Origin of the sequence: Rhodococcus rhodochrous (assembly GCF_014854695.1) — a bacterium.
Taxonomy (GTDB): Bacteria; Actinomycetota; Actinomycetes; order Mycobacteriales; family Mycobacteriaceae; genus Rhodococcus.
Genome location: NZ_CP027557.1, coordinates 3,259,887 through 3,317,557 on the forward strand (window position 1 = coordinate 3,259,887; position 57,671 = coordinate 3,317,557).

50 protein-coding genes (1 of these 50 only partly in view) are annotated in these 57,671 nt (G+C 69.4%); 13 read left to right on the forward strand and 37 right to left on the reverse strand.

All coding sequences use genetic code 11. The features are described from left to right. Window positions 1–131, forward strand: partial view of a DUF5682 family protein gene (locus tag C6Y44_RS15185; RefSeq protein WP_159418074.1) — the 3' end only. 2,071 nt of this gene lie to the left of the window's left edge; only the last 131 of its 2,202 coding nucleotides appear in the window; its start codon lies beyond the left edge, outside the window; its stop codon occupies window positions 129–131. Beyond that, window positions 128–1,285 (forward strand): VWA domain-containing protein, encoded by a 1,158-nt coding sequence (locus C6Y44_RS15190; RefSeq protein WP_088898444.1) that lies wholly within the window; start codon window positions 128–130, stop codon window positions 1,283–1,285. The genes C6Y44_RS15185 and C6Y44_RS15190 overlap by 4 nt, the downstream gene beginning before the upstream one ends. Before the next feature lie 49 nt (window positions 1,286–1,334). Here C6Y44_RS15190 and C6Y44_RS15195 read toward each other — a convergent pair whose 3' ends face one another. Further along, the gene (locus C6Y44_RS15195; protein ID WP_174247135.1) at window positions 1,335–2,939 is read right to left on the reverse strand and encodes an MFS transporter; all 1,605 of its coding nucleotides are present in this window, start codon (window positions 2,937–2,939) and stop codon (window positions 1,335–1,337) included. 111 nt (window positions 2,940–3,050) lie between these two features. On the opposite strand from C6Y44_RS15195, the gene C6Y44_RS15200 reads away from it, so the two are divergent. Further along, window positions 3,051–4,046 carry an iron-siderophore ABC transporter substrate-binding protein gene (locus C6Y44_RS15200; protein WP_192378485.1) on the forward strand — a complete coding sequence of 332 codons (996 nt, stop codon included), beginning with the start codon at window positions 3,051–3,053 and terminating at the stop codon, window positions 4,044–4,046. Between the two features lie 37 nt (window positions 4,047–4,083). On the opposite strand, the gene C6Y44_RS15205 is transcribed toward C6Y44_RS15200, so the two are convergent. The 6 genes from C6Y44_RS15205 to C6Y44_RS15230 form a co-directional block, all read right to left on the reverse strand. Continuing rightward, window positions 4,084–4,830, reverse strand: coding sequence for a succinate dehydrogenase/fumarate reductase iron-sulfur subunit (locus C6Y44_RS15205; protein WP_159418071.1), 747 nt, complete (start codon window positions 4,828–4,830; stop codon window positions 4,084–4,086). A gap of 1 nt (window position 4,831) precedes the next feature. Continuing rightward, window positions 4,832–6,748 (reverse strand): fumarate reductase/succinate dehydrogenase flavoprotein subunit, encoded by a 1,917-nt coding sequence (locus tag C6Y44_RS15210; RefSeq protein ID WP_159418070.1) that lies wholly within the window; start codon window positions 6,746–6,748, stop codon window positions 4,832–4,834. A 45-nt stretch (window positions 6,749–6,793) separates the two neighbouring features. Next, entirely contained in the window at window positions 6,794–7,630 is an 837-nt protein-coding gene (locus tag C6Y44_RS15215) for a hypothetical protein (protein ID WP_088898448.1), read from the reverse strand. Then, the gene (locus tag C6Y44_RS15220; RefSeq protein WP_016694393.1) at window positions 7,627–7,914 is read right to left on the reverse strand and encodes a hypothetical protein; all 288 of its coding nucleotides are present in this window, start codon (window positions 7,912–7,914) and stop codon (window positions 7,627–7,629) included. Before C6Y44_RS15220 ends, C6Y44_RS15215 begins: the two co-directional genes overlap by 4 nt. 104 nt (window positions 7,915–8,018) lie before the next feature. After that, a complete protein-coding gene (bioD, locus tag C6Y44_RS15225; RefSeq protein ID WP_159418069.1) occupies window positions 8,019–8,732 on the reverse strand; it encodes a dethiobiotin synthase in 714 nt (237 codons plus the stop codon). Then, window positions 8,729–9,868 (reverse strand): 8-amino-7-oxononanoate synthase, encoded by a 1,140-nt coding sequence (locus C6Y44_RS15230; RefSeq protein WP_159418068.1) that lies wholly within the window; start codon window positions 9,866–9,868, stop codon window positions 8,729–8,731. Before C6Y44_RS15230 ends, bioD begins: the two co-directional genes overlap by 4 nt. 99 nt (window positions 9,869–9,967) lie before the next feature. Here C6Y44_RS15230 and C6Y44_RS15235 point away from each other — a divergent pair, with 99 nt between their 5' ends. Next, complete coding sequence (locus C6Y44_RS15235) at window positions 9,968–10,756, forward strand: alpha/beta fold hydrolase (protein WP_159418067.1); 789 nt, start codon at window positions 9,968–9,970, stop codon at window positions 10,754–10,756. 9 nt (window positions 10,757–10,765) lie between these two features. On the opposite strand, the gene C6Y44_RS15240 is transcribed toward C6Y44_RS15235, so the two are convergent. Beyond that, complete coding sequence (locus C6Y44_RS15240) at window positions 10,766–12,055, reverse strand: adenosylmethionine--8-amino-7-oxononanoate transaminase (protein ID WP_159418066.1); 1,290 nt, start codon at window positions 12,053–12,055, stop codon at window positions 10,766–10,768. A 149-nt stretch (window positions 12,056–12,204) separates the two neighbouring features. On the opposite strand from C6Y44_RS15240, the gene C6Y44_RS15245 reads away from it, so the two are divergent. From C6Y44_RS15245 to treY, 3 genes are read left to right on the forward strand one after another with little or no spacing between them, the layout of a single operon-like run. After that, window positions 12,205–14,307, forward strand: coding sequence for an acyltransferase family protein (locus C6Y44_RS15245; RefSeq protein ID WP_159418065.1), 2,103 nt, complete (start codon window positions 12,205–12,207; stop codon window positions 14,305–14,307). Window positions 14,308–14,354: 47 nt separating this feature from the next. Further along, complete coding sequence (glgX, locus tag C6Y44_RS15250; protein ID WP_159418064.1) at window positions 14,355–16,646, forward strand: glycogen debranching protein GlgX; 2,292 nt, start codon at window positions 14,355–14,357, stop codon at window positions 16,644–16,646. A gap of 26 nt (window positions 16,647–16,672) precedes the next feature. Beyond that, a complete protein-coding gene (treY, locus tag C6Y44_RS15255; protein WP_404817801.1) occupies window positions 16,673–19,036 on the forward strand; it encodes a malto-oligosyltrehalose synthase in 2,364 nt (787 codons plus the stop codon). Here treY and C6Y44_RS15260 read toward each other — a convergent pair. After that, window positions 19,033–19,545: a DUF2029 domain-containing protein gene (locus C6Y44_RS15260; RefSeq protein WP_120283188.1), complete on the reverse strand. Its 513-nt coding sequence runs from the start codon at window positions 19,543–19,545 to the stop codon at window positions 19,033–19,035. The genes treY and C6Y44_RS15260 overlap by 4 nt on opposite strands. Then, window positions 19,542–19,763, reverse strand: coding sequence for a helix-turn-helix transcriptional regulator (locus C6Y44_RS15265; RefSeq protein WP_120283190.1), 222 nt, complete (start codon window positions 19,761–19,763; stop codon window positions 19,542–19,544). Before C6Y44_RS15265 ends, C6Y44_RS15260 begins: the two co-directional genes overlap by 4 nt. A gap of 366 nt (window positions 19,764–20,129) precedes the next feature. On the opposite strand from C6Y44_RS15265, the gene C6Y44_RS15270 reads away from it, so the two are divergent. Then, window positions 20,130–21,407: an amidohydrolase family protein gene (locus C6Y44_RS15270; RefSeq protein WP_159418062.1), complete on the forward strand. Its 1,278-nt coding sequence runs from the start codon at window positions 20,130–20,132 to the stop codon at window positions 21,405–21,407. 102 nt (window positions 21,408–21,509) lie between these two features. On the opposite strand, the gene C6Y44_RS15275 is transcribed toward C6Y44_RS15270, so the two are convergent. Beyond that, on the reverse strand, window positions 21,510–21,995 hold the full coding sequence (locus C6Y44_RS15275; protein WP_060652834.1) for a TIGR00725 family protein: 486 nt from the start codon (window positions 21,993–21,995) through the stop codon (window positions 21,510–21,512). A 123-nt stretch (window positions 21,996–22,118) separates the two neighbouring features. On the opposite strand from C6Y44_RS15275, the gene C6Y44_RS15280 reads away from it, so the two are divergent. After that, window positions 22,119–22,532, forward strand: a complete 414-nt coding sequence (locus C6Y44_RS15280) for a YchJ family protein (protein WP_159418061.1) — start codon at window positions 22,119–22,121, stop codon at window positions 22,530–22,532. A 10-nt stretch (window positions 22,533–22,542) separates the two neighbouring features. Here C6Y44_RS15280 and C6Y44_RS15285 read toward each other — a convergent pair whose 3' ends face one another. Continuing rightward, window positions 22,543–23,214: a TetR/AcrR family transcriptional regulator gene (locus C6Y44_RS15285; RefSeq protein ID WP_016695722.1), complete on the reverse strand. Its 672-nt coding sequence runs from the start codon at window positions 23,212–23,214 to the stop codon at window positions 22,543–22,545. A 111-nt stretch (window positions 23,215–23,325) separates the two neighbouring features. Between C6Y44_RS15285 and treZ the strand changes: the two genes are divergently transcribed. Beyond that, the gene (gene treZ / locus C6Y44_RS15290) at window positions 23,326–25,074 is read left to right on the forward strand and encodes a malto-oligosyltrehalose trehalohydrolase (protein ID WP_159418060.1); all 1,749 of its coding nucleotides are present in this window, start codon (window positions 23,326–23,328) and stop codon (window positions 25,072–25,074) included. Between the two features lie 86 nt (window positions 25,075–25,160). Continuing rightward, on the forward strand, window positions 25,161–25,439 hold the full coding sequence (locus C6Y44_RS15295; RefSeq protein ID WP_120283202.1) for a hypothetical protein: 279 nt from the start codon (window positions 25,161–25,163) through the stop codon (window positions 25,437–25,439). Between the two features lie 9 nt (window positions 25,440–25,448). Here C6Y44_RS15295 and ilvA read toward each other — a convergent pair whose 3' ends face one another. Then, a complete protein-coding gene (gene ilvA, locus C6Y44_RS15300) occupies window positions 25,449–26,774 on the reverse strand; it encodes a threonine ammonia-lyase IlvA (RefSeq protein WP_174247024.1) in 1,326 nt (441 codons plus the stop codon). 119 nt (window positions 26,775–26,893) lie between these two features. Beyond that, a complete protein-coding gene (locus C6Y44_RS15305; RefSeq protein ID WP_024101255.1) occupies window positions 26,894–27,337 on the reverse strand; it encodes a nitroreductase family deazaflavin-dependent oxidoreductase in 444 nt (147 codons plus the stop codon). A 138-nt stretch (window positions 27,338–27,475) separates the two neighbouring features. On the opposite strand from C6Y44_RS15305, the gene C6Y44_RS15310 reads away from it, so the two are divergent. After that, window positions 27,476–27,703, forward strand: a complete 228-nt coding sequence (locus tag C6Y44_RS15310; RefSeq protein WP_159418059.1) for a hypothetical protein — start codon at window positions 27,476–27,478, stop codon at window positions 27,701–27,703. 65 nt (window positions 27,704–27,768) lie between these two features. Here C6Y44_RS15310 and dnaE read toward each other — a convergent pair whose 3' ends face one another. From dnaE to lspA, 5 genes are all read right to left on the reverse strand, one after another. Then, window positions 27,769–31,305, reverse strand: coding sequence for a DNA polymerase III subunit alpha (gene dnaE / locus C6Y44_RS15315; RefSeq protein ID WP_120283208.1), 3,537 nt, complete (start codon window positions 31,303–31,305; stop codon window positions 27,769–27,771). Window positions 31,306–31,343: 38 nt separating this feature from the next. Then, complete coding sequence (gene rarD, locus C6Y44_RS15320) at window positions 31,344–32,285, reverse strand: EamA family transporter RarD (RefSeq protein WP_372473809.1); 942 nt, start codon at window positions 32,283–32,285, stop codon at window positions 31,344–31,346. A 106-nt stretch (window positions 32,286–32,391) separates the two neighbouring features. Next, window positions 32,392–33,039, reverse strand: a complete 648-nt coding sequence (locus tag C6Y44_RS15325; RefSeq protein ID WP_159418058.1) for a hypothetical protein — start codon at window positions 33,037–33,039, stop codon at window positions 32,392–32,394. A gap of 3 nt (window positions 33,040–33,042) precedes the next feature. After that, a complete protein-coding gene (locus C6Y44_RS15330; RefSeq protein WP_174247134.1) occupies window positions 33,043–33,951 on the reverse strand; it encodes an RluA family pseudouridine synthase in 909 nt (302 codons plus the stop codon). Window positions 33,952–33,965: 14 nt separating this feature from the next. Beyond that, entirely contained in the window at window positions 33,966–34,586 is a 621-nt protein-coding gene (gene lspA, locus C6Y44_RS15335; protein WP_159418057.1) for a signal peptidase II, read from the reverse strand. Between the two features lie 66 nt (window positions 34,587–34,652). Here lspA and C6Y44_RS15340 point away from each other — a divergent pair, with 66 nt between their 5' ends. Beyond that, complete coding sequence (locus C6Y44_RS15340; protein ID WP_024101259.1) at window positions 34,653–35,609, forward strand: hypothetical protein; 957 nt, start codon at window positions 34,653–34,655, stop codon at window positions 35,607–35,609. A gap of 78 nt (window positions 35,610–35,687) precedes the next feature. Here C6Y44_RS15340 and C6Y44_RS15345 read toward each other — a convergent pair whose 3' ends face one another. The 18 genes from C6Y44_RS15345 to C6Y44_RS15430 form a co-directional block, all read right to left on the reverse strand. Next, entirely contained in the window at window positions 35,688–36,194 is a 507-nt protein-coding gene (locus C6Y44_RS15345) for a hypothetical protein (RefSeq protein ID WP_024101260.1), read from the reverse strand. A 122-nt stretch (window positions 36,195–36,316) separates the two neighbouring features. Next, window positions 36,317–37,627 (reverse strand): DNA polymerase IV, encoded by a 1,311-nt coding sequence (locus tag C6Y44_RS15350; protein WP_071935182.1) that lies wholly within the window; start codon window positions 37,625–37,627, stop codon window positions 36,317–36,319. Between the two features lie 124 nt (window positions 37,628–37,751). Then, window positions 37,752–40,910 (reverse strand): isoleucine--tRNA ligase, encoded by a 3,159-nt coding sequence (gene ileS, locus C6Y44_RS15355; protein WP_159418056.1) that lies wholly within the window; start codon window positions 40,908–40,910, stop codon window positions 37,752–37,754. Window positions 40,911–41,170: 260 nt separating this feature from the next. Further along, window positions 41,171–41,443: a hypothetical protein gene (locus C6Y44_RS15360; protein ID WP_120283218.1), complete on the reverse strand. Its 273-nt coding sequence runs from the start codon at window positions 41,441–41,443 to the stop codon at window positions 41,171–41,173. 63 nt (window positions 41,444–41,506) lie between these two features. Next, the gene (gene wag31 / locus C6Y44_RS15365) at window positions 41,507–42,361 is read right to left on the reverse strand and encodes a DivIVA-like cell division protein Wag31 (protein WP_016691808.1); all 855 of its coding nucleotides are present in this window, start codon (window positions 42,359–42,361) and stop codon (window positions 41,507–41,509) included. 151 nt (window positions 42,362–42,512) lie between these two features. Then, on the reverse strand, window positions 42,513–42,803 hold the full coding sequence (locus tag C6Y44_RS15370) for a YggT family protein (RefSeq protein ID WP_006554132.1): 291 nt from the start codon (window positions 42,801–42,803) through the stop codon (window positions 42,513–42,515). 156 nt (window positions 42,804–42,959) lie between these two features. After that, on the reverse strand, window positions 42,960–43,622 hold the full coding sequence (locus tag C6Y44_RS15375; RefSeq protein ID WP_060652817.1) for a cell division protein SepF: 663 nt from the start codon (window positions 43,620–43,622) through the stop codon (window positions 42,960–42,962). A 32-nt stretch (window positions 43,623–43,654) separates the two neighbouring features. After that, the gene (locus tag C6Y44_RS15380) at window positions 43,655–44,389 is read right to left on the reverse strand and encodes a YggS family pyridoxal phosphate-dependent enzyme (protein WP_159418055.1); all 735 of its coding nucleotides are present in this window, start codon (window positions 44,387–44,389) and stop codon (window positions 43,655–43,657) included. Next, window positions 44,386–45,120 carry a peptidoglycan editing factor PgeF gene (gene pgeF, locus C6Y44_RS15385; protein ID WP_120283222.1) on the reverse strand — a complete coding sequence of 245 codons (735 nt, stop codon included), beginning with the start codon at window positions 45,118–45,120 and terminating at the stop codon, window positions 44,386–44,388. Before pgeF ends, C6Y44_RS15380 begins: the two co-directional genes overlap by 4 nt. Continuing rightward, entirely contained in the window at window positions 45,117–46,358 is a 1,242-nt protein-coding gene (gene ftsZ, locus C6Y44_RS15390; RefSeq protein WP_120283224.1) for a cell division protein FtsZ, read from the reverse strand. Before ftsZ ends, pgeF begins: the two co-directional genes overlap by 4 nt. A gap of 256 nt (window positions 46,359–46,614) precedes the next feature. Further along, on the reverse strand, window positions 46,615–47,388 hold the full coding sequence (locus C6Y44_RS15395) for a cell division protein FtsQ/DivIB (protein ID WP_372473805.1): 774 nt from the start codon (window positions 47,386–47,388) through the stop codon (window positions 46,615–46,617). Further along, window positions 47,385–48,953 (reverse strand): UDP-N-acetylmuramate--L-alanine ligase, encoded by a 1,569-nt coding sequence (gene murC / locus C6Y44_RS15400; protein WP_120283226.1) that lies wholly within the window; start codon window positions 48,951–48,953, stop codon window positions 47,385–47,387. The genes C6Y44_RS15395 and murC overlap by 4 nt, the downstream gene beginning before the upstream one ends. Next, the gene (murG, locus tag C6Y44_RS15405; protein ID WP_120283228.1) at window positions 48,950–50,104 is read right to left on the reverse strand and encodes an undecaprenyldiphospho-muramoylpentapeptide beta-N-acetylglucosaminyltransferase; all 1,155 of its coding nucleotides are present in this window, start codon (window positions 50,102–50,104) and stop codon (window positions 48,950–48,952) included. The genes murC and murG overlap by 4 nt, the downstream gene beginning before the upstream one ends. Beyond that, entirely contained in the window at window positions 50,101–51,612 is a 1,512-nt protein-coding gene (gene ftsW, locus C6Y44_RS15410) for a putative lipid II flippase FtsW (RefSeq protein WP_159419193.1), read from the reverse strand. Before ftsW ends, murG begins: the two co-directional genes overlap by 4 nt. A gap of 80 nt (window positions 51,613–51,692) precedes the next feature. Next, entirely contained in the window at window positions 51,693–53,207 is a 1,515-nt protein-coding gene (gene murD / locus C6Y44_RS15415; RefSeq protein ID WP_159418054.1) for a UDP-N-acetylmuramoyl-L-alanine--D-glutamate ligase, read from the reverse strand. Between the two features lie 2 nt (window positions 53,208–53,209). Further along, on the reverse strand, window positions 53,210–54,289 hold the full coding sequence (gene mraY / locus C6Y44_RS15420) for a phospho-N-acetylmuramoyl-pentapeptide-transferase (RefSeq protein ID WP_016693810.1): 1,080 nt from the start codon (window positions 54,287–54,289) through the stop codon (window positions 53,210–53,212). Next, on the reverse strand, window positions 54,286–55,827 hold the full coding sequence (locus tag C6Y44_RS15425) for a UDP-N-acetylmuramoyl-tripeptide--D-alanyl-D-alanine ligase (RefSeq protein WP_120283234.1): 1,542 nt from the start codon (window positions 55,825–55,827) through the stop codon (window positions 54,286–54,288). The genes mraY and C6Y44_RS15425 overlap by 4 nt, the downstream gene beginning before the upstream one ends. After that, a complete protein-coding gene (locus C6Y44_RS15430) occupies window positions 55,824–57,467 on the reverse strand; it encodes a UDP-N-acetylmuramoyl-L-alanyl-D-glutamate--2,6-diaminopimelate ligase (protein WP_192378486.1) in 1,644 nt (547 codons plus the stop codon). The genes C6Y44_RS15425 and C6Y44_RS15430 overlap by 4 nt, the downstream gene beginning before the upstream one ends. Window positions 57,468–57,671 lie beyond the last annotated feature (204 nt).

A 57,671-nucleotide genomic window follows, 5' to 3' on the forward strand; every position in this document is an offset into this window, starting at 1 on the left:
TCGGTGAGCGACGCCTGCTCGGACAGACGGTGCGGGGCGAACGCACCCGCGGCACGGAGGCACCGCCGGCCGTGGACCGCGGCCGGATCGCCCTGACCGCCACCGCGTCGATTCTGGGAGTGTCTGCATGACAACCGAATCCGGCGACACCGAACGCCTGCGCCGCTGGCGGCTCGCACTCGGCGAGGCCGCGGAGGACTCCACGGGATCCCTGTCCTCGGCCGACGACAATGCGATGGACGCCGCGCTCGCCGCGCTGTACGACAGCGCGCCCGGCGACGGCACGGCACCGCGCACCGCAGGTCTCGGCGCATCCGCACCCAGGGTGGCGCGCTGGCTCGGCGACATCCGCACCTACTTCCCGACATCCGTCGTCCAGGTGATGCAGCGCGACGCCGTGGATCGGCTCGGGTTGACCCGGCTGCTCCTCGAACCCGAGATGCTCGGGGCCGTCGAACCGGACGTGCACCTCGTGGGCACGTTGCTGAGCCTGAACCGCGTGATGCCGGAGACCACCAAGGCGACGGCACGGACGGTCGTCGAGAAGGTCGTGCGCGAGATCGAGGCTCGCATCGCGCAGCACACCCGCACCGCCGTCACGGGTGCGCTCGACCGGTCGTCGCGGACGTCGAATCCGAAACTGCGCGACATCGACTGGGATCGCACGATCCGCGCGAACCTGGCCCACTACCTGCCGGAGCATCGCACGGTGGTGCCCGAGAAGCTGGTGGGCTACGGGCGCCGCTCCCAGGCGGTGAAGCGCGACGTGGTGCTCGCGGTGGACCAGTCCGGGTCGATGGCGTCGAGCGTGGTCTACGCGTCGGTGTTCGCGGCGGTCCTGGCGTCGATGCGGGCACTGCGGACCTCGCTGGTCGTCTTCGACACCGCGGTGGTGGATCTGACCGACAAGCTCGCCGATCCGGTGGACGTGCTGTTCGGCACCCAGCTCGGCGGCGGCACCGACATCAATCGGGCGATCGCCTACAGCAGGTCGCTCATCACGCGCCCGGCCGATTCGCTGTTCGTGCTCATCTCGGATCTGTACGAGGGCGGCATCCGCGCCGAGATGCTCTCGCGCATCCGGGAGATGCTCGCCGCGGGTGTGCAGGTCGTGGTGTTGCTGGCGCTGTCCGACGACGGGGCGCCGTCCTTCGACCGCGACAACGCTGCGGCGCTCGCCGAACTCGGGGTTCCCGCCTTCGCGTGCACGCCCGACCGGTTCCCGGAACTGCTCGCCGTCGCGCTCGAGCGGGGTGACGTCGGACGCTGGTCGCAGTCCGGGTGAACGCCGGAGACCCGTACGGGGTGGCGATGACGGTGCGGCGATCCGGGGTTCAGTGGGCCGGTTCCCCAGGGGAGCCGACCGTGACGTCGCCGTCCTCCTCGGCGTACCGCTCGAGCAGCGCGATCTCGGTGGCGCGGGACGGGAACACGAAGGCCACCAGGGCCGCTCCGACCAGCACGATCGCAATCGCGGCCGTGTAGGCGCGGGTGTCGCCGTCGAGGAAGGCCGACCGGGCGGCCTCGATGATCTGCGGTGCGTACTGCGGATAGTGTTCGGCGATCCCGACCGCACCGGCGAACGACTTCTCCAGTGCGGTCTCGGTCTGCTCGTCGACCGCCGCGGCCTGCGGACTCGCCGCGATCGTCGCGGCGAGCGAGGCCGAGTACCCGGCCGTGAGAAGTGCGCCGAGGATCGACTGGACGATCGCGCCACCGAGATCGCGTTGCAGATCGGCCGTGCCGGAGGCCATCCCGGCACGGGCGACCGGCACCGAGCCGGTGAGCGAATGCGAGGCCGGGGTACCGGCGAGACCGACACCGGCTCCGAGGCACACGAAGCTCAGGGCGACCACCCAGTAGTGCGCGTCCTCATCCCACAGCATCAGTGCGACGACGAGCCCGGCCACGATCGCCACGTAACCGGACAGCAGCGTGAAGCGGGAGCCGCGCGACCCGACGAGTTTCGCCGATTGCGGCGCCACCAGCACCATCACGAATGCTGCGGGCAGCGCCGCCGATCCGGCCGCGAGCGTCGAGTAACCGAGCACGTTCTGCAGGTACTGCTGACTGATGTACATCGTGCCCATCAGGGTGCCGAACACGATGATGCCCGCAACGGCCGCGACCCAGAACACGCGACGCCGGGCGACCCGCAGGTCGAACAGGGGATTCGCCGCGCGCAGCTGGCGCATGACGAAGAGGACCACCGCGACGAGAGCGATCACGAGAGCGGACACCGCGATGGTCTCCATCCCGTCGACGGGCACGAAGTTGATGCCGAGGACGAGCGAGCCGACCAACACGATCGAGACCACGCCGCCGAGATGATCGACCGGATCGGTCGACTCGTTGACGTGGCTCGGCACGAACATCCAGGTCAGGGCGAAAGCGATCAGCGCGAGCGGGATCGTCACCAGGAAGACCGAACCCCAGAAGAACTGTTCGAGCAGGGTGCCGGCGACGAGCGGGCCGAGCGCGGTCAGGCCACCGCCGATCGACGACCACAATGCGATCGCGCGCGTGCGGGCTGCGCCCGACCACAGTGCGGTGATCAGGGCCAAGGTGGTGGGGAACGCCAGACCGGCGGAGACACCGCCGAGCACCCGCGCCGCGAACAGCACCTCGGTGCTCGGCGCGAACCCGGCGACCGCCGAGGCCGGAACCGACAACGCCATGCCGAGCAGCAGCATCGTCTTGCGTCCGTAACGGTCGCCGACGGCACCGAGGTAGAGCACCGACGCGGCGAGGCCGACGGAATAACCCACGGCGACGAGGTTGAGCTGGGTCTGGCTCGCGTCGAACGCCTTCCCGATCTCGGGCAGTGCCACGTTCGCGACGGCGAGGTTCAGGTTCGCCACGGCGGCGACGAGGATCAGCGAGGCCAGCACCGGCTTCGCGCGTGCCGGCCGACCGTCGTCAGGTGGGGTCACGGACACATAGTGCGCGCTCGAGCGGCTGCCCTGCGCGGTTTCCGGCGGGTTTTCACCTTCGGTCACCCACCGGGTTAGGATCGCCTCACTTGTTGATCGACAGACTCGAGGCCCGTCATGACACGCCGATCCGCTGCGTTGCTCCGTTCCGCCGCTCTGTTCACGGCCACCGCGATCGCGCTGACCGCGTGCGGGTCGTCCGACACGGAGTCCGACTCCGGTTCGGCGCCGGCCGACGGCGCCTTCCCCGTCACCGTCGACACGAAGTTCGGGGAGGTCACCATCGAATCCGCCCCCGAACGCGTCGCGGCTCTGGGCTGGGGCGACGCCGAAACTGCACTGGCCCTCGGCGTTCAGCCGGTGGCGGCGAGCGACTGGCTCGCCTTCGGCGGCGACGGCGTGGGGCCGTGGGCGCAGGGGCTGTACGACTCGCCGCCGGAGCTCATCGGCACGATCGAGCCGTCCTTCGAGATGCTCGCGGCGCAGGAGCCCGATCTGATCCTCGACACCAAGAGTTCCGGTGAGCCGGCCCGCTACGAGACGCTGTCGGGGATCGCCCCCACCGTCGCCGGACCGGAAGGCAGCGACGCCTATCTGACGTCGCTCGACGACCAGGTGACCTCCGTGGCAACGGCTCTCGATGTCCCGGACAAGGGCGCCGAGCTGCTGTCGCAGATCGATGCGGACTTCGAGCAGGCCGCCGCCGACAACTCGGAGTTCGCGGGCAAGACCGTCACCGTCGCCTCCTACACGTCGGAGGGGTGGGGCGCCTACGTCGTCGGCGACTCGCGCGTCGACTTCATGACCGAGCTCGGCTTCGTGAACAATCCGCAGGTGCAGGCCGCGGCGACGGACGATTTCTTCATCACCGTCTCCGACGAGAACCTGAACATGCTCGATGCCGACCTGCTGATCGTGCTGCCGATCTACGTGCCGGCCGCCGAGGTGACCGACAACCCCGTCTTCCAGCAGATCCCGGCGGTGCGCGACGGCCGGTTCCTCGTGCTCGACAGCGATTCCGATATCTCTGCGGCGTTCTCGACGAACTCGGTGCTGTCGGTTCCGTTCGCGCTCGACGAGCTGGTTCCGCTGGTGGCCGAACGCGTGAACTGAGCCGGTTCCTGCGTCCGGTCCGGTCCCTGCTTTTTGCTCAGCGCCGGAACAGCTTGTTGCCGAGCCAGACGATCGGGTCGTAGCGGCGGCCGGCGACGCGTTCCTTCATCGGGATCAGCGCGTTGTCGGTGATGTGGATGTTCTCCGGGCACACCTCGGTGCAGCACTTGGTGATATTGCACATGCCCAGGCCGTGCTCGTCCTGCGCGACGTCGCGCCGGTCGGCGACGTCGAGCGGGTGCATCTCGAGTTCCGCGATGCGCATGAGATAGCGGGGACCGGCGAAGGCCTCCTTGTTCTCCTCGTGGTCGCGCACCACGTGGCAGACGTTCTGGCACAGATAGCATTCGATGCACTTGCGGAACTCCTGGGAGCGCTGCACATCGACCTGCTGCATCCGGTACTCCCCCGGCGCCAGATCGGGAGGCGGCGCGAAGGCCGGTATCTCGCGTGCCTTCCGGTAGTTGAACGAGACGTCGGTGACGAGATCGCGGATGATCGGGAAGGTGCGCATCGGGGTCACGGTGATCGTCGCGTCGAGATCGAACAGCGACATGCGGGTCATGCACGTCAGGCGCGGGCGGCCGTCGACCTCCGCCGAACACGATCCGCACTTGCCCGCCTTGCAGTTCCAGCGCACGGCGAGATCCGGTGCCTGGGTGGCCTGCAGGCGGTGCAGGATGTCGAGGACGACCTCGCCCTCGTTGACCTCGACGGTGTAGTCCCGCAGTTCCCCGCCGTCGGCGTCGCCCCGCCAGATCCTGAACGCCGCCTGGTAGCCCATCTCAACCCCTCCGTCCGGGATGGTCCGCGAGTTCCTCGTCGGTGTAGTACTTCCCGAGTTCGTCGATGTCGAACAGCTCCAGCAGGTCGGGGCGCATCGGTTGCTGCTGTTCGGCGGTGACCGTCACGTCGGGGACGAACGGGTCGCCGCCGTCCAGGCGACAGGCGAGCAGGGTGCGACGCCATTCGGGGTCCATCGACGGATGGTCGTCGCGGGTGTGTCCCCCGCGGCTCTCGGTGCGCTGCAATGCCGCCCGCGCGACGCACTCGCACACGAGGAGCATGTTCCGCAGGTCCAGGGCGAGATGCCAGCCCGGGTTGAACTGGCGGTGTCCCTCCACCGCGACGTTGCGGATCCGGGTGCGCAGCGTGTCGAGTTCGCGCAGGGCGCGTTCGATCTCGTCCGCGCGGCGGATGATGCCCACGAGATCCTGCATGACCTGCTGCAGATCGGTGTGCAGGGTGTACGGGTTCTCGGCGCGGTCGGCATCGGCCGGGTCGAACGGCGAGAGTGCCGCGCGGGCGGCGGTGTCGATGTCGGTCTCGGCGACGGTCGGGCGCGAGGTGAGGGCCTGCACGTAGTCGGCGGCGCCGAGACCGGCCCGGCGACCGAAGACCAGCAGATCGGACAGCGAGTTCCCGCCCAGCCGGTTCGATCCGTGCATCCCACCGGAACATTCCCCGGCGGCGAACAGTCCCGGGACCGCGGCGGCGCCGGTGTCGGGATCGACTTCGATGCCGCCCATCACGTAGTGGCAGGTCGGGCCGACCTCCATGGCCTCGGCGGTGATGTCGACGTCGGCGAGTTCCTTGAACTGGTGGTGCATCGACGGCAGGCGGCGCATGATCTCGGAGGCCGGCATCCGCGAGGCGATGTCGAGGAAGACTCCGCCGTGCGGGGTGCCCCGACCCTCCTTGACCTCGGAGTTGATGGCGCGGGCGACCTCGTCGCGCGGGAGCAGGTCGGGTGTGCGGCGATTGTTCTCCTGGTCCTCGTACCAGCGGTCGGCCTCCTCCTCGGTCTCCGCGTACTGGCCTTTGAACACCGGCGGGATGTAGGAGAACATGAATCGTTCCCCCTCGGAGTTCTTCAGCACTCCGCCGTCGCCGCGCACACCCTCGGTGACGAGGATGCCCTTCACACTCGGCGGCCAGATCATCCCCGTCGGGTGGAACTGGACGAACTCCATGTTGATGAGGGTGGCGCCGGCGCGCAGGGCGAGGGCGTGCCCGTCGCCCGTGTACTCCCACGAGTTCGACGTGACCTTCCACGACTTGCCGATACCGCCGGTGGCGATGACGACCGCGGGCGCCTCGAACAGCACGAATCGTCCGGTCTCGCGCCAGTATCCGAATGCGCCGGCGATGCGTCCCTCCGCATCCTTCAGCAGTTCGGTGATGGTGCATTCGGCGAAGACCCGCACCCTGGCCTCGTAGTCCCCGTGCTGGGCGTGGTCCTCCTGCTGCAGCGACACGATCTTCTGCTGCATCGTGCGGATGAGTTCGAGTCCGGTGCGATCACCGACGTGCGCAAGTCGCGGATAGGTGTGGCCGCCGAAGTTGCGCTGGCTGATCCGTCCGTCGGGGGTGCGGTCGAACAGTGCTCCGTAGGTCTCCAGCTCCCACACGCGGTCGGGGGCCTCGCGGGCGTGCAGTTCGGCCATCCGCCAGTTGTTGAGGAACTTGCCGCCACGCATCGTGTCCTGGAAGTGCACCTGCCAGGAGTCGCGGGGGTTGGCGTTGCCCATCGCGGCGGCGCATCCGCCTTCGGCCATCACGGTGTGGGCCTTGCCGAACAGGGACTTGCACACCACGGCGACGGAGAAGCCGCGCTGCCGCGCCTCGATCACCGCGCGCAGCCCGGCGCCGCCTGCTCCGATCACGACGACGTCGACCTTGTGCCGTTCGACATCCACCATCCGTGTTCCCCCTCCTCCGGTGCGGCCGGTGTCGTGCCGTGCGCGTCAGCCGATGAACCGCAGATCGGCGATGGTGTCGCTCGCCACGAGCATGATGTAGAAATCCGTGAGGATCAGGGTCCCCAGCGTGATCCACGCGAACTGCATGTGCCTGGCGTTGAGTTTCGAGACGAACGTCCAGATCCGGTAGCGCACGGGGTGTTTCGAGAAGTGCCGCAGGCGCCCGCCGGTGACGTGCCGGCACGAGTGGCACGACAGCGTGTAACCCCAGAGCAGCACGACGTTGATGAGCAGGATCAGGTTGCCGAGTCCGATGCCGAATCCGCTCGGGCTGTGGAAGGACAGGATGACGTCGTAGGTGTTGATCAGCGACACCACGAAACCGGCGTAGAAGAAGTAGCGGTGCGAGTTCTGCAGGATCAGCGGGAACCGCGTCTCGCCGGTGTAGTGCCGGTGCGGTTCGGCGACCGCGCACGCCGGCGGCGACAACCAGAACGATCGGTAGTAGGCCTTGCGGTAGTAATAGCAGGTCAGCCGGAAGCCGAGGAGGAACGGCAGCGACAGGAAGGCGAGCGGGATCCACATCGGGAGTTCGCCGACCCACGTGCCGAAATGGCGGGCGCCGTCCACGCAGGACGCGCTCACGCACGGCGAGTAGAACGGCGTCAGGTAGTGGTAGTCCTCGACGTAGTAGGCGCTGCGCACGAACGAGCGGATCGTCGCGTACACCACGAACACACCGAGACCGAGGACGGTGAGTGCGGGTGTCTGCCACCAGCGGTCGATCCGCAGCGTCCGCGCGGTGATCCGTGCGCGGCCCTCGGAGCGGACGCCGGTGGCCGGCTCACCGCGCGCCGCCGGCGTCGCCTCGGAGGTGCTCACCGCGAGCCGTGCAGCCCGCCGAGACCTTCGTCGTCCGTATCCGTTCCGCGGAACAACGAGTCGTCGTACGGCGTATCGGGAATCGGGATGCGTTCACCGAGACTGTTGACGACCTCGCGCGGAGGATGTTCGGCGAAGTCGCGTATGTCGATGTCGAGACGTTCGACGTCGTTCGACAGCCTCTTCACCGGGGCTGCGTCCCCGTAGCGCGATCGTAGGGATCCGAGGCATTGGCGCAGGTGGGCGGCGGTGCGCTGAAGTTCCTGCAATTCGCTGATGGACATCAGTACCTCCGGGCCGAGCGGTCGACATGTCCCTTCCGTAGCGGGTATCGGCATGTCGCGCCGGCCGACACGATGGGAACAGGCCAGTTGCAGTGTGGCATCCATCACAGTACAGCGGAAGTTCCGCCCGCACGCCGTTTCGTCGGGAGCGGCAGATCCGACCACCGAGAGGCACGGGTGGCGAAGACGCGAGCGTCGAGAGCGCCGCTGCCGGCCGGGATCCTGCCCACGACGGGGACGCCTGTGACGTCGGGAAGGTCGTCGAGATTGCACCGTTCCGCCAGATCCGGTGCAGTAGGCCAGGATCCGATGATCACCCCCGGACACTCGACCCCTGAAGAGCGGAGCGCGGCCACGGTGAGCGCGGTGTGGTTGAGCGTGCCCAGTCCCGCGGCGGCGACGATCACCGCCGGCGCTCCGAGCGCGGCCGCGACGTCGGCGAGGGTGAAGCCGCCCGCACCGAGCCGGACGAGCAGACCTCCCGCACCTTCGACCAAAGTGAGGTCGTACTCGGCGTCGAGCACCCGGACGGTGTCGACGATCTCCTCGAGGGTGAGCAGCGGGCGTCCGCTGCGCCGCGCGGCGGTGTCGGGTGCGAGCGGATCGGGATACCGCGCGAGTTCGACGAGCCGGACACGGTCCCCGGCCAGTCGCCGGATCTCCTGCAGGTCGCCCGGCCCGTCGTCCCTCACGCCCGTCTGGGCGGGTTTGCACACCGCGACCCGCAGTCCCGCGGCCACGGCGTTCGCGGCGAGTGCCGCGGTCGCGACGGTCTTGCCCACATCGGTCGACGTGCCGGTGACGACGAGGATGCTCACGCCCGGGCTCCCGCGAGGACGTCGGTGAGCACCTCGTCGACGAGGGCGCGTTCGTCGTCGGTGAGGTTCGCGCGTGCCGTCAGGCGCAGCCGCGAGGTACCGGCCGGAACCGAGGGCGGCCGGAAGCAGCCGACGTGCACGCCGCGGTCGCGGCACTTCGCCGCGGCGTCGGCGGCGACGTGCGGGTCGCCGAGGATCACCGACACCACAGCGGACGGCGGCACCTCGACGCCCGTGAGACGAGCGAGGTGCGCGGCCTGCTCGAGCACTGCAGCGGCACGGGCGGGTTCGGCGCGCAGCACCTTCAACGCACCCCGGGCGGCACCGACGGCGGCCGGGGCGAGTCCGGTGTCGAAGATGAAGGTGCGGGCGGTGTCCACGAGATGTTCCCGTACACGCCCGTCGGCGAGGACGGCTCCGCCCTGGGAGGCAAGGGATTTCGACAGCGTCGCGGTGACGACCACATCGGGCGCGCCGGCGAGACCCACTTCGTGGACGAGTCCGCGGCCCCCCGCGCCGCGGACCCCCACTCCGTGGGCCTCGTCGACGAGGAGCAACGCGCCGTGCGCTCGGCAGACGCGATGCAGTTCCCGCAGCGGCGCGAGGTCGCCGTCGGTGCTGAACACCGAGTCGGTCAGGACGAGCGCGCGGGCTTCGGCGCGGGTCGCGAGGGCGTGCGCGACCGCGTCGACGTCGTTGTGCGGGGTGACGACGATCCTCGAGCGGGACAGCCGGCACGCATCGACGAGCGAGGCGTGACCGCCGGCGTCCGAGACGATCAGTGCGTCCTTGCCACCCAGGGCGGCGACGGCACCGAGGTTCGCGGCGTATCCGCTCGAGAACACCAGGCCGCTGTCGGCCCCGACGAAGTCGGCGAGTTCGCGTTCGAGGAGTTCGTGTTCGGCGGTGGTACCGGTGACCAGCCGCGATCCGGTGGCGCCGGCTCCCCATCGCCGCAGGGCAGCGGTGGCTCCCGCGAGGACCTCGGGATGGCCGGTCAGGCCGAGATAGTCGTTGGAGGCGAGGTCGACGACGGTCGAGCCGGGGGTGCGGACGACGGGGTCGCGGTGCAGACCCGCTGCGCGTCGCGCCGCCGCGGTGTCGTCGAGCCACGCCAGGGCGGGATGTGCGGTCATGAGCGGTGACCATACTTGAACACCGTTCAAGTCGCCATGTCGGTCGACTCGGGTCGTAGGCTCGGACGGTCCGGCAGACCCCGACGAAAGGCAGGTGACGTGGTCGTCCACATCGAGTCCCGGGACGGAACGACGATCGGATTCCGCAGGCTCGGGCAGGGACCGGGTCTCGTCGTCGTGCACGGCAGCATCGCGACCGGGGACGAATGGTCGCGCGTGGCCTCCGTCCTGGCGGACCGCTTCACCGTCCATCTCGTGGACCGGCGCGGGCGCGGGCTCAGCGGCGACGCCGACGCGTACTCGATCGACACCGAGATCGCCGACATCGCCGCGGTTCTCGACGCCGCCGGACCGGACGCCTCGCTCGTCGGGCACTCCTACGGCGCACTGTGCGCCCTCGCGGCGGTCGCCTCGGGAGTCGACGTGCCCGGACTCGTCCTCTACGAACCGCCGGTGCCGGTCGCCGGGCCGCTCGCCGGAGCCGCCCTCGCACCGTATGCGGCAGCAGTGGACGCCGGGGACCTCGACCGCGCGCTCACCATCGCCATGATCGACATCCTCCGCGTCCCCGCCGCGGGGGTCGATCGGCTACGCGGAACCCCGATCTGGTCCCGGATGGCCGAACTGGCACCCACCTGGGTGCGCGAACTGCGCGTCATCGACGGTCACGGGCCGGACGTCACGGGGTACGCCTCGGTCACGACCCCGACCCTGTTCCTGCAGGGCTCGCGGACCGCGCAGCACCACGTCGTGGCCACCGAGGCCCTGCGGGCCGTCATGCCCGACACCCGGCTGGTCGAGTTCGCGGGGCACGAGCACTTCGCGCACGTCACCACCCCGACGGCGGTGGCCGACGCGATCGCGGAGTTCCTCACCGCCGTCCGCTGACCCCTTCGGTCACCGGGTGTTCGCGCCGACGGCGGCGATCATCCCCGAGGTGATCGCCGCGAGATCGTCGGCCGAGCAGATGTAGGGCGGCATCGCGTAGACGAGATTGCGGAACGGCCGCAGCCACACCCCGGCCGCCACGGCGGCGTCGGTCGTCGCGCGCATGTCCACCGGATCGGTGAGTTCGATCACGCCGATGCCTCCGAGGATGCGGACGTCCGCGACCCCCGGCAACTCGCGTGCCGGCGCGAGTCCCTCCGTCAGTCCCGCGTTCACGGCCGCCACCTCGGCTCGCCAGTCGCGGGAGAGCAGCAGTTCGACCGCCGCGACGGCGACGGCGCATGCGAGCGGGTTGCCCATGAAGGTCGGGCCGTGCATCACACCGCCGCCCTCCCCCGCGCTGATCGCCTCGGCGACGGCCCGCGTGCACAGTGTCGCCGCGAGGGTCATGTATCCGCCGGTGAGTGCCTTGCCCACGCACATCACGTCCGGGCTCACCTGCGCGTGGTCGGCGGCGAAGAGTTCGCCGGTGCGCCCGAAACCTGTCGCGATCTCGTCGAAGATCAGTACCAGTCCGTGCTCGTCGCACATCCTGCGCAGCTCGCGTAGATACCGCGGGTCGTGGAAGCGCATGCCGCCGGCACCCTGGACGACCGGCTCGACGACGATCGCGGCGAGCTCGTCGACGTGCTCGAGCAGGACCGCTTCGAGCTGCGCGACGTAGTCGGGATCGAAACGGGCCGGTGGGGCGGGGGCGAAGACCTGTCGCGCGAGCATGTCGGTCCACAGCGCGTGCATGCCGCCCTCCGGGTCGCACACGCTCATCGGGGCGAAGGTGTCGCCGTGGTAGCCGCCGCGCCAGGTGAGCAGGCGACGCCGTCCCGGTCTACCGACGGCACGCTGGTACTGCACCGCCATCTTCACGGCCACCTCCACCGACACCGAACCCGAGTCGGCGAGGAAGACCGTGTCGAGACCGTCGGGGGTGATGTCGACGAGCAGTTCCGCGAGACGCGCGGCCGGCTCGTGCGTGAGGCCTCCGAACATCACGTGGCTCATCCGGTCCAACTGATCGCGGACCGCCGCGTCGAGGACGGGATGCCCGTATCCGTGCACCGCGGCCCACCACGAACTCATGCCGTCGACCAGCTCACGACCGTCGGCGAGGACGATCCGGGTACCGTGGGCACGGTCGACCACCAACGATTCGGTGGTCGCTGGAAACGCGCCGTAGGGGTGCCAGAGGTGCCGAGCGTCGAGGGTGCGGATCCGCTCGACCGGGAGAGGAGAGTTGCCCACGCCCAGACTGTAGGCGGTTGGAAGTCGCCGCCTGCAGCCGCGTAGTCTGCCCGAGTTGCCGTGAACGACGCTCACGGCAATCGGCCGGTGCGCTCGTCGCCCGGTTCGCAGCACAGCCGCACACGTAAGACACCGGGGGTATCCGTCACATGTCCGTCCACACCTCGGGACCGGAACTCGAGAGTGGTGCGCGGACGACAGGCACGCGCCCCGCGCGCCGTGCCGACATCGACGGACTGCGCGGTCTCGCGATCGCGCTCGTGGTGATCTTCCACGTCTGGTTCGGTCGCGTCTCCGGTGGTGTCGACGTCTTCCTGGCGCTCTCCGGCTTCTTCTTCGTGGGCACGCTCCTGAGGACGGCCGACTCCTCGGCCCCGCTCGATCCGCGTCCCGTCCTGCGGCGGATCGGCCGTCGTCTGCTGCCTCCGCTCGTCGTCGTGCTCACCGCCGTCGCGGCCGCCACGGTGGTGCTGCGGCCGTTCACGCGGTGGCTCGACGTGGCCGACCAGACCGGGGCGTCACTGCTCTTCTTCCAGAACTGGTACCTCGCCCGCACGGCGAGCGACTATCTGGCCGCGGATCCGATGGTCAGCCCGCTCCAGCACCTGTGGTCGATCGCCGTGCAGGGCCAGTTCTACATCGCGGCGCTCGTGGTGGTGTTCGGCTCCGCGTGGCTACTGCGCCGGATGTCGGTGCCGGTCCGCCTGCCCCTGACGGTGCTGCTGGCCGTCCTCACCGCGGCGTCGCTGGCGTACGCGGTGCTCGCCGACCGGCCGCAGTCGTGGCTGTACTACGACAGTGCCGCCCGTGCCTGGGAGCTGACCCTCGGCGGACTGCTGATGTGCCTGTCGCCGTGGTTGCGGGTTCCGCGCGCGCTGCGGATCGTGCTCGGTGCGCTCGGACTCGCGGTGCTGCTCGCGTGCGGCTTCGTCCTAGACGGCAACGCCCTCTTCCCCGGGCCGTGGGCACTCGTCCCCGTCGGGGCGGCGATGGCGCTCGTCGTCGCGGGCATCCGCTCCGGCTCCGGCCCTGGTTCGGACTCCGGCGCCGAGCACGACACGCCGTCGGCGCGACTGTTGGCATCCGCGCCCATGGTGCGCCTCGGGGCGATCGCCTACGCGCTGTACCTGTGGCACTGGCCGATCCTCATCGGTTACCTGATCGTGCGCGGGCACCCGTCCGTCGGCCTGGTGGGCGGACTCGTCGTGATCGCCCTGTCGCTGCTGCTCGCCGAGGCGTCGACCCGGTGGTTCGAGGACCCCATCCGCCGCGTCGAACCCCCTCGGCCGTCCCGCACCGCGCTCGTGGGTCTCGTGACGGTCCTGGCCGTCGCTCTCGTCGGGGCCGCGAACCTCTGGCACACCCACGTCGACCGTTCGACGGAGGCCCTCGAAGGCGTCACCGCTCTGCCGACGGAGCTGTATCCCGGCGCTGCGGTGTTCGATCCCGCCGTCTCCACCGAGGCGCAACCGGTGCAACCGCCGCTGCTCGTCGCCCATCGCGACCTGCCTCCCGCGACGCTCGACAACTGCATCGCCCAGCACACCAATCGCACACCGTTGACCTGTACCTACGGCGACCCGCTCGCGACGCGACGCATGGTGATCGTCGGGGGGTCGCACTCGGAGCACTGGCTCGCCGCGCTCGACGCGCTCGGCATCGAACACGGTTTCCGCCTCGACACCTATCTCAAGGTCGGGTGCCCGCTCTCCGATCCCCTCGCCCCGCTCGTCGAGGAGTCCCCGACGGTCGAGTGCGACACGTGGTCGACCGCCGTGCTCGCGGAACTGCGCGCAGATCCGCCCGACTACGTGTTCACCACGTCGACGCGCACCAAGGACCAGGGCGAGGGACCGGGCGACTTCGTTCCGTTCTGGTACGTCGATCTGTGGGAGACGCTCGCCGACTACGGCATCCCGGTGGTGGCGATCCGCGACAACCCGTGGTTGTTCCGCGGCGATCTCGCCTATCGGGCCGCGGACTGCCTCGCGGGGGGCGGCACCGCGGAAACGTGCGGGGTGCCGCGCGAGGAGGCGCTGGACCCGATCGACCCGGCCGTCGCCGCATCCGCGCACCTGCCCACCGTGTCGCTGCTCGACCTGTCCGACAAGTTCTGCCGGCAGGATCTGTGCCGGGCGGTGGAGGGAAACATCCTCATCTACCGTGACGAGAACCACCTCACCACGACCTACGTCCGGACGCTGACGCCCGAGCTCGGCCGACAACTCGGTCCCGCCACCGGTTGGTGGTGACGCGCTCATCCGGTGCCGCGAGCGCCGGAAGACTACTGTTGGCGTGCATGGAGCCCATCGAAGCGAGCGCTAGCGACGAGATGCCCGAGACCCTGGAAGTATGGCCGGGATCCCCGTATCCCCTCGGCGCGACCTACGACGGGGCGGGCACGAATTTCGCACTGTTCTCCGAAATCGCCGAGAAGGTCGAGCTGTGCCTCATCTCCCGCGACGGGAGCGAGACCCGCATCCCGCTCGAGGAGGTGGACGGTTACGTCTGGCACGCCTACCTTCCGACGGTCTCCCCCGGTCAGCGTTACGGTTACCGCGTGCACGGTCCGTTCGATCCGGAGAACGGTCACCGGTGCGATCCGAGCAAGCTGCTCCTCGACCCGTACGGGAAGGCGTTCGACGGGTCGTTCGACGGCGACCCGTCGCTGTTCTCGTACCCGCTGCCCGGCGCCGAGCCCGAGGCCGACAGCGCCGCGGACGAGAACACGGACGACACCGCCGGCACCGAGGACACCGACACCGGCGACGCCGCGTCCACCGACGATGCCGAGCCCGAGGCGATCGCGACGGGGCAGACCTCCGACGCCGCCGCGGAGTTGCCCGGCCTGGATTCGCTGGGGCACACCATGACGACCGTGGTGATCAACCCGTTCTTCGATTGGGCGACGGATCGCCATCCCCGTCGCCCCTACAACGAGACGGTCATCTACGAGGCCCACGTCAAGGGCATGACGGCGACGCATCCGGACGTCCCCGAACACATGCGGGGCACCTACGCCGGTCTCGCGCACCCGGCGATCATCGACCATCTCCTCGATCTCGGCGTCACCGCGATCGAACTGATGCCCGTGCACCAGTTCATGCACGACCAGGTGCTGATCGACCAGGGACTGCGGAACTACTGGGGGTACAACACCTTCGGGTTCTTCGCGCCGCACGCCGAGTACTCGTCGTCGACCAAGCCGAGCGCCGTGGTCGCCGAGTTCAAGGCGATGGTGCGGGCCTTCCACGAGGCGGGCATCGAGGTGATCCTCGACGTGGTCTACAACCACACCGCCGAGGGGAACCATCTCGGTCCCACCATCTGCTTCCGCGGCATCGACAACGCCGCCTACTACCGCCTCGTCGACGACGACAAGGCCTACTACATGGACTACACGGGAACGGGCAACAGCCTCAATGCCCGTCACCCGCACACCCTGCAGCTGATCATGGACTCGCTGCGCTACTGGGTGACCGAGATGCACGTCGACGGCTTCCGGTTCGATCTCGCGTCGACCCTGGCGCGCGAGCTGCACGACGTCGACCGGCTGTCGGCCTTCTTCGATCTCGTCCAGCAGGATCCGGTGGTCTCGCAGGTCAAGCTCATCGCCGAGCCGTGGGACGTCGGTGAGGGCGGCTACCAGGTGGGCAACTTCCCCGGTCAGTGGACGGAGTGGAACGGCAAGTACCGCGACACGGTCCGCGACTACTGGCGCGGCGAACCGGCCACCCTCGGCGAGTTCGCGTCGCGCCTGACCGGCTCGTCGGATCTGTACGAGGACACCGGCCGCCGTCCCGGCGCGTCGGTCAACTTCGTCACCGCCCACGACGGGTTCACCCTCGCGGATCTGGTGTCGTACAACGAGAAGCACAACGAGGCCAACGGCGAGGACAATCGCGACGGCGAGTCGCACAACCGGTCGTGGAACTGTGGGGTGGAAGGTCCCACGGACGATCCCGAGGTCCTCGCGCTGCGCGGGCGCCAGCAGCGCAACATGCTCGCGACGCTGATCCTGTCGCAGGGCACTCCGATGCTCGCCCACGGCGACGAGTTCGGTCGCACCCAGCAGGGCAACAACAACGTGTACTGCCAGGACAACGAACTGTCGTGGGTGGACTGGTCGCTCGCCGAGTCCAACGCCGACCTGGTCGCGTTCACCCGCAACGTGATCGCGCTGCGCACCGACCATCCGGTCTTCCGGCGTCGCAGGTTCTTCGAGGGCCGGCCGATCCGCAGCGGCGATCAGTCCCGCGACATCGCGTGGCGCACACCGGCCGGCGACGAGATGATGCCCGAGGACTGGGACAGCGGTTTCGGCAAGTCGCTCGCGGTCTTCCTCAACGGCGAGGGCATCCCCGAACCCGATCAGCGGGGACAGCGCGTCGTCGACGACTCGTTCCTGATGTGCTTCAACGCCCATCACGAACCGATCGAGTTCGTCACCCCCGACGGCCCACACGCCGAGGAGTGGACGGTCGCGCTCGACACCGACGTTCCCGACGGTCTGCGCGAGGAGATCGTCGTCGCCGGTAAGCCGGTCCGGGTGCAGGCCCGCTCGGTGCTGGTGCTCCGGAAGACCCGGTGACCACCGGAGGTGCGGAGTCGGCAGGTGTGAGCGGCACCGGCGCGGGGAATACTGCGCCGGTGTTGTCCACCTACCGACTCCAGATGCGCGGCGACGAGTGCACCTTCGCCGACGCCGTCGCCCTGCTCGACTATCTCGACGCCCTGGGTGTCTCGCACGTCTACCTCTCCCCCGTCCTCAGCGCGACGATCGGCTCCACCCACGGATACGACGTGGTCGACCCCGGTACGGTCTCCGAGTCGCTCGGGGGACGCGAGGGCCTGGAACGGCTGTCGCGGGAGGCACGCGCACGGGGCATGGGGCTGGTCGTCGATATCGTCCCCAACCATGTCGGGGTGGCCGATCCACGCCAGAACGCGTGGTGGTGGGACGTCCTGAAGCACGGCTCCGGATCCCGCTACGCGTCGTTCTTCGATCTCGACCTCGCCGATGACAACGGTGTGGACGGCCGGATCGCTCTGCCGGTGCTCGGATCGGACGACGCCGTGCAGGAACTGACCGTCGACCGCTCCGGCGACGAGCCGATGCTCGCCTACTACGACAAGCGATTCCCGATCGCTCCCGGGACCGACGAGGGCACCGGTGAGGAGGTCCACGCGCGGCAGGCCTACCGGCTCGTGGCGTGGAACTCGGGGTTGATCGGATACCGCCGCTTCTTCACCGTCGACGATCTCGCCGCGGTGCGGGTGGAGGATCCCGCGGTGTTCGACGCGACGCACGAGCAGGTCGCGTCGTGGATCGCCGACGATCTGGTCGACGGGATCCGCGTCGACCATCCGGACGGTCTCGCCGATCCGGCCGGCTATCTCGCGCGCCTGCGCGAGGTGATCGGCCCCGATCGGTGGCTCGTGATCGAGAAGATCCTCGGCGACGCCGAACCGCTGGATGCGACGCTGCCGGTGGACGGCACCACCGGATACGACGCACTCGGCGAACTGTCGACGGTGTTCGTCGATCCGGCCGGCGAGACGGAGCTGAACGCCCTGTCGCGCAGGTTCACCGGCGCCGAAGGCGACGCGCCGTGGCTGCACGCCCGCGAACACGACCTCAAACGGTCGGTGCTCGGCAGCGGGCTCGCACCCGAGGTGCGCCGCCTCGTGCGGGCGATCCGACGCGAGACCGGCGACACCGGGTGCGACGACGCGGCGCTGCGCGAGGCCGTGATCGCCGTCGCCGCACAGCTTCCCGTCTACCGCGCCGACTACGCGCCGCTCGCGACCCTGGTGCCGCGCATCGTCGGCGACCTCGCGCGGACGCAGCCCGCGCTCGATCCCGCGCTCGCGGTGTTCGCCCGGGCGATGGCCCTCGGTGGTGAGGCCGCGGCCCGCTTCGGCCAGGTGTGCGGTGCCGCGACGGCCAAGGCGGTCGAGGACTGCCTGTTTTACCGGGCGGCGCGGCTGATCTCGCTGCAGGAGGTGGGCGGGCAACCCGGCCGTTTCTCGGCCACCCCGGCCGAATTCCACCTCGCGTGGACCCAGCGAGCACGGCACTGGCCGCGGGCGATGACCACCCTGTCGACCCACGACACCAAACGCAGCGAGGACGTCCGGGCGCGGATCGGCGTGCTCTCGCAGGTCGCCGACGAGTGGTCCCGTCGGCTCGGGTCGTGGAACGAGTCGGCGCCCGCACCGGATCCGGCGATCGGATTGTTCCTGTGGCAGACCCTGTTCGGAGTCTGGCCGCTCGACGGAGTGGTGACCGACGAGCTGCGCGAACGGGTACATGCCTACGCGCAGAAGGCGCTGCGGGAGAACGGAACCCGAACCACGTGGACCGAGGTCGACGAGGAATTCGAGACCGCGGTGGACCGGTGGCTGGACGCGGTCTTCGACGGTCCGGTCGCGGGTGAGCTCACCGGATTCGTCACCGAGGTCGAACCGCACGTCGCTGCCGTCTCGTGCGGCCAGAAACTGTTGCAACTGCTCGGCCCCGGCGTCCCCGACGTCTATCAGGGCACCGAACTGTGGGACGACTCGCTCGTCGACCCGGACAACCGGCGACCGGTGGATTTCGACGCCCGACGGCGGCTGCTCGACGACCCCGATTCGGCGCCGGCGAAGTTCACGATCGTGCGCACCGCGCTCCGGTTGCGCCGCGAACGACCGGCGAGCTTCGTCGGCGGGGCGTACGTTCCGGTCCTCGCCACCGGACCGGCCGCCGAGCACCTGCTCGCATTCGGCCGCGGTCCGGCGCCGGACGACCTCGACGTACTCGCGGTGGCCTCCCGCCGCACCGTGGCGCTGTCGCGCTCGGGGTGGAAGGACACCACCGTCGACCTGCCGGACGGCGACTGGTCGGATGCCCTGACCGGACGCTCCTTCACCGGTCGGGTGCGGGTCGCCGATCTGCTCGACTCCCTGCCGGTCGCGGCGCTGGTCCGCGCGCGTTAGTCCTCGAGCGCGTCGAGCGCTTCTTCCGCGTCGAGTCGCCGCTGGGTGCGTCGCCGGCTCCAGGCGAGAACCAGTCCTGCGAGGACGATGGCGACCGCCGCGCCGACGACGCGCCCCGCCCAGGTCGCGGCGTCGTTCTCGAAAGGATGGCTTTCGTAACGCAGGCGGAGGAAGATGCCGGCGACGCCGACGAGATAGAGCGCGGCGGCGGCGGCACTGCGGGGTCGCCACAGTTTCGCGGTGGCGTACAGGTCGACGTCGCGTTGCCGCGCGTACAACTGGGTCACGATCGACACGACGAACCAGGCCACGAGGATGCCCAGTGCCGTCCACGCCCCGGGGCGGCCGGCGAGCCACGGGAGCAGCGCCGCCGCCACCAGCGCGATCCACAGGGACAACTGGAATCCCACCGCCGATGCTTCGTTCCAGACGTCTCGCTGACGTTCGTCGCGGTAGAACTCGTCGTCCAGATCGCCGATGAAGCGCGCGGTTTTCACGAAGACCGTCATGAGGGCTCCTTGGTGGTGAGCGGGAACAGTTCCTCGACCGTGCTGTCGAGTCTGAGGGCGAGACGCAGAGCGAGGTACACGCTGGGCGCGTAGTCCCCCTTCTCCGTCGAGACGATGCTCTGTCTGCTGACGCCGACCGCGTCGCCGAGCGCGGCTTGGGTGAGTCCCGCTTTCTTGCGGAATTCGCGGACCCGGTTGCTCCTCGGTGTGTCGGTCACATCAGAAGTAAACTCTGCTTGTCATTTTATGTCAAGCATTCTTGTCATTTTCGATCGTCGAACCACCCCGGCACACCCGTCGAACCGGACATGCGATCACCCTCGGCGCAGTCGATCACGAAATGGAGAATTACATTCTCTCAATCGAAGGTTCCGACACCGCTCCGGTCTTCGGCGAATCATGCAACAATGCCGCGATTTCCGAGCGGGATCCGATCCCGACGAGGGGTGGATTCGGGATCGTCACCTACGGAATCCATCCGATACGCAGCGATCCTTGATTTATGTTCTCGAATACGGAAATCTAGTTCTCATCGCGAGCGCCGACGCCGGCAGGACCTTTGCGCAGCCCAGGGAGAGGATTCGATGAAAACCGAAGACATGGTGATGATCAGCATCGACGACCACGTCGTCGAACCCGCGGACATCTTCGAGAAGCACTTCCCCAAGAGCCTGATGGACCAGGCTCCCAAACTCACCGCCCATCCCCGCAACCCCACTGTGCAGGCCTGGCAGTTCCAGGGCACCGTTGTCGGCAGTTCCGGCCTCAACGCGGTCGTCTCGTGGCCCAAGCACGAATGGGGCATGGACCCGACCGGCTACGCCGAGATGCGGCCGGGCGTCTACGACATGGACCTGCGGGTGCGCGACATGGACGCCAACGGCACCCTCGCCGCGACACTGTTCGCCACCTTCCCCGGCTTCGCCGGCACCCACCTGGCGAGCCTGCCCGACAAGAAGCTCTCCCTCGCCGCGTGCAGGGCTTTCAACGACTGGGTCGTCGGTGAGGTCCCGGACGCACACCCGGGCCGGTTCATACCGATCGGCATCATCCCCTTCTTCGATGCGGACGAATCCGTTGCCGAGGTTCACCGGATCGCAGCCATGGGATGCCGGTCGATCAGCATCCCGGAGACGCCGTACGGCGTCGGTGAGGGTTATCCCGATTTCAAGTCCGGGCACTGGGACCCGATCTTCAAGGCGTGCGTCGAGCACGACATCGTGCTGTCCCTGCACATCGGCGGCGGCATCAACCTGGTCAAGCGCCCGGCCGGTTTCAACATCGACGACATGATGATCCTCACGCCGCTCATCTCCACCATTGCGGCGACCGACATCATGCTCAGCGGCGCCTTCCAGAAGTTCCCCGATCTGAAGGTCGCGATGAGCGAAGGCGGGGTCGGCTGGGTCGCCCCGTGGCTCGACCGTCTCGACCGGCACATCGTCAACCAGTCCTGGACCGGCACCAGCTTCCTGCCGGCCGGGACGAGCCCGACGGACGTGTGGCGCAAGAACTTCCTCGCCTGCTACATCACCGAGCCGAGCGGGCTCAACAACCGTCACAGGCTCGGCGTCGACACCATCGCGTGGGAATGCGACTACCCGCACTCCGACTCGACGTGGCCGAACTCCCCCGAGATGCTCAAAGAGGAACTCGACGCGTGCGAGTGCACCGACGAGGAGATCGACAAGATCACCTTCGCGAACGCCGCGAAATTCTTCGGCTGGGATCCGTTCAAGCACATCCCGCGTGAGGAGGCCACCGTCGGCGCCCTGCGCGCCCGCGCCACCGACGTCGACATCAGCGAGACGTCCAAGGAGGAGTACCGCCGCCGTTACGAGCTCGCCAACTCCGGCTCGTAGGGCCTGCTCCACAGGAGCCCACAACAGACGATGCCCGCCGATCCGGATCGGCGGGCATCGTCATGTCTGCTGGGTACTGCCTACTGTCGTGCCACGGTCGGCTCATACCGGGTCCTTGCGCCACAGCAGTGCATGCAGGCACTCGACGGCCTCGGCGGGCGATTCGACGTCGAGCACTCCCGCGGCGGGCATCCGCCAGCCTCCGATCGCGATGACCGGCACACCGATGCGGACGGCGAGCGCGATCTCGCTCATGGTGCCCCAGCTTCCACCCACCGCGATCAACGCGTCGCTGCTGCGCACGAGCAACGCGTTGCGCATCTCTCCGAGGCCCGTGGGAACGGCCACCGTCAGATAGGGATTGCCCTCGGCACGGTCGTCTCCGGGCAGCAGGCCGAGGGTCGTCCCACCGGCTTCCACAGCGCCACGGCAGGCTGCCGCCATCACCCCACCAAGACCACCGGTGACCACGACGGCCCGGCGTCCGGCGAGGAGTCCCCCGACCTGGCGGGCGAGGCGTCGCTGTTCGGGCGTGGCTTCACCCGGCCCCACGACCCCGACATAGCGCTGCGCATTCATGTTCGGCATTCTGCATCATGGAGCGCTCCGGAGCGCGCGGTCCGAGAACATCATTCGCACTCGGTGATCGTCCGCTCCCACAGTCACCGCCCCGCGGTCGGCCGACCGAGCCCCTCGGGGGACACTGTGGCCATGAGCAGAGCCGACCGCAGCACCGACACCCGCCCGGACTCCCCGTGCCCGTGCGGTCGCGGCGTTCCCCTGTCCGAATGCTGCGGGCCGCTGCTGGCCGGTGCGAGCGCGCCCACCGCCGAACGGCTGATGCGTTCGCGGTACACGGCATTCGCGACGCGCGATGCGGCGCACCTGCTGCGTACCTGGCACCCGTCCACGCGTCCGCGCTCGATCGAGTTCGACCCCGGTCAGCGCTGGACCGGTCTCGAGGTGTTGCACACCACCGGAGGCGGATTCCTGCACACCACCGGCACGGTGGACTTCCGCGCGCACTGGACGGCGGACGGGGTGCCCGATTCGATGCGCGAGCACAGCCGGTTCGTGCGGGAGGACGGCGAGTGGCTCTACCTCGACGACCGCGGTGACGACTGAACCGACTCCGTCACGGCGCCGTTCGCCGCAACAGCGTCGCGCGCAGCGTCCCCGAGAGCCACTGACGGTACTGGTCGACGTCCCATCCGCGATCCCGTCTCAGCAACGCGTGCACCTGCGGGGAACTCAGGGTGAACAGGACATCGGCCGCGTGCTCGACGGTGACGTCCTCGCGCAGCCAGCCGGCGTGTTCGAGTCCTTCCGCGAGGGTGCGGGCGTTCTCGGCCGTCGCCTTCGCGTCGTCCGCGGCGAAACGACGCATGTCGGGGTCCGCCCCCGATGATTCCACGGAGGTCATGAGCAGCCCGCCCGCGCGTTCGAGCATCGCGGTGCCGTAGCGGACCACCTGCTCGACCACGAGGTCGACGTGCGAGACCGCGCCGCTGACGTGGGACGGTTCCGGATCCGCCGCCGCGACCGCGCGCGGATCGCCGTCGCCGGTCACCGCGTGATCGAGCGCCTCGCGGAAGATCTCCGCCTTGCCGCCGGGGAAGGCGGTGAACACCGTCCGCACCGCCACACCCGCTTCGTCCGCGATGTTCTTGACGGTGGTGCTGACGTAGCCGTCGCGAACGAACAGCCGCGCTGCGGCGTCGCGGATCGTCTCGCGGGTTCGGCGGGCCGCTTCCTCCCGCAACGGTGAGGTGTACCGTCGGCGGGCTCGCTCGGGATTCGGGTTCACTCCCCCAGTATCGAGTGCATTGCAGCTGCAACAAAATTGACGCGCGGCGGGGTGGGACGCCGGTCGGCGCCATCCCCTGCACCGACGCCGTCGACACGGCATGCTGGTCGAGTGCACACCTTCGAGGTCTGGGCTCCGGTCCCGTCGTCCGTCCGGCTGTTCGCCGACGGACGGCTCCACGACATGCAACGCGACGACGGCGGCTGGTGGCGCACCACCGTCGACGTCGCTCCCGACACCCGATACGGTTTCGTGCTCGACGACGACACCGGGACGGTCCTTCCCGACCCGCGATCTCCGCGTCAGCCGGAGGGCGTGCACGAGCCGTCGCAGCTTCACGCGCTCGACGAGACGAAGTGGACCGACCGCGGCTGGACCGGCCGACAACTGACGGGAAGCATCGTCTACGAGATGCACGTCGGGACCTTCACCCCCGAGGGCACGCTCGACTCGGCGATCGACCGTCTCGACGAACTCGTGGATCTCGGTGTCGAGTTCGTCGAACTCATGCCGCTCAACGCGTTCAACGGCACCCACGGATGGGGCTACGACGGCGTGCTCTGGTACGCGGTGCACGAACCCTACGGCGGCCCCGACGCCCTGCAGCGTTTCGTCGACGCCGCCCACGCGCGCGGACTGGCAGTGGCACTCGACGTCGTCTACAACCATCTCGGTCCGTCGGGGAACTATCTGGGGCGCTTCGGCCCCTATCTCTCCGCGGCGCCGGGAATCTGGGGCGACAACATCAACCTCGACGGTCCCGGATCCGGGGAGGTGCGCAGGTACATCCTCGACAATGCGCTGCGCTGGTTCCGCGAGTTCCACATCGACGCCCTCCGGCTCGACGCCGTGCACGCGCTGATCGACCACACCGCCACACACCTCCTCGAGGAACTGTCGGTCGAGACGTTCCGCCTGTCCGCCCATCTCGGTCGTCCCCTGTCGTTGATCGCCGAATCGGACCTCAACGATCCGAAGCTGATCACTCCCCGTCCCGGCGGTGGATACGGACTGCACGCGCAGTGGGCCGACGACGTCCACCACGCGATCCACGCGGCGGTGTCCGGTGAACGGCAGGGTTACTACGGCGACTTCGGTTCCCTGGACTGCCTCGCGTACACGCTCGGGCACGGCTTCTTCCACGCCGGGACGTATTCGAGCTTCCGCGGCCGGGTCCACGGGCGCCCGCTCGACACCCGGCGCACACCGGCGAGCGGTCTGGTCGCCTACACCTGCACGCACGATCAGGTCGGCAACCGGGCGCTCGGCGACCGGCCGGGTGCCTATCTCGAAGCCGGTCAGCTCGCCCTCAAGGCTGCGCTCGTGCTCACGTCCCCGTTCACGCCGATGTTGTTCATGGGCGAGGAGTGGGGTGCGAGCACACCCTTCCGGTACTTCACGTCGCATCCCGAACCGGAACTCGCCGCGGCCGTGGTCGAGGGTCGCCGGCGCGAGTTCGCCGAACACGGCTGGGACGCCGCCGACGTACCCGACCCGCAGGCTCCGGAGACCTTCACCGGCTCGAAGCTGCGCTGGGACGAACGCGACGAGAACGGGCACGCCCGGCTGCTGGAGTGCTACCGCGCGCTCATCGCGCTGCGGCGGAACCGCGCTGAGCTCACCGATCCCTGGCTCGAGCACGTGCACGTGACGTACGACGAGGACGAGAAATGGCTCGTCGTACACCGCGGTGCGCTGCGGGTGGCGTGCAATCTCGGACCCGATCCCGTCACCGTGCCGGTCGGCGGGAAACCGCTGCTCTGGTGGGACGAACCGGTGGTCAACCGCACCGAGTCCGCAGTACTGATCCCGGGCTGGTCGTTCGCGGTCCTGGAGGCTCCCGAGACGCCCCGCCGATAACGTTCGTCAGGCGAAAAAGTCGTTGATTATGCCGCGAGTGGGCGAGTACCGTCTCAAGTACCGTCGAATTCTCGAGGTGAATCACCATGCAACCCAAGAAGATTCTGGCGAGCGTATTCCTCAGCACCGCACTCGTCCTCGCCCCTGCGGGGGTCGCCTCGGCGTCACCGGTGGTCGACACCTCCCCTGGCGTCGTCGCCGTCAACCACGACCACCGAGACTACGACAAGCACCACAAGAACGATCACAAGAGGGATCGCGACCACGGCAAGCACCACAACAAGGACTGGGATCGCCGTTGGGACAATCATTGGCGTCCCGACTGCTTCTGGTTCGGCCCCTGGCTGGTGTGCTCGCCCTGGTAGCGGCTCCGACTAGGTGAGGTAACGGTAGGCCGGCGACCCCGGCTCGAGTCGCTGCGCGTCGATCGGCGACGCGTCCATGCGATTGAGCAGGGCCGAAAGGTCTTCTGCAGCACCCAGTTCGATACCGACGAGGGCAGCACCGGTCTCCCGGTTGTTGCGCTTGACGTACTCGAACAGGGTGATGTCGTCGTCCGGTCCGAGGACTTCGTCCAGGAACCGGCGCAGTGCGCCGGGCTCCTGGGGGAAGTCCACGAGGAAATAGTGTTTGAGCCCGCGGTGGACGAGCGACCGCTCGATGATCTCGCCGTAGCGCGAGACGTCGTTGTTGCCGCCCGACACCAGGCACACCACGTTCGCTCCGGGCTGCACCGAGATCGACTCGAGGGCAGCGACGGACAGGGCGCCGGCGGGCTCGGCGATGATGCCCTCGTTCTGGTACAGATCGAGCATCGTGGTGCACAGCGCACCCTCGTCGATCTGGGTCATCCCGAACGGGGCTCGACCGAGTCCCTCCCGGCGCAGCGTGGCCACGAGCGGCAGGCTCGAATGGGACACGACCTCGGCACCGAGTTCGGACACGACGGCGTAGGGGACGTCGCCGGTCCGCTTGACCGCAGCGCCGTCGACGAACGGCTCGACCTCCGGCAGCGTGACGGGACCGCCCGCGACCAGCGCGGCGGTCATCGATGCTGCGCCGGCCGGTTCGACACCGACGATCGACGTGCGTGGGGACCGCTCGCGCAGATAGGCGGCGACACCGGCGATGAGGCCGCCCCCGCCCACGGGGACGAGCACCACGTCGAGATCGCCGTCGAGCTGCTCGAGGATCTCGCGCGCGATGGTGCCCTGCCCGGCAGCGGTGCGGGCGTCGTCGAAGGGCGGGATCATCGTCGCCCCGGTGCGGATCGCATCGTCGGCGGCGGCCGCAGCCGCGGCGTCGAAGGTGTCGCCGACACCGATGAGTTCGACGCTGTCGCCGCCGTGAACACGGATCCGGTCGCGCTTCTGCTTGGGAGTGCGGGTGGGCACGTAGATGCGGCCCTGGATTCCCATCACCCGGCACGCGTAGGCGACGCCCTGCGCGTGGTTGCCGGCGCTGGCCGTGACGACGCCCGCGGCGCGCTCGGCCGCGTCGAGCTGCGCCATGGCGTTGTACGCCCCGCGGAGCTTGAAGGACCGCACACGGGTGAGGTCCTCACGCTTGAGGTAGACATTGGCTCCCACGAGGGCCGAGAGCCGGGGGCTGTGCTCGAGCGGCGTCGGGGCGACCGCCTCCGAAATTCGCTCGGCAGCCGCATCGATGTCGGCCGCGCAGGGCACGGCGGTCACAGTCATCGGTTCTGCTGTTCGCGAAGTGGAGGTCACCCGTCAATGCTGCCACTCCCCCGATTCGCCCACCACGGCGGGACCCGCATCGAGGGGGTGGCCGCACAGTCCGTCCGAGCGTGCTCGGTCTACGAGCCCTCGACCGGCTCGAGAACGAAGACGGGAATCTCGCGGTCGGTCTTCTCCTGGTACTCCGCGTAGGGCGGGAACGCCTCGACGGCACGTTCCCACCACTGCGCCTTCTCCTCACCGTGGACCTCGCGGGCGGTCATGTCCCACACCTCGGTGCGGTCCCTCACCTCGACGTGCGGATTCGCGACGATGTTGTGGTACCAGACGGGATGCTTCGGTGCACCGCCGAGCGAGGCGACGGCGGCATACCTGCCCTCGTGCTCGACTCGCATGAGAGGGATCTTGCGGAGCTTGCCGGACTTGGCGCCGACCGTGGTCAGGATGATGACCGGCCGACCCTGGAGGGTGGTGCCGCGGGTTCCGCCCGACGACTCGTACTCCTCGACCTGCTTGGCGCTCCATTCGACGGGACTCGGTTCGTATTCTCCGTGCAGTGGCATACCGACCAGTCAACACAATCGTTGTGACAGTCGTCGCCCGATCGTGGAGTTCGGTGGCCCGAACTCTTCCCTGCGCCTATCCTGAAGAAAGGATTCCGCCCGGCCTACAGCCGCTCTGCCTACAGGAGGTGCACCGCGATGTCCGTGCTCGATACCCGGATACGACGTGAGCGCACCGACGGTGTGGACATCGCCGGCACGATCTGGCCCCTGTACAAGCTCGAAGCACTCGCTTCGGGGCTTCTCACCCTGCTCGTGGTCCTCGTCGTCACCACCAGCGCCCAGAGCGCCGTGCTCGGTGCCGCTGCGGTCACCGTCGTCGTGTGGTGGGTCCGCAGGATCCAGCAACACGCACTCCGTTCCTAGCCGCACCGGCCAACCCGGCTTCCCGCGCGGCGCTCACCGAAGGGCTCGCGCCGCGCGGCGGACCGCTAGGTGGCCAGGCAGCCCGGTCCGAGCAGGGCCTTGAGGTCGCCCATCAGCGCCGACGACGGTTCGACCCGCAGGCTGTCGTCGAGCTTGAGGACGGTGACCTTGCTGCCGGTGATGAGCCGCACGTGCACGTCGGACGAGCCGGGATGGCGCGTGAGCACGTTCTTGAGGGCACCGACCTTGTCGGGGGTGCACAACCGGGTGGGCATCGACACCGACACCGGCTTCGCGACCCCGATCTGCGAGAGGTCGGGGACGACGAGATCGTTGGCGATCAGGGAGATCCGGTCGTCGCGGATCGACACCCGGGCCTTGACCAGCACCACCGAGTCCTCCACGACGTCCATGCCGTAGACGGCGTAGGACTGCGGGAAGAACAACACCTCGATGCCACCGGTGAGGTCCTCGAGCTGCGCGGACGCCCAGGCGAGACCGTTCTTGTTGATGCGCCGGTTCACCGAGGCGAGGATGCCACCGACGGTGACCTGGCTGCCGTCCTTGAGCGCGCCTTCGAGGATCGCGGGGATCTGGGTGTCGGCCTGCGACGCGAGGACGTGCTCGACGCCGTTGAGCGGGTGCCCGGAGACGTAGAGGCCGAGCATCTCCCGTTCGAGGGCGAGGCGGTGCTTGGTGTCCCATTCCTCCTCGGGGATGCGGACGTTGAACACCGCGGCGACGGACTCGTCGGCGTCGTCGCCGCCGAACAGGTCGAACTGGCCGATCGCCTCGGCCTTCTTCGTGCTCATCACCGCGTCGATCGCGTCGGCGTGGACGAGCATCAATCCCTTGCGCGGGTGTCCGAGCGAGTCGAATGCGCCTGCCTTGATGAGGGATTCGGTGACCTTCTTCGAACACGCGACGGTGTCGATCTTGTTGAGATAGTCGGAGAAGTCGGTGTAGCGGCCCTTCTCCTCCCGCCCCTTGATGATCGAGGCGACGACGTTCGTGCCGACGTTGCGGACGGCGCCGAGGCCGAACCGGATGTCCTCGCCCACCGACATGAAGTTGGTGTGCGACTCGTTGACGTCCGGCGGCAGCACGGTGATGCCCATCTTGCGGCAGTCGGACAGGTAGACCGCGGCCTTGTCCTTGTCGTCACCCACGGAGGTGAGCAGACCGGCCATGTACTCGGCCGGGTAGTTCGCCTTGAGATAGGCGGTCCAGAACGAGACGAGACCGTAACCGGCGGCGTGCGACTTGTTGAACGCGTAGCCGGCGAAGGGCAGAACGGTGTCCCACAGCGCGGTGATCGCCGCCTGCGAGAAGCCGTTGTCCTTCATGCCCTGCGCGAAGCCGTCGTAGGCCTCGTCGAGGATCTCCTTCTTCTTCTTACCCATCGCGCGACGCAGCAGGTCTGCCTGTCCGAGCGAGTAACCGGCCACCTTCTGAGCGATCTGCATGATCTGCTCCTGGTAGACGATCAGGCCGTAGGTGTCGGCGAGGATCTCCTTCAGCGGCTCCTCGAGCTCGGGATGGATCGGCTTGACCTCTTGCCGCCCGTTCTTGCGGTCGGCGTAGTCGTTGTGCGCGTTCATGCCCATCGGACCGGGGCGGTACAGCGCGAGCACGGCGACGATGTCCTCGAAGCCGGTGGGCTGCATGCGGCGCAGCAGGTCGCGCATGGCGCTGCCGTCGAGCTGGAACACGCCGAGCGTGTCGCCGCGCGCGAGCAGTTCGTAGGTCGCCGGATCCTCCAGCGGGAGGGTGTCGAGGTCGAGATCGATCCCGCGGTTGACCTTGATGTTCTCGATCGCGTCGCCGATGACGGTGAGGTTGCGCAGACCGAGGAAGTCCATCTTCAGCAGGCCGATGGCCTCGCAGGACGGATAGTCCCAGCCGGTGATGATCGCGCCGTCCTGCGCGCGCTTCCACAGCGGGATCGCGTCCATGAGCGGCTCGGACGACATGATCACCGCGCAGGCGTGGACGCCGGCGTTGCGGATCAGGCCCTCGAGACCGAGCGCGGTGTCGTAGATCTTCTTGATGTCCGGGTTGGACTCGATCAGCTGGCGGACCTCGGCGGCTTCCTTGTACCGCTCGTGGCTCGGGTCGGTGATACCCGAGACCGGGATGTCCTTCGCCATGATCGGCGGAGGCAGGGCCTTGGTGATCTGGTCGGCGATCGCGAATCCGGGCTGGCCGAACTGCACTCGCGCGGAGTCCTTGATCGCGGCCTTCGTCTTGATGGTGCCGAACGTGATGACCTGGGCGACCTTGTCGTTGCCCCACCGCTCGGTGGCGTAGCGCACCATCTCACCGCGGCGGCGATCGTCGAAGTCGATATCGATATCGGGCATCGACACGCGCTCGGGGTTGAGGAACCGCTCGAACAGCAGACCGTGCGGGATCGGGTCGATGTTGGTGATGCCCATCGCGTAGGCGACGAGCGAACCGGCGGCCGAACCACGGCCGGGGCCGACGCGGATGCCGACCTCGCGGGCGTGGTTGATGAGGTCGCCGACGACGAGGAAGTAAGCGGGGAAGCCCATCTGGTTGATGACGCTGATCTCGTACTCGGCGCGCTCGACGTACTCGCGGGGCGGGCCGGCGGGGAAGCGACGGTCGAGACCGCGCATGACCTCCTTGTGCAACCAGCTCGCCTGCGTCTCCCCTTCCGGCACCGGGAAGATCGGCATCCGGTCGCGGTGGGTCCACACGTCCTCGTAGGACTGCACCCGCTCGGCGATGAGCAGCGTGTTGTCGCACGCGCCCGGCACCTCGCGGTCCCACTGCTCGCGCATCTCCTGCGCCGACTTGAGGTAGTAGCCGTCGCCGTCGAACTTGAACCGGGTGGGATCGGAGAGAGTCTTACCGGTCTGGATGCACAGCAGCGCCTCGTGGTTCGCGGCCGCATCCTTGGTGACGTAGTGGCAGTCGTTGGTCACGAGCGGCGGGATGTCGAGCTTGCGGCCGATCTCGATCAGGCCCTCGCGCACCCGGCGCTCGATGGACAGGCCGTGGTCCATCAGCTCGAGGAAGAAGTTGTCCTTACCCCAGATCTCCTGCCACTTCGCGGCCGCCTCGAGGGCTTCACGCTCGTGGCCGAGGCGCAGGCGCGTCTGGATCTCACCCGACGGGCAGCCGGTCGTGGCGATGATGCCCTCGTGATGGTGGGCGATGAGCTCTTCGTCCATACGAGCCCACTTGCCGAGCTGGCCCTCGATCGATGCGAGGGAGGACAGCTTGAACAGGTTCCGCAGGCCCGTGGAGTTCTCGGCGACCATCGTCATGTGGGTGTAGGCACCCGAGCCGGAGACGTCGTCGGACTTCTGGCCGGGATCGCCCCACTGCACACGCTTGGTGGAGAAGCGCGACTCCGGCGCGACGTACGCCTCGATACCGATGATCGGCTTGATGCCGAACTTCTTGGCGACGTTGTAGAACTCGCTGGCGCCGTACATGTTTCCGTGGTCGGTCATGCCCACGGCCGGCATCCCCAGCCGTTCGGCCTCCTTGAACAACGGTCCGACCTTCGCGGCACCGTCGAGCATCGAGTACTCGGTGTGGGTGTGCAGATGAACGAACGAGTCAGCCACGCGTGCCTCTCCCGGGATGTCTGTGGGCAGAGACGAGTCTAAGCCGCGCGAGGCTCCGCGGTGACCACGGCACGCTGACGACGGGCCCGCACGAGGGCGTCCGTGCTGTACACCGCCAGTGCGATCCAGATCAGGACGAAACCGATCCACCGCGAGGCAGGCATGTCCTCCCCGAGCACGACCACACCCCACGTCATCTGCAGGCTCGGCGTGAGGTACTGCAGCATGCCGAGTGTCGCGAGCGGGACCCGCTGCGCGGCCGCGCCGAAGAGCAGCAGCGGTACGGCGGTCACCAGCCCCGCCGACACGAGCAGGGCGGTGTGATCGATGCCGTGCCCGAGGAAGGTGCCGGTGCCGGTCACCGCGAGGAAGATCACGTACCCGAGCGCGAACGGGGCCGCGACGATCCCCTCACCTGTCAGGGACGTGCGCGGATCGAGCGGCACGACCTTCTTGATCACCCCGTAGGACGCGAAGGACAACGCCAGGGTCAGGGCGATGATCGGCGGTCTGCCGTAGTCGACGGTGATGACCACCACCGCGCACACCGCGAGCACCAGCGCCGCGATCTGCGCCGGCCGCAGTCGTTCCCGGAAGAACAGGACACCGAACACCACGCTGACGAGCGGGTTGATGAAGTAGCCGAGTGCGGTCTCCACGACCCGGCCCGACACGACGCCGTAGATGTAGACGCCCCAGTTGACCGCGATCGCGGTGGACGCCGCGGCGACCAGGCCCCAGGTGCGGGCCGACAGGCCGCGCAGGGTGCCGAGGCGTCCCATGACGCCCAGCACGATCAGCATGAGCACGAGGGTCCACAGCACGCGGTGCGCGAGGATCTCGACGGCGCCGGCGGGTTCGAGCAGGCCGAAGTAGGCGGGGAACAGTCCCCACAATCCGTAGGCGCCCAGACCGCACAGCACCCCGGTGCGCACGATGTTCCGCTGCCCCGAGTCGTTCCGATCCCCCGAGTCGCTCACCGGATCACCCTACGGCGCCGCCGGTGCGCTGTCGTTCCTGGACACTGTCGTTCCGAGACACTGTCGTTCCGAACACGGTCGTTTCGAGACGGGATCCCCCGCACCGTCACACCTCCCCGTCGTCCGGGCCGGGCACGACCGTCTCGACGTGGGTGGGCAGCAGCGGGGTCACCGCGAAGCGTCCCGCGATCGCGTCGGCGGGCAGGACCTCCACGGCCCGCACGTCCGGGGCATCGGCGACGGCCCGGAACTGTGCGGGAGTACCCCGGAGCACCGCCGCGACGACGCAGTCGCAGCCGTCGGCGAGCCGCTGCGCGGAGACCGCCCCGACCCGCGCGGCGCGTTCGGTCCCGAACTCCACCAGGCTCAGCCGGCCCGCGGCGACCGAAGGGGCACGACGCACCGCCTCCGGGTTCTCCGGCACCGCGACCGGCACCAGTGGTGTCTGGACGCGGTCGATCGGCACACGGAGGAGCACCTGCGCCACGCGCGCCTCGTCGGTGAGTTCGACGACCCGGTCGATGCCGACGGCGTCGGTGAACGACACCAGTCCCCAGTGCTCGAGGTCTCCGTCCGCTTCGGCCTCGGTCAGGCTGTCCGCGGCCCGTGCCAGATAGTCGGCGACCACTTCCCCGTTGTCGGGGCCGAGGGTGTCGCTCCCCACGGGGGACGTCCGCGGCGGTGAGGTCCACCCGGCGACGAGCACGGCGACGACGAGAACGACGACCGCCGCCCAGGGCAGGACACGTCCCATCGGTCAGGCGTTGCGCAACACGGCGAGCGCGTGTTCGAGATCCGGAGGGTACTTGCTGGTGATCTCGACCCAGTGCCCGCGCGTCGGGTGCGAGAACCCGAGGGTGCACGCGTGCAGCCACTGCCGTTCGAGGCCGAGACGCGCCGCGAGACGCGGGTCGGCTCCGTAGGTGAGGTCGCCGCAGCAGGGGTGACGCAGTGCCGAGAAGTGCACCCGGATCTGATGGGTGCGACCGGTCTCGAGGTGGATGTCGAGCAGGCTCGCGGCCTGGAACGCCTCGATCGTGTCGTAGTGCGTCACGCTGGGCTTGCCGTCGGCGGTGACCGTGAACTTCCAGTCGCTGCTGCGGTGGCGGCCGATCGGTGCGTCGATGGTGCCGCTGCTCGGGTCGGGATGCCCTTGGACGAGCGCGTGGTACCGCTTGTCGACCGTGCGTTCCTTGAAGGCGCGCTTGAGGACGGTATAGGCGCGTTCGGACGTCGCGACCACCATGACGCCGGAGGTGCCCACGTCGAGCCGGTGCACGATGCCCTGGCGTTCGTGGGCGCCGGACGTGGAGATCCGGTAGCCGGCTGCGGCGAGGCCGCCGATCACGGTCGGTCCGGTCCAGCCGACGCTCGCGTGGGCGGCGACACCCACGGGCTTGTCGACCGCGACGATGTCGTCGTCGGCGTAGAGGATCTCCATGCCCTCGACGGGCTGGGCCTCGATGGTCAGGGGGCGGGGCGGCTCGGGCAGTTCCACCTCGAGCCAGGAGCCGGCGGACAGTCGGTCGGACTTGCCCACCGCCGCGCCGTCGACCACGACGGCGCCCTCCTCGGTGAGCGTGGCGACCACGGTCCGGGACAGACCGAGCAGGCGCGCGAGGCCTGCATCGACACGCATCCCGTCGAGCCCGTCGGGTACGGGCATCGCGCGGGTTTCCCTCACTGGTGTGATTCCTTTCTCGTTTCGTCCGCATCCGGCGCTGCGCCCGGGCCCTGCGAGGCGCCACCGTCGGGTTCGACGCCGAAGATGGTCAGGGCCACGAGCAGGATCGCTCCGCACACGATGGCCGAGTCGGCGACGTTGAACACCGGCCACCATCCGACCGACACGAAGTCGACGACGTGGCCCTGCAGCGGTCCGGGCGAGCGGAACAGACGGTCGGTGAGATTGCCGAGCGCTCCCCCGAGGACGAGGGCGAGGCCGAGCGCCCACCACCGCGATCTCAGGGTCCGGCCGATCTTCACGACGCCGACGACAACGGCGATCGCGACCAGCGTGAGCAGCCAGGTCATGCCCGTGGCCATGGAGAACGCGGCACCGGGATTGCGGACGAGTGTCAGGGTGACCGTGTCGCCGACGATCGAGATCGGGTCGGCTGGGTCGATGTAGTGGACGGCGAGCACCTTCGTCACCAGATCCGCGACGAAGACGACGAGCGCCACGAGCAGCAGCGGCCGCAGCATGCGCCGGCCGACGGAGGGGGGCGGCGCCGGCTCGTCGGCACGACCGGGAACCGGCGTCTCCGCGTCGCGGTCGGGTCGGGAAGCTTCGTTCGTCACCGCTCCATCATCCCCTACCGGACGACCGCGGCGGTTCCCCCTCCCGTCGTGGCTACCCTGGGTGGCGTGCCTGCGCTGTCCAGATTCCCCCGCTCGGGGCCGTGTGCCCTCGCGGCTGTGCTGTCCCTCTCCGCTCTCGTCGCCGGTTGCGGTGGTCCTTCGGACGGCGCGCCCGCCGTCACGGCGGCGACATCGACGGAGGTGACGGTGCCGGTGTCGGCGGTGACCACGACGGTGCTCGACCCCGGTGCCGAACCCCGATCGGTGGTGCGGCTCGCACCCGAGGCGGGGGTGCAGCAGAGCGTCGTCCTCACCACCCGATCCGAGGTCTTCCAGCGCGTCGGCGACGACCCGCAGCAGGACTTCTCCACTCCCGAGCTGACCCTTCCGCTCTCGGCGACGGTCGAGCGAGCGGTCTCCGGCGAGGACCCGAGCACCGTGGTCGACATCACCGTCGGATCGGCGACATCGCCGGACGAGACGCTCGGGTCGGCACTGTCCGATGCCGAGGGTTCCGGAGCCGGACTGACGATCGGGCCGACCGGCGCGATCAGTGCGCTGCGCCTCGAGCCCGCTCCCGATGCTGCGAACATCGCACGGTCGGCGATCGAGCAGGCCTTCTACCAGGCCGTCTATCGCATCGTCTCGTTCCCGGACGAAGCCGTCGGGGTGGGCGCGGTGTGGGAGATCCACCAGCAGGTGATGAGCGCGGGCATCACCCTCGACCAGGTCGGGACGGCGACGCTCGTCGAGCGGGAGGACGACCGCATCACGGTCGACGTGAGGGTCGAACAGACACCGCGCGAGTCCACCTGGGTGCTGCCGAACGGACAGGGCCGTCTCGACATCGAGCAGTACACGATGGCCGGTGAGGGGTCGATGACGATCGACGCGTCGCTCCCCCTGCCCGTCGGCGGAGAACTGACGGTGCGGGGCGATCAGACCTACGTCGAGCCGGACGGCGGAACACGCCTGTCGCAGTCGCAGGTCGACCGCGTGGGCTGGAACACCCCGGATCGGTAATCCGGAAGATGGACGAACGCCGACGGCCGGCGCGGATGATCCGCGCCGGCCGTCGGTTCGTTCGGGACGAGTACTACATCATGCGCAGGCCGGGGACTGCAGCTGCGCCATGTTGATGACGATGGAGCACGCATAGTCCTTCGACACCTTCCAGGTGTCGTCCTCGGCGACGAAGTCGACCGTTCCGAAGGACGGCTGGTCGCTGCCCGCGAGCGCCATCTCGACACCGGCGGTGATCGTGCCGTTCTCGTTGTCGGTCACGTCGACGACGTTGACCTGCACGCCGGCGTCGTTGGCCGCCTGGGCGACCATGTTGATCAGCTCCGGATCCTCCTCGGCGCCCTGGACCAGGTCGGTCTTCTCGGCGGCCGGGACGCTCAGGTCGAAGGCGCGCGCGAGGTCGGCGTTGAGCTCCTCGACGGTGGGCACCGGCGGGTAGTCGACGGCCGGAGCCGCGGCGGTCGTGGTCGTGCTGGTCTTCGCGGTCGTCTCGGAGGAGCTACCGCCGTCGTCCGAGCTGCAGGCGGACATCGTGAGGGCGGCGGCGAGCGCCACGGTGGCGACGGTGATCTTGCGAAGCTTCAACTTCTCGTCCTTCTCGTTCGGTCGTGCACGATGTGTTCGTCGTGCTCGGTCATCCGGCAGCGGATCGCCCGCAAGAGTACCCGGCGGTAGTAAGAAGACCATGAGGGCGCCGGGAACATGTTTCAGTTCAGGCTCGCGAGCGGGTCGGCGACGCCGAGGTCGGGATCGTTCTCGTCGAGCGTCCGTGCTGGTCCCGGACCCGTGCTGCGTGTCTCGAAGCGGACGGTGACCACGCCGTGGCCCGCGCCCTGCACCCATCCGTGCCCGAATTCGGGATGGCAGACGTCGGCGCCCGGCGTCCACCGGGTGGCCGGTCCGCTCGCCGCGACGCGCTCCTCGTCGTCCTCCTCTGCCGGTCCGGTCTCCTCGGTCGTCGTCCGGTCGAGTTCGGGGAACAGGGTGTCCTGCGCGATAGCGGACAGACCCGCATAGCCCACCCCGACGAGCCGGACGGGGCCGATCTCGAGGGGATCGAGCGCGAGTCGCTGGGCGGCGGCGGTGAGCACCTGCATGTCCTCGGTGGCGTAGGGCAGGGTCGACGACCGGGTGAGCACCGACATGTCGGCCTTGCGCAGCTTGAGCACCACCGTGCGGGCGGCACGCCCGTCCTTGCGCAGGCGTGTGTGCGCGGCGGTCGCCGACGCGGCGATCGCCCGCCGCAGTCCGGGCATCGCGACGATGTCCGTGGGAAAGGTGGTCTCGGCGCTGACCTGTTTCGCCTCGGCGCGCTCCGCGACGGGCCGGTCGTCGAATCCGTTGGCGAGCCGGTGCAGTCCCGGCCCGATGGTGCCGCCGAGGATCGACGCCGCCTCGGCGACGGGCAGCGCCGCGAGATCTCCGATGGTCTCGATGCCGAGTCGCCGCAACCGGTCCTCGGCCACCGGACCGATCCCCCACAGCTTGCGCACCGGCAGGCTGTGCAGCAACGGGAGTTCGCCTTCGGGCCGGACGACGAGCAGCCCGTCCGGTTTCGCGAGACCGGACCCGATCTTCGCGATCTGCTTACCCGATCCGGCCCCGATGGAGGCGACGAGACCTGTTTTCTCCCTGACGTGTTCGCGTAACTCGGAACAGAAGCGTTCGACCTCGTCGGCGTCGGCGCCGGCGAGTTCGAGAGGTTCGGCGAACGCCTCGTCGAGAGAGAGGGTCTCGAGGATCGGGATCCGGGCGCGCAGGGTGTCGAAGACGAGTCCGCTCAGTTCGCGGTAGAGGATTCCGCGCGGAGGCAGCACGACCGCCGCCGGTCCGACGAGGCGCCGTGCCCGGCTCATCGGCATGGCAGAGCGCGCACCGTAGACGCGGGCCTCGTAGCTCGCGCCGGCCACCACCCCGCGGGCACCGAGCCCACCGACGAGGACCGGCCGGCCCCGCAGGGTCGGCCGGGTCAACTGCTCGGCGGACGCGAAGAACGCGTCGAGATCCAGGTGCAACACCCAGCGCCGACTCACGGAAGCGGGCACGTGTCGAGACTAGTGCGCCGCACCCACACGTCCGGTGGGAGGCCGCAGGTCGGTGCTTCCGGAAGGACGCTCGGTCCTTCCGGAAGCACCGGCCCGGTCACGCCCTGACGATGGACGCGCGGGTTCCTTCGCCGAGTTCGATCGCCTCGCCTTCGGGGGCGCCGAGCTCGAAGGTCGTGGCGAGGATCTCGCCGGCGATCAGATCCTGGTGGCGGTCGGCCCATTCGGCGCGTTCGGCCGGAACCTCGAACCGCACCGAGATGCGGTCGGAGACCTCCAGGCCGAGGTTGCGGCGCGCGTCCTGGAATTCGCGGATGCGGTCCTTGGCCCAGCCCTCGGCCTCGAGTTCCTCGGTGACGGTCGTGTCGAGGACCACCAGGCCGTTGCCACCCGGCAGCGCGGCGGTGGATTCCGGCTCGGCCGCGACGAGACGGCTGGTGTACTCCTCGGGCAGCAGGGCGATGCCGGCCGCGGTGACCGTGCCGTCCTCCGCTTGCGCCCAGTCGCCCGCCTTGACGGCCTTGATGACCTTCTGCACGTCCTTGCCGAGACGGGGACCGGCGGCACGTGCGTTGACGACCACCTCGAACCGGCCGTGGGCCTCGACGTCGTCGGTGGTCACGACCCGCTTGACGTTGACCTCGTCCTTGATGAGGTCGACGAACGGATCGAGATGCGACGAGCCCGGCGTCGCGACCGTGACCTCGGGCAGCGGGAGTCGCACGCGCAGCTTCTGGGCCTTGCGCAGCGACAGCACGGTCGAGCACACCCCGCGCACCTCGTCCATCGCCGCGACGAGCGCGGGATCCGAGGGCAGGTCGTCGGACGCCGGCCAGTCCGCCAGGTGCACCGACCGGCCACCGGTCAGACCCCGCCAGATCACCTCGGACGCCATCGGCAGCAGCGGCGCGGCCAGGCGCGTGACGACCTCGAGCACCGTGTGGAGGGTGTCGATCGCGTCGGTGTCCTCGTCCCAGAACCGGTTCCGCGAGCGGCGCACGTACCAGTTGGTCAGCGCGTCGCAGAAGGTGCGCAGCTCGTCGCACGCCCCGGCGATGTCGACGGCCTCGAGCGCCTCGGTGATGACGTCGCGGGTCTGCGCGAGCTTGGCGAGGATGTACCGGTCGAGCACGTTCGTCGAATCGGTCCGCCAGGTGCCCGGCTTCGACGCGTACAGCTGCAGGAAGCTCCACGCGTTCCACAACGGCAGCAGCGCCTGCCGCACACCCTCGCGGATGCCCTGTTCGGTGACGACGAGATTGCCGCCGCGCAGGATCGGCGAGGACATGAGGAACCAGCGCATCGCGTCGGAACCGTCGCGGGCGAAGACCTCGTTGACGTCGGGATAGTTGCCCTTCGACTTGCTCATCTTCAGGCCGTCGTCGCCGAGGACGATGCCGTGCGCGGCAACGCATTTGAAAGCAGGACGGTCGAACAGCGCGGTGGCCAGGACGTGCAGCGTGTAGAACCAGCCGCGGGTCTGGCCGTTGTACTCGACGATGAAGTCGCCCGGGTAGTGCGTGTCGAACCAGTCGCGGTTCTCGAAGGGATAGTGCACCTGGGCGAACGGCATCGAGCCGGACTCGAACCAGCAGTCGAGGACCTCGGGGACGCGACGCATGGTCGACTTCCCGGTCGGGTCGTCGGGATTCGGCCGGGTCAGTTCGTCGATCATCGGCCGGTGCAGGTCGGTGGGCCGCACGCCGAAGTCGCGTTCGAGTTCGTCGAGGGAACCGTAGACGTCGACGCGCGGGTACTCCGGGTCGTCCGAGATCCATACCGGGATCGGGCTGCCCCAGTAGCGGTTACGGCTGATGTTCCAGTCGCGGGCACCTTCGAGCCACTTGCCGAACTGACCGTCGCGGATGTGCTCGGGCACCCACGTGATCTGCTGGTTGAGCTCGACCATGCGGTCGCGGAAACGGGTGACGGCGACGAACCACGACGGCACCGCCATGTAGATCAGCGGCTGACCCGACCGCCACGAGTGTGGGTAGGAGTGCTCGATGGTCTCGTGCCGCAACAGCTTTCCGGCGGCCTTGAGGTCCTTGATGATGACCGGGTTGGCGTCGAAGACCTGCAGGCCCTCGTACGGCGGCACCATCGAGGTGAACTTGCCGCCCGGATCGAGCGGCTGCACGAGCTCGATGCCGTTGCGCTGGCAGTACTCCATGTCCTCTTCACCGAAAGCCGGTGCGAGGTGGACGATTCCGGTACCGGACTCGGTGGTGACGTAGTCGGCGGCGATCACCCGGTGCGCGTTCTCACGGCCGGCGAAGAAGTCGAAGGGCGGCTCGTAGGCGAGACCGACGAGGTCGGTGCCGCGGTAACGGCCGAGCACGTCGGGTTCCTCGCCGAGTTCGCGGGCGTAGTGGCCGAGACGATCCTGCGCGAGCAGGTAGGTCTTGTCGTCGGCGCCACGCACGGCGACGTACTCGATCTCGGGGTGCACCGCGATCGCGAGGTTGGACGGCAGGGTCCACGGCGTGGTGGTCCAGATGAGCGCGCACGCGCCGTCGAGTTCGGAACCGGGTGCACGCAGCACCATGTCGACGGTGACCGCCGGGTCCTGACGCATCTTGTAGGCGTCGTCGAGACGGGTCTCCTGGTTCGACAGCGGCGTCTGCTCGTACCAGCTGTAGGGCAGCACCCGGAAGCCCTGGTAGATCAGGCCCTTCTCGTACAGCGACTTGAACGCCCACATGACCGACTCCATGAAGTCGAGGTCGAGGGTCTTGTAGTCGTTGTCGAAGTCGACCCAGCGGGCCTGACGGGTGACGTAGTCGCGCCACTCACCGGTGTAGCGCAGCACCGACTGCTTGCAGTAGGCGTTGAACTCGGCCAGGCCCATCGAATCGATCTCGGACTTGTCCTTGATGCCGAGCTGCTTCTCCGCTTCGAGCTCGGCGGGCAGGCCGTGGCAGTCCCAGCCGAAGCGGCGGTCGACCTTCTTCCCGAGCATGGTCTGGAAGCGCGGGACGACGTCCTTGACGTAGCCGGTGAGCAGGTGCCCGTAGTGCGGGAGGCCGTTCGCGAAGGGCGGGCCGTCGTAGAAGACGAACTCGTCGGCGCCGTCACGGTTGCGCAGCGACGCCTCGAAGGTACCGTCGGAGGCCCACTGCGCGAGCACACGCTCTTCGAGCGCCGGGAAGTCGACACCCGAATCGCGCGGCAGGTCGTAGTCGACGCGCGGATATCCGGCAGTACTGCCGGCGGTTGCTGCGGTGGGATCCGGTGCAGCGTGGTTCTCGGTCACAGCGTGGCTCCTCCGTGCCTGGATACGTCTCGGCACGGGGACGATCGCCGTGCGCGTGCACGGCCACCGCGGTACCACCCCGCTTGCACGTCCCGAGGGACGGCCACTCGTTCGGGCTGTGACGGGCCCACCCGTCCGGTTCTACTGGGCGACCGGCAAGGTCGCCGTTCTTCCGGAGGCTCCCCGGTGATGGCCGGATCGACGCCGCCCGCGATCGCGGGATCGAGCTTCACGCTCGGTGATGCATATTGTAGGACGCTTCAGCGATCCGAAGAATTCCGGTCGCCGGGACGCCGGCGCGGTGCACGCCGACCGGGACGTCCGCCCGAGGCTCCGGCCTGCCCGACGGAACGGGGATCGGCCCACTCACCTTCGGCCGAACTCCGTCCGCCGAGTGCGCTCGCCAGCAGGAGCACCGCTCCCACGACGCACACCGCGATACAACCCCATGCCCAGAGCACCGAACCGGTCATCAACGCGATCACGAGAAGACCGAATCCGACAGCTGCGAGTACCAGCGTGACGACGAGCACGACGCTCCTCCTCTACCGAGGTACAGCACCAGGCCGTACAGCACCAGCCGGAGAGACCGTCGGTCAGCTGTTGCCCTTCGCGAAGGACGACGATCCGAACGACGACGACGAGTTGGACTGGTTGAACACTTCCTGTCCACCGTCCACCGGAACGGCGGAACCGCGCTGCTCGAGCTCTTCGAGCTGCGACTCCAGGTAGGACTTCAGGCGCACCCGGTATTCGCGCTCGAACGTCTTGAGCCGCTCGATACGCTCCTCCAGCACCGAACGCTGCTGGTTGATCGTGGCCATGATCTCGGTGTGCTTCTTCTCCGCGTCCGCCTGCAGCGCGTCGGCCTTCTCCTTGGCCTGACGCAACTGGGTCTCCGAACGGGTCCGCGCATCGGCGAGCATCGCGTCGGACTTCTGCCGCGCGTCGGCGATCATCGCCTCGCTGCGGGTGCGGGCGTCGGAGACGAGCTGCTCGGAGTTGGTCCGGGCGTTACGCACGAGCTCCTCGGCCTCGGCCTTGGCGTCGCCGGTGAGGCGGTCGGCCATCTCCTGCGCGAGCCCGAGGACCTTGGCGGCCTGCATGCTCGCGTCGCCGCTCGACGGCGCAGCGGCGACCGGGGCGGGTGCCGGAGCCGGCGCCGGAGCGGGTTCCGGCTTGGGTGTCTCGACGACACGTGCGGGTTCGGGTTTGGACGGGGCCGCCGGCGCGGACGACGACGCGCTGCGCGGCGCCTTCTTGGCTTCGGCGAGCTCCTGGTCGAGTTCGGCGACCCGCTGACGCAGGTCGGCGTTCTCCTCGATGAGGTTCGTCAACTCCTGCTCGACGAGATCGAGGAAGGCGTCGACCTCGTCCTCGTTGTAACCACGCTTCCCGATCGGAGGCTTGCTGAACGCGACATTGTGCACATCAGCTGGTGTCAGCGGCATGGAAGGATCCCTTCACGCGTCGAGTAAGCGGTCAAGCAGGCGTTCTGAGTAATCGACAGTGGGTTACGCGTATCAAAACCCACTGTATACGGCACTCCATTGTGGCACACGGCAGCTCCGGGACGGCCCGACACGACGTCGGACGCAGGCCTCATGCTGCGCCGCCCCTGGGCAGGAATGCCATGAGGAAATACACGATGAACAGCAAGACCATGATGGACAGATCGAGCCGTACACCACCGAGATTGAGCGGCGGAATCAGTCTCCGCAGCAGCTTCACCGGCGGATCCGTGACCGTGAAGATCGCCTCGAGAACGACGACCACGAAGCCGGACGGCTTCCACTCCCGCGCGAAGGTTCTGATGAACTCGACGATGATCCGTCCGATCAGCAGAAGCCAGAAGATGAACAGCAGGAACCACAGCACCTCGAAAACGGCCACCTGCCCACAATGCCCGACGATGACGGGTCGATCAAAACCGAAACGCCCGGCCTGCAGTGATCTGCATCATGGCCGGGCGTGTCGGAACGCTCGAGGGACGGCGACGGGCATGCCACCACGGACGTGCCGTGTGCACGTCCGCGCAGCGCGCGTCGACTACTGCTGGTTGTAGAAGCCGGTCTCGGCGATACGCCGCCGTTCCTCGGCGGAGACGTCGATGTCGGCGGGCGAGAGCAGGAAGACCTTCGTGGCCACCTTGTCGAACGAACCGCGCAGCGCGAAGGCGAGCCCGGCCGCGAAGTCGACGAGTCGCTTGGCGTCGGCGTTGCTCATCTCGACGAGGTCCATGATGACCGGCGTTCCGTCGCGGAAACGCTCACCGATCGTGCGCGCCTCGCTGTAGTCGCGGGGGCGCAACGTGGTGATCTTGGACAACGGACCTCCCTCGTCGAAGAGCGCACCACGCCGGGGCTCGGCGCGCTCGAGCCGGCTCTCCGCCGTCAGTGGTGCACGGCTGGGGACCGCGCGGGCCGGGGTGGGCGCCGGACGGGGGCTGCGGGCCGTGATGGGTTCGACCCGAGGACGCGGTGCCGGCTCGTACCGGTCGAACTCGTCGTGCTCGAACTCGCGAACCGGTTCCTCGCGGTGCGACGGGGCGTACTCGTCGCGGTGCGACGGCGCGTAGCCGCCGTAGGGCGCCTCGCCGTAGTCGCGATCACGGTCGCGGCGTCCGCTCGCCGGATCGTCGAGGTACTCGTCCTCGTAATCCTCGAGCGGCACCATCCCGAAGTACGCCTTGAACTTGTGGAGTGTGCTCATCGATCGCCTTTCCCTCGCGCGGCGGATGTCATTCAGGCTAACGGTCGATACCCCAAGACCGCCGTTCCGACACGCACGCACGTCGAACCCCATCGAACCGCGTGCTCGAGGTCACCGGACATGCCGGCGGACAGCTCCACCGCAGCCGGGTGGTCCTGCAGCAACCGTGCATGCATGTCGTGCAGCTGCTCGAATGCCCGCTCGGGCTCCCACCCGAGCGGCGGCACTCCCATCAGGCCTCCGAGTTCGAGGACCTCGGACGCGGCGACCGCCTCGGCGAGGGCGGGAAGATCCTCGGCGACCACGCCGCCGCGCTCCCGGTCGCCGTCGAGGCTGACCTGCAACAGCGCCCGCAGCGGGGCGGTGCGTTCGCCGGCGTCGAGGGCGGCTCGCACCCCCTTCTCGAAGGCCTGCACGAGACGGAGACTGTCGACCGAGTGCACCGTGTGCGCCCAGCGGGCGACGGCACGGGCCTTGTTGCGCTGCACCCGCCCGATCATGTGCCACTCGACCGGCGCGGTGACGCTCTCCCGGAACTCGGCGATCTTCGCGCTCGCCTCCTGCTCGCGGGACTCGCCGAAGCGTTCGCATCCCAGTTCGTGGAGGAGCACGGCGTCGGAGGCCGGAAAGAACTTGGTGACCGTCAGCAACGCGACGTCCGACGGATCACGGCCGGCGGCGCGGGCCGCGGCGTCGAGCCGCTCGCGTACGGCGGCGAGACGTCCGGCGAGTTCGTCGCGCCGGCCCTCGGAGGTGGGGGCGCTCACGCCGTTCCCTCCTCGAGCCAGACGACCGAGGCGAAGCGGCCCGTGGGGGCGGAGCGCCGGTGGCTGAACAGGGAGGTGTCCTCGATCGTGCAGCGCGGATCCTCCACCACGGCGGTCACGCCGTGGTCGGCGAGCTGGCGGCGCAGTCCGGCACGCAGGTCGAGGCCCGGAGTACCGCGGCTCGTGCGGGTCGCACTGCCGGGCAGGTGTGCCTCGACATCGGCCCTCATCGCCGCGGGCACCTCGTACTGCCGGCCGCTCGCGGCGGGTCCGAGCAGCGCGCCGATGCGATCGGGGCGGGCGCCGAGATCGACCATGACGTCGAGCACGCGCGGGAGGATCCCGATGCGCGCCCCCACCCGGCCGGCGTGCACGGCGGCGATCACCCCGGCCCCCTCGTCGGACAGCAGGATCGACACGCAGTCGGCGCTGAGGGTCACGAGCGCGAGCCCGGTCTCGCGCGTGACGAGTGCATCGGTGGCGGGAACGGGTTCGGGCACCGGCCCGTCGACCACCGTGACGTTGCGGCTGTGGATCTGTTCCATCCAGACGAACCGCTCCGGCGGCAGCCCGAGGACGGACGCGAGCCGCCGCCGGTTGGCGGCGACTGCGGCCGGGTCGTCGCCGACGTGGTCGGCGAGGTTGAAACTGTCGTACGGAGCTGCGGACACCCCGCCGGCTCGTGTGGTCACGACCCGGCGGGCGCGCAGCAGGCGGTGCGGAGCCGTCAACGGCGCATGAAGATCGGCACGTCGACGTCGTCGTCACCGTCGTCGTCGATGTCCACGCTGCGAGGTGCGTTGCCGCCTGCGGCCGGCGGCTGGTTGCCGACGGGGGGCTGATCGCGCACCGGGGTGGGTTCGACGGTCTCGCGCTCGGGACGGCCGAGCTCGCCGGCACGCGCGACGCCGATCGCGCCGGGCCGACCGGCCGGCTGTTGCTGCTGCTGCTGCGGCTGCTGCCCCTGGCCCGACTGCTGACCCGGTTGCTGCTGGCCCACCTCGACGGGACGGCGGGCGGGCGTCCCGCCCTCGAAACCTGCGGCGATGACGGTCACGCGGACCTCGTCGCCGAGCGAGTCGTCGATGACCGTGCCGAAGATGATGTTGGCGTCGATGTGTGCGGCCTCCTGCACGAGCGAGGCGGCCTCGTTGATCTCGAACAGGCCGAGATCGGAGCCGCCGGCGATCGACAGCAGCACGCCGCGCGCGCCTTCCATCGACGCCTCGAGCAGCGGCGAGTTGATCGCGGCCTCCGCGGCCTTGATGGCACGACCCTCACCGCGCGACGAGCCGATGCCCATCAAGGCCGAGCCGGCACCCGACATGACGCCCTTGACGTCGGCGAAGTCGACGTTGATCAGACCCGGGGTGGTGATGAGGTCGGTGATGCCCTGGACACCGTTGAGGAGCACCTCATCGGCGGAGCGGAAGGCGTCCATGAGGCTGACGGCGGCGTCGCCGAGCTGGAGGAGCCGGTCGTTGGGGATGACGATGAGCGTGTCGCAGGACTCGCGCAGCGTCTGGATTCCGGTGTCGGCCTGGCTGCCGCGACGCTTGCCCTCGAACGAGAACGGACGCGTGACGACACCGACGGTGAGCGCGCCGAGCTTGCGGGCGATGCTCGCGACGACGGGAGCGCCGCCGGTACCGGTTCCACCACCCTCGCCTGCGGTCACGAAGACCATGTCGGCGCCCTTGAGCACCTCTTCGATCTCGTCCTTGTGATCCTCGGCGGCCTTGCGGCCGACCTCCGGGTCTGCGCCGGCGCCGAGTCCGCGGGTCAGTTCGCGGCCGACGTCGAGCTTGACGTCGGCATCCGACATGAGCAGGGCTTGCGCGTCGGTGTTGACGGCAATGAACTCGACTCCCTTGAGTCCCTGCTCGATCATGCGGTTGACCGCGTTCACGCCGCCACCGCCGATACCGACGACCTTGATTACGGCGAGGTAGTTGTGCGGGGGCGTCATGTGCTCTCGCCTTCCTGAAGTTCCGGGTGGTGCATGGTGTCCGGGTGGTGCTCGGGTCTGGGTGGTGCTGGGTCTGGCTCGATGTCGGTCACGTCCGCCGGCCGGGCGGACGGCTCCGCAGCGCGCTACCCCGACAAACCCTCAACCACAGCTTGAAGGTTATGTCAAGTAACGCGACTGTCCGAAACGCTATGGCACGGGTACCGGGATTAGCCAGTAGACGCGCCGGACACGCCGGACGAATTTCGTCGATCCCTCACCTCACCGTCGGCAGGTCGGGACTCGCCACGTCGAATCGCTCCCCCGGCTGTGTCAGCAGCGGGCCGACGACCGCCGCCTTCCGCTCGGAACGATCGGTTCCACCCCACACCACGACACGCCCGTCGGTGAGGACGATCGAGATGTCGGACGGGGAGGGCGCTTCGACCGTCTCCACCTGCACGCGCAGGTCGGGCGGCAACTTGTCGAGCACCTCCACGGCGGCGCGGGTCGCGGGATCACCGGTGCCCGGCGTCGGGGTGACGAGGCGGGGCGTGAACATCGGAGGCGGTTCGACCGCGAAGTCGACTCCCTCGATGTCGACCGAGTGGGTGCCGTCGGGGGCGTCGAAGAAGACCATCGCCTCGCGCTCGGTCACCGTCACCCGGACGGTGGAGGGATAGACCCGCTGGACCCGGGCCGACGCCGCGCGCGGAATCGTCGCGACCCGCTGGGCCGCCTCGGCCGTGTCGACCCGGAGCAGCGGCGTGCCCTCGGCGACCGCGAGGGCGTCGACCACCTCGTCGTAGGTGACGACCTCGATCCCGTCCACCTCGATCACCCGCACGGACAGCAACGGCGACAGCCAGGCCACCGCGATGGCACCGAGGAGCACCGCGACGACAGCCGCCCCGACGAGCACGGTCCGCAGGCGCACCGACCGCCCGGACGGGCGGCGGGCGGTGCTGCGTTCGCGGGCTTCGTCGGGATCACGCGGTTCGCGTGACGGTCGTCCGCGACGGCGGCGTGACGAGACGGCGGCGGGCGTCACGAGCCGATCGACTCCGGTCCGGAACCGCCGGGTGCGCGGAATCCGCCGGGCTCGGGAGCCGCCCCGGCCGGACGGAAACGACCCGGTTTGCTGTGCAGCGCGTCGAGGATCTGCCGGCCCAGCATCGTGACGTCACCGGCACCCATCGTGATCACGACATCGCCCGGCCGGGTCAGACGCGCGACCTGCCGCGGCACCGCGGACAGATTCGGCTGGTAGTGCACAGGCTTGCTCACCGCCCGCGCGACCAGCGCGCCGCTCACACCCGGGATCGGTTCCTCCCGGGCGCCGTAGACGTCGAGCACCACGACCTCGTCGGCGAGGTCGAGCGCCCGCCCGAACTCGGTGGCGAACGCCTCGGTGCGCGAGTAGAGATGCGGCTGGAAGACGACGATCACGCGGGGTCGTTCGGTGCCGGTCTCGGTGTAGCGCAGCGGCTCTCCCGCGACGAGTTCGGCCGCGGCCGCGAGGACCGCCCGGACCTCGGTGGGATGGTGGGCGTAGTCGTCGAACACCCGCACGCCGTGTTCGCGGCCGGTGTACTGGAACCGCCGGTGCACACCACCGAAGCCGGCGAGTCCCTCCAGCGCCTCGTCGACCTGCGCTCCGGCTTCGAGCGCGGCGAGCAGCGCGGCGAGAGCGTTGAGCGCCATGTGCCGGCCGGGGACGGACAGTCGAACGGTGCGCGGCGAATCCTCACCCGCGAGGTGGAACTCGGCGACGCCGCCGACATCCTTGGCCTCCCAGCCGAGCAGCCGCACCCCGACGGGAACGCCGCGGTGGTCGCCTGCGGTGCCGAGGACGTCGGCGGTGCCGTAACCCTGCACCCGCAGGTCGTCGCGACCCAGGGCGACGACACGTTCGGCGAGGGCCGCCGAGCCGGGATCGTCGAGGCAGACGACGAGCAGGCCGCCGGGGGCGATGCGGGCGACGAACTCGTCGAAGACCGCCGTGTACGCCTCCGGCGTGCCGAAGTAGTCGAGGTGATCGGCCTCGATGTTCGTGACGATCACGGTGTTCGGGTCGTACTGCAGCAGCGAGCCGTCGCTCTCGTCGGCTTCGGCGACGAAGACGTCCCCGCTGCCGTGGTGGGCGTTGGTCCCGGATTCGTTGAGTTCACCGCCGACCGCGAAGGACGGATCGAAGCCGCAGTGCTGCAACGCGACGACGAGCATCGACGTCGTGGAGGTCTTGCCGTGGGTACCGGAGACCAGGAAGGTGCGATTCCCTCGCATCAGAGAGGCGAGGACCGCGGGGCGCAACAGGATCGGGATGCCCCGCTCGCGGGCGGCGACCAGTTCGGGATTGTCCTTCGGGATGGCCGCGAACGTCGTGACCAGGGCGGTGGGACCACCCTCGAGCAGGTCGAGAGCCTCGGCGGCGTGGCCGATGCGGACCTGCGCGCCACGGGCCCGCAGCGCGAGCACACCGCGGCTCTCCTTCGCGTCGGAACCCGATACCTGTCCCCCACGGGCGAGCAGGATCCGGGCGATGCCCGACATCCCGGCACCGCCGATACCGACCATGTGCACCCGCTCGAGCTCGGCGGGCAACTGCGCACTCATCGTTCACTCCTGTTCGGTTCCACTCCGGCAACCTCGAGCACTATGCGCGCCATCTCGTCCGCGGCACTGCGGTGACCGGCGGCCGCGGCGCTGCGCCCCATCTCCACGAGTCTCCGCTCGTCGCCGAGCAACGACACCACTTCCGTGGCGACATAGTCCGAACTCAGGTCGCCGTCGGCGACGATCCTGCCACCGCCGGCCTCGACGACGGGGCGGGCGTTGAGTTCCTGTTCACCGTTCCCGTGCGGGAGCGGCACGTACACGGCGGGCAGACCCACCGCCGAGACCTCCGCGACCGTCATGGCCCCGGACCGGCACACCACCGCGTCGGCCGCGGAGTACGCGAGGTCCATCCGTTCGAGATAGGGCACGGCGACGTACGGCGCGCGGGCGTGTCCGGGATGAGCGGGAATGTCCACGGTGTTCTTCGGTCCGTGCGCGTGCAGCACCGCGATGCCGGCCTCCGCGAGCGCCGAGGACGCACCGGACACGGCCTCGTTGAGCGAGCGTGCACCCTGCGACCCGCCGAAGACGAGCAGCACGGGCACGTCGTCGGGCAGACCGAAGTGCCGTCGTGCCTCCGCGCGCAGCCCGGCGCGGTCGAGACCGGTGATCGACGAGCGGACCGGGATCCCCACGATCTGCGCGTCGCCACGCCGGACGATTCCCGAGCGCGGGACGGCGGCGAGCACACGCTCGGCCCGCAGGGCACCGATGCGATTGGCGATGCCCGCGCCGGCATTGGCCTCGTGGACGACGACCGGGATACGCCGGCGTCGACGCAGCGGACCGGCCCCGGCCGCGAGGTAGGCGGGCAGCGCCACGTACCCGCCGAAACCGACGACGACGTCGGCGTCGACCTCGTCGAGGATCTGCCGGGTGCGGCGCACCGACGAGACGACCCTGCCCGGAAGCTTCAGCAGGTCCATCGTCGGCTTGCGGGGCAGAGGCACCGGCGGGATGAGTTCGAGGGGATATCCGCGGCGCGGCACCAGCGTCGTCTCGAGTCCCCGTTCGGTGCCGAGCGCGGTGATCCGCGCGTCGGGCACGAGTGCGCGGACGGCGTCGGCCACCGCGAGTGCCGGTTCGATATGACCGGCCGTACCGCCTCCGGCCACCACCACCGACAATGCCGGCCTCTCCCCACTCACCTACGGTTCCCTCTCTCTCCGCTTCGTCCGTTCGATCCGCGTGTCGTGCGGTTCGTCTGCTGCCGGCCCCGGGCCGGTTCGCGCGCGGGTTGTGCACGCCGGGTCCGGCCGGTCCCCTCCCGGGGTTCCGTCCGGCCCGCGGATGTCCGGCGGTCCTTCGCGGCTCCCCGTTGCCGCTCGTTGGGCGCCTGGGGCTGCCGCTTGTCGGGCGCCTGGGGCTGCCGCTTGCGCGATCCCCCACCACCCGACGCGGGGCGGGCACTGCGCTCAGGTGCCGCGGCCCGTGCCCGCGGCTGCCGTGCTGCGACCGTACGCGTCGCCGAGGATCGACCGGCCCGGTAGGCCTCCGGCTTGCGCAGACGGAGCAGTCGCGCGAACCGGCCGTCCTGCCCGGCGTGCAGCGCGGCGATCGCCTCGGGTTCGTGTCTGGCCGCGTTCGCGATCAGACCGAACATCAGCAGGGTGGTGGCAGTGGAAGTGCCACCGGCCGACACGAGCGGCAGCTGCAGGCCGGTCACGGGCAGCAGTCCCACGACGTAGCCGATGTTGATGAAGGCCTGGCCGATGATCCACGTGGTCGCCGTCGCGGTGAACAGGCGCAGGAAGGGGTCGGCCGAGCGCATCGCGATCCGGAGTCCGACATAGGCGAACAGACCGAACAGGCCGATGACGGCCACTCCGCCGAGGAAGCCGAGTTCCTCACCGATGATCGCGAAGATGAAGTCGTTGTGGGCGTTGGGCAGATAGCTCCACTTCGCGCGGCTCTGACCGAGCCCACGACCCCACAGGCCGCCGTCCGCGAGGGAGAACTTCGCCTGTCGCGCCTGGTAACCGGCACCCTGCGGGTCGTCGCCGGGGTTGAAGAAGGCCCGCACACGCTGCGAGCGGTAGCCGGCCGTCAGGGCCAGGATCACCGCGAGTGTGGCGGCCGTGCCGACGATCCCGAGGAACACCTTGAGCGGAAGTCCCGCGAACCACAGCAGGGCGATCACGATGATCACGATCGAGACGGTGGTGCCGAGGTCGGGCTGGAGCACGATCAGGCCGGTCACGAGCAGTGCGGCCGGGACGAGCGGGACGAGCATCTCGCGCAGCGTCGAGTTCTCGCCGCGCCGGGAGGCGAGCAGGTGCGCACCCCACACGGCAAGGGTGATCTTGGCGATCTCCGCCGGCTGCAGCGAGATACCGGCGACGACGAACCAGCCCCGGGTGCCCTGCGAGACCGTACCGATGCCCGGTATGAGCACGAGCACGAGCAGTACGACCGAGAACGCGAACGCCGGGAAGGCGAAGCGTCGCATCAGACGGACCGGGATCTGCAGCGCGATGTAGAAGATCACCATGCCGAGGACGGCAAAGATCACCTGCGAGGTGAACAGTCCGTAGGCCGATCCCGCCGCGGCCACCGCGCCCACGCTCGACGACGACAGCACCATGACGAGTCCGAGCACGGTGAGCAGGACGGCGATCGTCACCACGAGATGGAAGGACGCGAGCGGTCGCGCCATCCAGGCCCCGAAACGCCCGCGTACTCCGACCACCGGTTCGTCGGTGGTCGCCCCTGTTCGGGTCGCTCCTGCCCGAGGGGTCACGGTTGCGTCCCGCCCCCGCGGAGTTCCTCGACCGCGGACGCGAAGCTACGGCCGCGTTCCGCGTAATCGGCGAACATGTCGAGCGATGCCGCGGCCGGCGCGAGCAGCACCGTCTCCCCCGGCGAGGCGAGAGCGGCCGCTTCCCGGACCGCCACGCGCATCGCGGTGGGGCCGTCGGCTCCCGGCGCCGCGACCCTCCTCACCGAGGCGGTGCCTGTCGCGCTCACCGAGGCGGTGTCGGTCGCGCTCGTCGCATCGGTCATCGTTTCATCGTCGCCCGTGTCCACGACGACGACCGGGACCTGCGGGGCGTGTCGCGCCAGCGCGTCGGCGATCTCGCCGGCGTCGCGGCCGAGCAGCACGGCTCCGGACAGTCGCGGCGCCACCTCGGCGACCAGGTCGTCCACGCGGGCGCCCTTGAGCAGACCACCGGCGATCCACACCACGCGGTCGCGGGCGAGCAGCGAACTGCGGGCCGCGTGTGGATTGGTCGCCTTCGAGTCGTCGATGTACTCGACGCCGTCGACCTGCCCCACGGGCGCGGCGCGGTGCGGGCCCACGCGGTGCCGTCGCAGGCCGTCGTGTACCGCCGAGGCGGGCACGTCGACGGCCCGGGCGAGGGCGGCGGCCGCGAGTGCGTCGGACAGTCCGGCGGGGCCGGGCGGCGTCACGTCGTCCACCCGGGCGAGCACAGCGGAATCGGCGAACGCCCGATCCACGAGCAGTTCGCCGCTGATCCCGAGTTCGCCTTCCTGCGGATAGCCCAGGGTGAAGCCCACGGTGACCACGGCACGGGACCGGTCGCCGAGACCACCGGCGATCGGGTCGTCGAGACCGATGACCCCGACAGCGCCGGTGAGGGCACCGAGTTTGGCCTCGATGTAGTTCTCGATGCCGCCGTGCCAGTCGAGATGGTCCTCGGCGATGTTGAGCACGACGCCGGCCTCGGGCCGAACCGAGGGCGCCCAGTGCAGTTGGAAGGACGACAACTCGACGGCGAGGACGTCGGCCCGTGGCTCGTCGCGGCGCAGGGCGTCGAGCACGGGAAGACCGATGTTGCCGCACGCGACGCTGCCGAGACCGGCGGCCTCGAGGATCGCGTGCAGCATCATGGTCGTGGTGGTCTTGCCGTTCGTCCCGGTGACCACCAGCCACCGACGGGCCGGTCCGTAGACCTCGGCGCGGTCGATGCGCCAGGACAGTTCGATGTCGCCCCAGATGGGGATCGCCGCGCCGGCCGCGCGCGAGAGCAGCGGGGCGTCGGGCGGGAATCCGGGACTCGTGACCACCAGGGCGAACTCTCGCAGCGCAGCGGGGTCGTCGACGAGGCTGTCGAGGTCGATCGTCCGGGCGCCGAGCGCCGCGCACTCGGCCAGTGCCCGCTCGTTGCGGTCGGTGACGGTGACGTGGGCGCCGAGATCGGTGAGGGGTTCGATCGTCGCGCGGCCGGACACCCCTGCCCCGGCGACGAGCACCGCCCGTCCCCTGAGCCGTTCGAGTTCGTCGTTCACGGTCAGTCCCCGATCGCCGCGAGGTATTCGCTGTAGAAGAGGGCCAGACCGATCGCCGAGGCGATGGCGGCGAGCAACCAGAACCGGATGATCACCGTGGTCTCGGCCCATCCGCCGAGTTCGAAGTGGTGGTGGAAGGGTGCCATCCGGAACACCCGCCTGCGGCTGGACCGGAAGACGGCGACCTGGATGACCACCGAGGCGGCCTCCGCGACGAACAGCGCGCCGATGACCACCATGAGCAGCTCGGTGCGCGTCGTGATGGACAGACCGGCGAGCATGCCGCCGAGGGCGAGCGAGCCGGTGTCGCCCATGAAGATCTTGGCCGGTGCGGCGTTCCACCACAGGAAGCCGATGCAGGCGGCGGCGCCGGCGGCGCACAGCAATGCGAGGTCGAGCGGGTCACGGACGTCGTAGCACCCGGCGGTCGGCTCCACGGCGCACGCGTTGCGGTACTGCCAGAAGGTGATGATGACGTAGGCGCCGAGCACCAGCGCCATCGAACCGGCAGCGAGACCGTCGAGGCCGTCGGTGAGGTTCACCGCGTTCGACCATGCGCTGACCAGCAGATAGACGAACAGGATGAACACGATCGAGCCCATCGAGACCGTGGCGATGTCGCGCACGTAGGACAGATCGGTGCTGGCCGGGGTGAGGCCGTCCGCATTGCGGAACTGCAGCGCGAGGATGCCGAAGCCCACCGCGACGACGAGCTGGCCGACCAGCTTGGCCGTCTTGTTCAGGCCGAGATTGCGCTGCTTGCGGATCTTGATGAAGTCGTCGAGGAAGCCGACGCCGCCGAGCGCCGTCGTCAGGCCGAGGACGAGCAGACCCGAGGCCGTGGGACCTTCCGCGTCGTATCCCATGCCGATGAGATGCGACCCCCAGTAACCGGCCCACAGACCGGCGAGGATCGCGACGCCGCCCATGGTGGGAGTGCCGCGCTTGGACTGGTGGCTCTGCGGGCCCTCGACCCGGATCTCCTGCCCGAAGCCCTGCCGGGAGAACATCTTGATCAGGACGGGGGTGAGCAGGATCGAGACTGCGAGCGCGATGCCCGCCGCGAACAGGATCTGTCTCACCGGGCGTCCTCCGTCCCCACAGCAGCGTCGTCGTCTCCGGTACCGGGATCGTCCGCGAGGACGGCCTCGGCGACGGTCCACAGTCCCACGGACTGTGATGCCTTCACGAGCACGATGTCGCCCGGTTGCAGTTCGTCGCGCAACAACGCGATCGCGGCGTCGGCATCGGGTACGTGGCTCGCTTCCTCACCCCACGATCCTTCCATCACGGCGCCCTGGAACAGACCCCGGACCGGCCGGGTGGCACCGACGGCGATGATGCGGGTGACGTCGAGGCGCACGGCGAGACGTCCGATGGCGTCGTGGGCGACGACGGCGTCGTCCCCGAGCTCGGCCATCTCCCCCAGCACCGCAAAGGTGCGCCGGCGATCCGGACCGGACCGCGCCATGGTGACCAGGGCCTTCACGGCTGCGCGCATGGAATCGGGATTGGCGTTGTAGGCGTCGTCGATGACGGTCACCCCGTCGGATCGGGTCTGCACCGCCATGCGGTGTGCCGAGACGGGACCCGCCGTCGCGAGCGCCTCGGCGGCCTGCTCGACCGTCGCACCGCATTCCACGGCGACGGCGATCGCCGACAGGGCGTTGCCGATCTGGTGTTCGCCGTGCACGGCAAGGCGCACGGGCACGCGCCGCTCCTGTCCGTCGGCGCCGGGGACGACGGCGGTGAAGGAGGCACGCGCCTGGTCGTCGAGGTGGATGTCCTCGGCGCGGTATGCGGCACCGGACCCGGTCCCGACGGTCACCACGCGGCCGGTGGTGCGGGTCGCCATCTTCGACACGAGGGTGTCGTCGGCGTTGAGGATCGCCACTCCCCCCTCGGCGGCGCTGGGCAGCGCCTCGACGAGTTCGCCCTTCGTCTTGGCGATGACCTCCTGCGAGCCGAACTCGCCGAGGTGGGCGGTACCGACGTTGAGCACGACCCCGATCCGTGGCGGCGCAATGCGCGTCAGGGTCGCGATGTGGCCGGGACCCCGCGCCGACTTCTCGAGGACGAGGAACCGGGTGGATTCGGTGGCGCGCAGGGCGGTCCAGGGGTGGCCGAGTTCGTTGTTGAACGAGCCGGGCGGGGCGACGACCTCCCCGAGCGGTGCGAGCACGGCGGCGATCATGTCCTTCGTGGACGTCTTGCCCGCCGAACCGGTGACACCGACGACGGTGAGACCGGCGTCGGTGAGCGTGTCCACCACGGTGCGGGCGAGCTTCGCGAGGCCGGCGAGCACGGCCGCACCGGATCCGTCGCTGTCGTGTTCGAGCGCGAGGGCGTTGGTCTCGGTCGGCGGGATCGGCGGCACCACGATGGCGGGCACGCCCACCGGCCGTGCGGCCAGGACCGCGACCGCGCCGGCGGCGACGGCGGCCGCGGCGTGATCGTGTCCGTCCGAGCGCGCACCGGGCAGCGCCAGGAACAGGCCGCCGGGACCGATCCGTCGCGAGTCGAACTCGACGGAACCGGTCACCTCGGCGGACGGATCGTCGACGTCGTGCAGGGTGCCCCCGACGACCTCCGCGATCCGAGCCAGTGTCATCGGGATCATGCCTTGCCTCCGTGATGCGAACCGCCCGCAGCAGGCGGATGACGACCGTCGGGTCCTGCGGTCCGGTACTTGTCGAGAGCTGCGCCGAGAACCTCGCGGTCGTCGAAGGGGTGCTTCACTCCCTCGATCTCCTGCCCCGTCTCGTGGCCCTTGCCGGCGACGAGGACGACATCACCCGGGCGGGCCCACGCGACCGCGGCGTCGATCGCCGCGGCGCGGTCGCCGATCTCGAGGATCTCGCCGCGTTCGGCCGGCGGGACGGAGTGTGCACCGTCGAGGACAGCGGCGCGGATGGCGGCGGGATTCTCGGTTCGGGGGTTGTCGTCGGTCACGACCACCAGATCGGCGGCCCGCGCCGCGACCTCGCCCATGATCGGCCGCTTCGTCCGGTCGCGGTCGCCGCCGGCACCGACGACGACGGCGATTCGTCCCTCGGTCGCGGCGCGCAGGGTTCCGATGACCGCTTCGAGCGCGGCGGGCTTGTGGGCGTAGTCGACGACGGCGAGGAAGTCCTGTCCGCGCTCGACCCGTTCGACCCGGCCGGGCACCGCGACATCGGCGATACCGCGGATCGTGGCGTCGATGTCGGCACCCACCTCGGCGCAGAGCGCCACGGCGAGAGCGGCGTTGGTGACGTTGTAGCGGCCCGGCAGGCCGACGGTGGCGCGGCGGGCGATCCCGTCCGGACCGGTCAGGGTGAACTGCTGCACGCCCGTCTCGTCGGGGACCTCGTCGGTGACCGTCCAGTCGGCAGCGACGGCACCGGCGCCGCCGGCGTCACCTGTGGCACGGTCGGCACGTGTGGTGACTGTGCGGACGGCGGTCGCGTCGTCGCGGCCGGCCGATGCGACCTCGGCCATGCGGCGTCCCCACGCGTCGTCGGTGCACACCACCGCTCGGTGGGCCCGGACCGGCGAGTCCTCGGCGAACAGCCGGGCCTTCGCGCCGAAGTAGTCGTCGAGGTCCTTGTGGAAGTCGAGATGGTCCTGGGAGAGGTTGGTGAACCCGCCGACTGCGAACTCGGTGGCGTCCACGCGACCGAGCGCGAGGGCGTGGCTGGAGACCTCCATCACGACCGTGTCGACACCGCGTTCGCGCATGACGGCGAACAGGGCGTGCAGCTGCGGCGCCTCGGGGGTCGTGAGGGTGCTCGGCACGCGGATCCCCTCGATCCGGGTCTCCACCGTGCCGACGAGACCCACGACGCGTCCGGCCGCGACCAGGCCGGCCTCGACGAGATAGGACGTCGTGGTCTTGCCGGACGTGCCCGTGATGCCGATGACCTGCATGCTCCGGGAGGGGTGTCCGTAGACGGTGGCCGACGCCGCCCCCAGCGCCGCACGCGGCTCGGGATGGACGAGGACCGCAACCGGATCCGAGGTGGCCTCGGCGACGAGATCGCGACCGGCCTCGTCGGTCAGCACGGCGACCGCTCCGCGCTCGAGTGCGGTTCCTGCGAAGGAGGCGCCGTGGATGCGGGCGCCGGGCAGCGCGGCGAAGACGTCGCCGGGGCGGATGCCCTGGGCGCGCAGGTCGATGCCGGTGACCGCGGCCGCACGGGCCGCATCATCTCCGGCGGCTGCATTGACGATCTCGACGCGCGCCCCGATGGCGTCGGCGAGAACCGAGATCTGCGTCATCGGTGGGTGCTCGGGTCTCCGCCCCTCCTCCGGAGGAGCCGGATCCGGACTCGATGGCACAGGCACCAGTTTCCTCTCGCTTCGCTGCAGCTCGTCTGCAGGCACTCGACGGATGTTCCCGGGTTCGTTCCCGATGCGGTCTCGGCGACGACCGTCGTGTCACGTTACCGACGTGTCAGCCTACCGAGACACCACGGTCACCTC

Bases quoted from the DNA above. Each gene is read 5' to 3' on its own strand.
- C6Y44_RS15190 (WP_088898444.1), top strand. From the start codon at position 128: ATGACAACCGAATCCGGCGACACCGAACGCCTGCGCCGCTGGCGGCTC.
- C6Y44_RS15200 (WP_192378485.1), top strand. From the start codon at position 3,051: ATGACACGCCGATCCGCTGCGTTGCTCCGTTCCGCCGCTCTGTTCACG.
- C6Y44_RS15205 (WP_159418071.1), bottom strand. From the start codon at position 4,830: ATGGGCTACCAGGCGGCGTTCAGGATCTGGCGGGGCGACGCCGACGGC.
- C6Y44_RS15210 (WP_159418070.1), bottom strand. From the start codon at position 6,748: ATGGTGGATGTCGAACGGCACAAGGTCGACGTCGTCGTGATCGGAGCA.
- C6Y44_RS15220 (WP_016694393.1), bottom strand. From the start codon at position 7,914: ATGTCCATCAGCGAATTGCAGGAACTTCAGCGCACCGCCGCCCACCTG.
- C6Y44_RS15230 (WP_159418068.1), bottom strand. From the start codon at position 9,868: ATGACCGCACATCCCGCCCTGGCGTGGCTCGACGACACCGCGGCGGCG.
- C6Y44_RS15245 (WP_159418065.1), top strand. From the start codon at position 12,205: ATGTCCGTCCACACCTCGGGACCGGAACTCGAGAGTGGTGCGCGGACG.
- glgX (WP_159418064.1), top strand. From the start codon at position 14,355: ATGGAGCCCATCGAAGCGAGCGCTAGCGACGAGATGCCCGAGACCCTG.
- C6Y44_RS15260 (WP_120283188.1), bottom strand. From the start codon at position 19,545: ATGACGGTCTTCGTGAAAACCGCGCGCTTCATCGGCGATCTGGACGAC.
- C6Y44_RS15270 (WP_159418062.1), top strand. From the start codon at position 20,130: ATGAAAACCGAAGACATGGTGATGATCAGCATCGACGACCACGTCGTC.
- C6Y44_RS15275 (WP_060652834.1), bottom strand. From the start codon at position 21,995: ATGCCGAACATGAATGCGCAGCGCTATGTCGGGGTCGTGGGGCCGGGT.
- C6Y44_RS15280 (WP_159418061.1), top strand. From the start codon at position 22,119: ATGAGCAGAGCCGACCGCAGCACCGACACCCGCCCGGACTCCCCGTGC.
- C6Y44_RS15295 (WP_120283202.1), top strand. From the start codon at position 25,161: ATGCAACCCAAGAAGATTCTGGCGAGCGTATTCCTCAGCACCGCACTC.
- ilvA (WP_174247024.1), bottom strand. From the start codon at position 26,774: ATGACTGTGACCGCCGTGCCCTGCGCGGCCGACATCGATGCGGCTGCC.
- C6Y44_RS15305 (WP_024101255.1), bottom strand. From the start codon at position 27,337: ATGCCACTGCACGGAGAATACGAACCGAGTCCCGTCGAATGGAGCGCC.
- C6Y44_RS15310 (WP_159418059.1), top strand. From the start codon at position 27,476: ATGTCCGTGCTCGATACCCGGATACGACGTGAGCGCACCGACGGTGTG.
- C6Y44_RS15325 (WP_159418058.1), bottom strand. From the start codon at position 33,039: ATGGGACGTGTCCTGCCCTGGGCGGCGGTCGTCGTTCTCGTCGTCGCC.
- C6Y44_RS15330 (WP_174247134.1), bottom strand. From the start codon at position 33,951: ATGCCCGTACCCGACGGGCTCGACGGGATGCGTGTCGATGCAGGCCTC.
- wag31 (WP_016691808.1), bottom strand. From the start codon at position 42,361: ATGCCGCTGACACCAGCTGATGTGCACAATGTCGCGTTCAGCAAGCCT.
- C6Y44_RS15375 (WP_060652817.1), bottom strand. From the start codon at position 43,622: ATGAGCACACTCCACAAGTTCAAGGCGTACTTCGGGATGGTGCCGCTC.
- ftsZ (WP_120283224.1), bottom strand. From the start codon at position 46,358: ATGACGCCCCCGCACAACTACCTCGCCGTAATCAAGGTCGTCGGTATC.
- murC (WP_120283226.1), bottom strand. From the start codon at position 48,953: ATGAGTGCGCAGTTGCCCGCCGAGCTCGAGCGGGTGCACATGGTCGGT.
- ftsW (WP_159419193.1), bottom strand. From the start codon at position 51,612: ATGGCGCGACCGCTCGCGTCCTTCCATCTCGTGGTGACGATCGCCGTC.
- C6Y44_RS15425 (WP_120283234.1), bottom strand. From the start codon at position 55,827: ATGATCCCGATGACACTGGCTCGGATCGCGGAGGTCGTCGGGGGCACC.
- C6Y44_RS15430 (WP_192378486.1), bottom strand. From the start codon at position 57,467: ATGACGCAGATCTCGGTTCTCGCCGACGCCATCGGGGCGCGCGTCGAG.